General features: G+C 42.6%; 53 protein-coding genes and 1 tRNA gene (2 of these 54 cut by a window edge). 14 read left to right on the top strand and 40 right to left on the bottom strand.

Annotation, left to right across the window (positions count from 1 at the left end; translation table 11 throughout):
- Positions 1 to 822, bottom strand: the 5' end (the start) of a protein-coding gene (locus tag ACGTN9_RS00585) for a glycoside hydrolase family 3 protein (RefSeq protein WP_499589495.1). It extends 936 nt beyond the left edge of the window; 822 of the gene's 1,758 nt are visible here — the first part of the coding sequence; its start codon is at positions 820 to 822; its stop codon lies off the left edge, out of view.
- A 469-nt stretch (positions 823 to 1,291) separates the two neighbouring features.
- Here ACGTN9_RS00585 and ACGTN9_RS00580 point away from each other — a divergent pair, with 469 nt between their 5' ends.
- Both ACGTN9_RS00580 and ACGTN9_RS00575 read left to right on the top strand, forming a co-directional pair.
- Entirely contained in the window at positions 1,292 to 1,489 is a 198-nt protein-coding gene (locus ACGTN9_RS00580) for a cold-shock protein (RefSeq protein ID WP_062443511.1), read from the top strand.
- Positions 1,490 to 1,697: 208 nt separating this feature from the next.
- Entirely contained in the window at positions 1,698 to 3,116 is a 1,419-nt protein-coding gene (locus ACGTN9_RS00575) for an alanine/glycine:cation symporter family protein (protein ID WP_499589493.1), read from the top strand.
- 136 nt (positions 3,117 to 3,252) lie between these two features.
- Here ACGTN9_RS00575 and ACGTN9_RS00570 read toward each other — a convergent pair whose 3' ends face one another.
- The 11 genes from ACGTN9_RS00570 to ACGTN9_RS00520 form a co-directional block, all read right to left on the bottom strand.
- Positions 3,253 to 4,095 carry an MBL fold metallo-hydrolase gene (locus ACGTN9_RS00570; protein ID WP_499589491.1) on the bottom strand — a complete coding sequence of 281 codons (843 nt, stop codon included), beginning with the start codon at positions 4,093 to 4,095 and terminating at the stop codon, positions 3,253 to 3,255.
- Between the two features lie 48 nt (positions 4,096 to 4,143).
- On the bottom strand, positions 4,144 to 4,455 hold the full coding sequence (locus ACGTN9_RS00565) for an MGMT family protein (protein ID WP_499589489.1): 312 nt from the start codon (positions 4,453 to 4,455) through the stop codon (positions 4,144 to 4,146).
- Between the two features lie 376 nt (positions 4,456 to 4,831).
- Complete coding sequence (locus ACGTN9_RS00560) at positions 4,832 to 6,055, bottom strand: S1C family serine protease (RefSeq protein WP_499589487.1); 1,224 nt, start codon at positions 6,053 to 6,055, stop codon at positions 4,832 to 4,834.
- A gap of 82 nt (positions 6,056 to 6,137) precedes the next feature.
- Complete coding sequence (locus ACGTN9_RS00555; protein ID WP_499589485.1) at positions 6,138 to 6,935, bottom strand: MBL fold metallo-hydrolase; 798 nt, start codon at positions 6,933 to 6,935, stop codon at positions 6,138 to 6,140.
- A gap of 20 nt (positions 6,936 to 6,955) precedes the next feature.
- Positions 6,956 to 7,870 (bottom strand): two-component system regulatory protein YycI, encoded by a 915-nt coding sequence (locus ACGTN9_RS00550; RefSeq protein WP_499589483.1) that lies wholly within the window; start codon positions 7,868 to 7,870, stop codon positions 6,956 to 6,958.
- Positions 7,851 to 9,194, bottom strand: coding sequence for a YycH family regulatory protein (locus ACGTN9_RS00545; protein WP_499589481.1), 1,344 nt, complete (start codon positions 9,192 to 9,194; stop codon positions 7,851 to 7,853). The genes ACGTN9_RS00550 and ACGTN9_RS00545 overlap by 20 nt, the downstream gene beginning before the upstream one ends.
- Entirely contained in the window at positions 9,191 to 11,017 is a 1,827-nt protein-coding gene (walK, locus tag ACGTN9_RS00540) for a cell wall metabolism sensor histidine kinase WalK (protein ID WP_499589479.1), read from the bottom strand. Before walK ends, ACGTN9_RS00545 begins: the two co-directional genes overlap by 4 nt.
- Before the next feature lie 6 nt (positions 11,018 to 11,023).
- Positions 11,024 to 11,728: a response regulator YycF gene (gene yycF / locus ACGTN9_RS00535; protein ID WP_093042187.1), complete on the bottom strand. Its 705-nt coding sequence runs from the start codon at positions 11,726 to 11,728 to the stop codon at positions 11,024 to 11,026.
- Positions 11,729 to 11,885: 157 nt separating this feature from the next.
- A complete protein-coding gene (locus ACGTN9_RS00530) occupies positions 11,886 to 13,328 on the bottom strand; it encodes a peptidoglycan DD-metalloendopeptidase family protein (protein WP_499590477.1) in 1,443 nt (480 codons plus the stop codon).
- A gap of 322 nt (positions 13,329 to 13,650) precedes the next feature.
- Positions 13,651 to 13,723, bottom strand: a tRNA-Phe gene (locus ACGTN9_RS00525).
- A gap of 522 nt (positions 13,724 to 14,245) precedes the next feature.
- Positions 14,246 to 15,538, bottom strand: a complete 1,293-nt coding sequence (locus ACGTN9_RS00520; protein ID WP_499589477.1) for an adenylosuccinate synthase — start codon at positions 15,536 to 15,538, stop codon at positions 14,246 to 14,248.
- 359 nt (positions 15,539 to 15,897) lie between these two features.
- Here ACGTN9_RS00520 and ACGTN9_RS00515 point away from each other — a divergent pair, with 359 nt between their 5' ends.
- Complete coding sequence (locus tag ACGTN9_RS00515; protein WP_499589475.1) at positions 15,898 to 16,437, top strand: GNAT family N-acetyltransferase; 540 nt, start codon at positions 15,898 to 15,900, stop codon at positions 16,435 to 16,437.
- A gap of 37 nt (positions 16,438 to 16,474) precedes the next feature.
- On the opposite strand, the gene dnaB is transcribed toward ACGTN9_RS00515, so the two are convergent.
- Genes dnaB through ACGTN9_RS00495 form a run of 4 tightly spaced genes read right to left on the bottom strand, consistent with a single transcriptional unit; the run spans position 16,475 to position 21,283 of the window.
- Positions 16,475 to 17,833, bottom strand: a complete 1,359-nt coding sequence (gene dnaB, locus ACGTN9_RS00510) for a replicative DNA helicase (RefSeq protein WP_499589473.1) — start codon at positions 17,831 to 17,833, stop codon at positions 16,475 to 16,477.
- A gap of 37 nt (positions 17,834 to 17,870) precedes the next feature.
- Positions 17,871 to 18,317 carry a 50S ribosomal protein L9 gene (rplI, locus tag ACGTN9_RS00505; protein ID WP_028784454.1) on the bottom strand — a complete coding sequence of 149 codons (447 nt, stop codon included), beginning with the start codon at positions 18,315 to 18,317 and terminating at the stop codon, positions 17,871 to 17,873.
- Positions 18,314 to 20,290 carry a DHH family phosphoesterase gene (locus ACGTN9_RS00500; RefSeq protein ID WP_499589471.1) on the bottom strand — a complete coding sequence of 659 codons (1,977 nt, stop codon included), beginning with the start codon at positions 20,288 to 20,290 and terminating at the stop codon, positions 18,314 to 18,316. The genes rplI and ACGTN9_RS00500 overlap by 4 nt, the downstream gene beginning before the upstream one ends.
- Positions 20,291 to 20,323: 33 nt before the next feature.
- Positions 20,324 to 21,283, bottom strand: coding sequence for a YybS family protein (locus ACGTN9_RS00495; protein WP_499589469.1), 960 nt, complete (start codon positions 21,281 to 21,283; stop codon positions 20,324 to 20,326).
- A 225-nt stretch (positions 21,284 to 21,508) separates the two neighbouring features.
- Between ACGTN9_RS00495 and ACGTN9_RS00490 the strand changes: the two genes are divergently transcribed.
- Positions 21,509 to 22,324, top strand: coding sequence for a histidinol-phosphatase HisJ family protein (locus ACGTN9_RS00490; protein ID WP_499589467.1), 816 nt, complete (start codon positions 21,509 to 21,511; stop codon positions 22,322 to 22,324).
- A 48-nt stretch (positions 22,325 to 22,372) separates the two neighbouring features.
- Here ACGTN9_RS00490 and serA read toward each other — a convergent pair whose 3' ends face one another.
- The 8 genes from serA to ACGTN9_RS00450 all read right to left on the bottom strand — a co-directional run bounded on the left by serA (position 22,373) and on the right by ACGTN9_RS00450 (position 29,496).
- Positions 22,373 to 23,959 (bottom strand): phosphoglycerate dehydrogenase, encoded by a 1,587-nt coding sequence (gene serA, locus ACGTN9_RS00485; RefSeq protein WP_499590475.1) that lies wholly within the window; start codon positions 23,957 to 23,959, stop codon positions 22,373 to 22,375.
- A gap of 891 nt (positions 23,960 to 24,850) precedes the next feature.
- The gene (rpsR, locus tag ACGTN9_RS00480) at positions 24,851 to 25,078 is read right to left on the bottom strand and encodes a 30S ribosomal protein S18 (protein ID WP_028784459.1); all 228 of its coding nucleotides are present in this window, start codon (positions 25,076 to 25,078) and stop codon (positions 24,851 to 24,853) included.
- Positions 25,079 to 25,102: 24 nt separating this feature from the next.
- On the bottom strand, positions 25,103 to 25,597 hold the full coding sequence (gene ssb, locus ACGTN9_RS00475) for a single-stranded DNA-binding protein (protein ID WP_499589465.1): 495 nt from the start codon (positions 25,595 to 25,597) through the stop codon (positions 25,103 to 25,105).
- A 12-nt stretch (positions 25,598 to 25,609) separates the two neighbouring features.
- Positions 25,610 to 25,900, bottom strand: coding sequence for a 30S ribosomal protein S6 (gene rpsF, locus ACGTN9_RS00470; RefSeq protein WP_085506616.1), 291 nt, complete (start codon positions 25,898 to 25,900; stop codon positions 25,610 to 25,612).
- Between the two features lie 145 nt (positions 25,901 to 26,045).
- A complete protein-coding gene (gene ychF / locus ACGTN9_RS00465) occupies positions 26,046 to 27,146 on the bottom strand; it encodes a redox-regulated ATPase YchF (protein WP_499589462.1) in 1,101 nt (366 codons plus the stop codon).
- 182 nt (positions 27,147 to 27,328) lie between these two features.
- Positions 27,329 to 27,529: a DUF951 domain-containing protein gene (locus ACGTN9_RS00460; RefSeq protein WP_093042166.1), complete on the bottom strand. Its 201-nt coding sequence runs from the start codon at positions 27,527 to 27,529 to the stop codon at positions 27,329 to 27,331.
- Positions 27,530 to 27,550: 21 nt separating this feature from the next.
- On the bottom strand, positions 27,551 to 28,387 hold the full coding sequence (locus tag ACGTN9_RS00455; RefSeq protein WP_499590473.1) for a mechanosensitive ion channel family protein: 837 nt from the start codon (positions 28,385 to 28,387) through the stop codon (positions 27,551 to 27,553).
- An 86-nt stretch (positions 28,388 to 28,473) separates the two neighbouring features.
- On the bottom strand, positions 28,474 to 29,496 hold the full coding sequence (locus tag ACGTN9_RS00450) for a YkvI family membrane protein (protein WP_499589460.1): 1,023 nt from the start codon (positions 29,494 to 29,496) through the stop codon (positions 28,474 to 28,476).
- A gap of 95 nt (positions 29,497 to 29,591) precedes the next feature.
- Between ACGTN9_RS00450 and yyaC the strand changes: the two genes are divergently transcribed.
- Positions 29,592 to 30,191, top strand: coding sequence for a spore protease YyaC (gene yyaC, locus ACGTN9_RS00445; RefSeq protein WP_499589458.1), 600 nt, complete (start codon positions 29,592 to 29,594; stop codon positions 30,189 to 30,191).
- A gap of 81 nt (positions 30,192 to 30,272) precedes the next feature.
- Here the strand turns inward: yyaC and ACGTN9_RS00440 are convergent, their stop codons facing one another.
- The 15 genes from ACGTN9_RS00440 to rpmH form a co-directional block, all read right to left on the bottom strand.
- Positions 30,273 to 31,295 (bottom strand): phosphotransferase enzyme family protein, encoded by a 1,023-nt coding sequence (locus tag ACGTN9_RS00440; protein WP_499589456.1) that lies wholly within the window; start codon positions 31,293 to 31,295, stop codon positions 30,273 to 30,275.
- Between the two features lie 121 nt (positions 31,296 to 31,416).
- Positions 31,417 to 32,121 carry a DUF554 domain-containing protein gene (locus tag ACGTN9_RS00435; protein ID WP_499589454.1) on the bottom strand — a complete coding sequence of 235 codons (705 nt, stop codon included), beginning with the start codon at positions 32,119 to 32,121 and terminating at the stop codon, positions 31,417 to 31,419.
- Positions 32,122 to 32,123: 2 nt separating this feature from the next.
- Complete coding sequence (locus ACGTN9_RS00430) at positions 32,124 to 33,260, bottom strand: aminotransferase class V-fold PLP-dependent enzyme (protein ID WP_499589452.1); 1,137 nt, start codon at positions 33,258 to 33,260, stop codon at positions 32,124 to 32,126.
- Positions 33,261 to 33,320: 60 nt separating this feature from the next.
- Positions 33,321 to 34,172 (bottom strand): ParB/RepB/Spo0J family partition protein, encoded by an 852-nt coding sequence (locus tag ACGTN9_RS00425; RefSeq protein ID WP_499589450.1) that lies wholly within the window; start codon positions 34,170 to 34,172, stop codon positions 33,321 to 33,323.
- Positions 34,153 to 34,926 (bottom strand): ParA family protein, encoded by a 774-nt coding sequence (locus tag ACGTN9_RS00420; RefSeq protein WP_499589448.1) that lies wholly within the window; start codon positions 34,924 to 34,926, stop codon positions 34,153 to 34,155. Before ACGTN9_RS00420 ends, ACGTN9_RS00425 begins: the two co-directional genes overlap by 20 nt.
- Before the next feature lie 249 nt (positions 34,927 to 35,175).
- Positions 35,176 to 36,057 carry a nucleoid occlusion protein gene (gene noc, locus ACGTN9_RS00415; RefSeq protein WP_499589446.1) on the bottom strand — a complete coding sequence of 294 codons (882 nt, stop codon included), beginning with the start codon at positions 36,055 to 36,057 and terminating at the stop codon, positions 35,176 to 35,178.
- A gap of 283 nt (positions 36,058 to 36,340) precedes the next feature.
- Positions 36,341 to 37,030, bottom strand: a complete 690-nt coding sequence (locus ACGTN9_RS00410; RefSeq protein WP_499589444.1) for an LrgB family protein — start codon at positions 37,028 to 37,030, stop codon at positions 36,341 to 36,343.
- A complete protein-coding gene (locus ACGTN9_RS00405; protein ID WP_499589442.1) occupies positions 37,023 to 37,394 on the bottom strand; it encodes a CidA/LrgA family protein in 372 nt (123 codons plus the stop codon). Before ACGTN9_RS00405 ends, ACGTN9_RS00410 begins: the two co-directional genes overlap by 8 nt.
- 473 nt (positions 37,395 to 37,867) lie before the next feature.
- On the bottom strand, positions 37,868 to 38,584 hold the full coding sequence (gene rsmG / locus ACGTN9_RS00400) for a 16S rRNA (guanine(527)-N(7))-methyltransferase RsmG (protein WP_499589440.1): 717 nt from the start codon (positions 38,582 to 38,584) through the stop codon (positions 37,868 to 37,870).
- Between the two features lie 19 nt (positions 38,585 to 38,603).
- Positions 38,604 to 40,493, bottom strand: coding sequence for a tRNA uridine-5-carboxymethylaminomethyl(34) synthesis enzyme MnmG (gene mnmG, locus ACGTN9_RS00395; RefSeq protein ID WP_499589438.1), 1,890 nt, complete (start codon positions 40,491 to 40,493; stop codon positions 38,604 to 38,606).
- 25 nt (positions 40,494 to 40,518) lie between these two features.
- Positions 40,519 to 41,895 (bottom strand): tRNA uridine-5-carboxymethylaminomethyl(34) synthesis GTPase MnmE, encoded by a 1,377-nt coding sequence (gene mnmE / locus ACGTN9_RS00390; protein WP_499589436.1) that lies wholly within the window; start codon positions 41,893 to 41,895, stop codon positions 40,519 to 40,521.
- A gap of 251 nt (positions 41,896 to 42,146) precedes the next feature.
- Positions 42,147 to 42,887 (bottom strand): RNA-binding cell elongation regulator Jag/EloR, encoded by a 741-nt coding sequence (jag, locus tag ACGTN9_RS00385; protein ID WP_499589434.1) that lies wholly within the window; start codon positions 42,885 to 42,887, stop codon positions 42,147 to 42,149.
- Positions 42,884 to 43,648, bottom strand: coding sequence for a YidC family membrane integrase SpoIIIJ (spoIIIJ, locus tag ACGTN9_RS00380; protein ID WP_499589432.1), 765 nt, complete (start codon positions 43,646 to 43,648; stop codon positions 42,884 to 42,886). Before spoIIIJ ends, jag begins: the two co-directional genes overlap by 4 nt.
- A 78-nt stretch (positions 43,649 to 43,726) precedes the next feature.
- Positions 43,727 to 44,086, bottom strand: coding sequence for a ribonuclease P protein component (gene rnpA / locus ACGTN9_RS00375; protein ID WP_499589430.1), 360 nt, complete (start codon positions 44,084 to 44,086; stop codon positions 43,727 to 43,729).
- 55 nt (positions 44,087 to 44,141) lie between these two features.
- Complete coding sequence (rpmH, locus tag ACGTN9_RS00370) at positions 44,142 to 44,276, bottom strand: 50S ribosomal protein L34 (protein WP_019377820.1); 135 nt, start codon at positions 44,274 to 44,276, stop codon at positions 44,142 to 44,144.
- A 707-nt stretch (positions 44,277 to 44,983) separates the two neighbouring features.
- Between rpmH and dnaA the strand changes: the two genes are divergently transcribed.
- The 8 genes from dnaA to ACGTN9_RS00330 all read left to right on the top strand — a co-directional run bounded on the left by dnaA (position 44,984) and on the right by ACGTN9_RS00330 (position 55,490).
- Entirely contained in the window at positions 44,984 to 46,339 is a 1,356-nt protein-coding gene (gene dnaA / locus ACGTN9_RS00365) for a chromosomal replication initiator protein DnaA (RefSeq protein WP_499589427.1), read from the top strand.
- Between the two features lie 172 nt (positions 46,340 to 46,511).
- Positions 46,512 to 47,654 (top strand): DNA polymerase III subunit beta, encoded by a 1,143-nt coding sequence (dnaN, locus tag ACGTN9_RS00360; RefSeq protein WP_499589425.1) that lies wholly within the window; start codon positions 46,512 to 46,514, stop codon positions 47,652 to 47,654.
- A 271-nt stretch (positions 47,655 to 47,925) separates the two neighbouring features.
- Positions 47,926 to 48,147 (top strand): S4 domain-containing protein YaaA, encoded by a 222-nt coding sequence (gene yaaA / locus ACGTN9_RS00355; RefSeq protein ID WP_499589423.1) that lies wholly within the window; start codon positions 47,926 to 47,928, stop codon positions 48,145 to 48,147.
- A gap of 26 nt (positions 48,148 to 48,173) precedes the next feature.
- Positions 48,174 to 49,292 carry a DNA replication/repair protein RecF gene (recF, locus tag ACGTN9_RS00350; protein WP_499589421.1) on the top strand — a complete coding sequence of 373 codons (1,119 nt, stop codon included), beginning with the start codon at positions 48,174 to 48,176 and terminating at the stop codon, positions 49,290 to 49,292.
- A 9-nt stretch (positions 49,293 to 49,301) separates the two neighbouring features.
- Positions 49,302 to 49,592: an extracellular matrix regulator RemB gene (remB, locus tag ACGTN9_RS00345; protein WP_499589419.1), complete on the top strand. Its 291-nt coding sequence runs from the start codon at positions 49,302 to 49,304 to the stop codon at positions 49,590 to 49,592.
- A gap of 102 nt (positions 49,593 to 49,694) precedes the next feature.
- Positions 49,695 to 51,605, top strand: coding sequence for a DNA topoisomerase (ATP-hydrolyzing) subunit B (gene gyrB, locus ACGTN9_RS00340; protein WP_499590471.1), 1,911 nt, complete (start codon positions 49,695 to 49,697; stop codon positions 51,603 to 51,605).
- Between the two features lie 168 nt (positions 51,606 to 51,773).
- Positions 51,774 to 54,305 (top strand): DNA gyrase subunit A, encoded by a 2,532-nt coding sequence (gene gyrA, locus ACGTN9_RS00335; protein ID WP_499589417.1) that lies wholly within the window; start codon positions 51,774 to 51,776, stop codon positions 54,303 to 54,305.
- 93 nt (positions 54,306 to 54,398) lie between these two features.
- Positions 54,399 to 55,490, top strand: a complete 1,092-nt coding sequence (locus ACGTN9_RS00330) for an HD-GYP domain-containing protein (protein ID WP_499589415.1) — start codon at positions 54,399 to 54,401, stop codon at positions 55,488 to 55,490.
- A 30-nt stretch (positions 55,491 to 55,520) separates the two neighbouring features.
- On the opposite strand, the gene ACGTN9_RS00325 is transcribed toward ACGTN9_RS00330, so the two are convergent.
- A complete protein-coding gene (locus ACGTN9_RS00325) occupies positions 55,521 to 56,465 on the bottom strand; it encodes a YaaC family protein (protein WP_499589413.1) in 945 nt (314 codons plus the stop codon).
- Positions 56,466 to 56,638: 173 nt separating this feature from the next.
- Between ACGTN9_RS00325 and guaB the strand changes: the two genes are divergently transcribed.
- Positions 56,639 to 57,671 carry the 5' portion of an IMP dehydrogenase gene (guaB, locus tag ACGTN9_RS00320; RefSeq protein WP_499589411.1) on the top strand. It continues 437 nt past the right edge of the window, so the window shows 1,033 of its 1,470 coding nt (coding positions 1-1,033); it begins with the start codon at positions 56,639 to 56,641; the stop codon falls past the right edge of the window.

The following is a 57,671-nucleotide window of genomic DNA, read 5'->3' as shown; positions in this document are numbered from 1 at the left end:
GGCAGTCATAATGGAATCAGTACCCGCATCAATTGCAGCTTGAAAAGGAGGCAGGTGGATATCCTCCAATGTTTCACGATCATACGAAACCCGTGCTATTCCATAATGAGAGTCGACACTTGTATCGCCGTGGCCAGGAAAATGCTTCGCTGAAGCCATGACGCCCTCTTGCTGGTTTCCTATTACCTGCGCAGCTGTCATTTTCGCTACCAGGTCTGTGTCTTCTCCGAAGGAACGAACTCCAATTACTGGATTTTCAGGATTCGTATTCACATCAGCAACAGGAGAGTAATTCCAATTAAAGCCCATCGCTCTCGCTTCTTTTCCCGTTATACGGGACACAAGCTCTGCATTCTCTATACTGTTCGTTGCGCCGATTCCCATCTGTCTAGGAAAAGTAGTAGCATCTTCCGGTACACGTTGGGACGCGCCGTATTCCAAGTCAGCGGAGATGATAAGTGGGATGCCCTTATCTGTTTCTGCCGCCCATTCCTGCAGCTGGTTATTGTAGGCTGCCTGATGATCCGCCGTACGCTTTCCATATACAATTACAGATCCGGCTTTATACTCCTGAATCGCTCGTTTTGTAAATTCATTTGGCATACCTGTTCCATTATCAAAGGTAGAAGGCATTACCAGCTGGCCGATTTTCTCCCGATCCGTCATTTGTGCGATGATACGCTTGATCATTCCTTTTTGTGCCTTTTCAGATTGAGGATCTGGCTGGTGAAATTCTTTCGGAGTCGTCTTAGCAGCAGCGGCAGGAATCAAAAGTGAAAAAACAAGCATGAAACAGCTAAGTGAAGCTAATACTTTTTTCAACTTGAAGACCTCCATTCTATTTTATAAAACGAATTTCCAGCGGTATCCCTAACCCTCCTTTGCAGATATATTCAAAATCAGAATAGCAAGGGTGCAGCATAGAGGTCTATACCAATTAACGATAAATGTTAAATTCATACAATTAACACATTGCTTAAGCACTAAGGTTCAGGCAAAAAATATGACGAATGGAGGAATTGCTGTAAATAGAATCCTTTCACTGCATCCACCAAAGAACCTCTATTTTTTAGTGGCTTCTTTATGTCTAATGGAATCGAATCCTGTCGCAATCCCACTAATGTGAAAGTTTTTGGGCGCAAAGCTTGCTTTTCCTGCATCAAGGTGCTATGCTTAGAGCACTTATTATTGTTCGGATATGAGTGAAAGAAGAAAATGTTTTCGTCTTGAATGAATATGAAGAGCAAGAAGAGTAATACAATGTGGCACAGCCACGCAGGAGGAATTACCAATGGTAGAAGGTACAGTAAAATGGTTTAACGCAGAAAAAGGTTTCGGTTTCATCGAAGTAGAAGGACAAGACGATGTATTCGTTCACTTCTCTGCTATTCAAGGCGAAGGCTTCAAAACTCTTGAAGAAGGCCAAGCAGTAACTTTCGATATCGAAGAAGGTCAACGCGGACCTCAAGCTGCTAACGTTCAAAAGTAATTGACGTTACAAAAAGGACTCCTATACAGGGGTCCTTTTTTTTGTGTCCAAAATCTTCTCATTTTTAAAAAGTACTACCTTTCAACCTTTCATAAAGCTCTTTTCCTTCTTTTTGTCCCTCCTATGCTGGTAAAAATGTAACGCTTTACCAATATAGAAAACGGGTAAGCAACTATTAATCATCGACTTTCTGGGAGGAGCTTACGTAATGGATAATCTGCTGACACTGATTGAAACAGGAGTAGCAAACATCTCTAACTTCCTTTGGACTTATGTATTAGCCCTCATTCTTATTGTAGGTGGAGTTTTTCTGACGATCCGGCTGAATTTTTTCCAATTTCGTTTTTTTGGACATGTACTTAAGCGTACAATCGGACAAATATTCAAGAAGAATAAACACGAAGGAACCATCACGCCATTCCAGGCCTTCACCTCTGCCTTAGCTTCTACTGCAGGAGCAACAAATATTGTCGGGGTTCCACTGGCTATTGCGTTAGGCGGCCCAGGTGCACTGTTCTGGATGTGGATGGTCGCTTTGATCGGGATGGCCACAAGATATTCGGAAATCCTGCTCGGTTTAAAATATCGCGAATTGAATAAAGAAGGAGTATGGGTAGGCGGCCCACAGTATTATATAAAAAAAGGATTAGGCTGGAACAAAATCGCGGCCTTATTCGCCTTCTTTTTAATGATTGAAATCATTCCGAGTGTCATGGTCCAATCCAATTCGATTACCACACAAGTGCAAGGCGCGTTCGGCTGGCCGGTATGGATTACCGGGATTATTATAACCATATTGATCGGAATCATTGTATTCGGGGGAATTAAACGCATTGGAAAAGTAACCGATAAACTGGTCCCTTTAATGGTATTGTCTTACTTAATAATTTGTTTCATCGTAATTTTTGCTAACATCGGAACAATTCCAAGTATCTTCGGCCTTATTTTCACCCACGCTTTCACTCCTATTTCCGCCGCCGGTGGATTTGCAGGCGCCGGAATTGCCCAGGCTATCCGCTGGGGTATCGCGCGAGGACTGTATTCCAATGAAGCAGGGCTTGGGACTGGACCAGTGGCACACGCTGCAGCTCAGACCGATCATCCAAGTAAACAGGCGCTATGGGGAATCTTCAGTGTCTTCGTCGACACAATTGTCATATGTACGGTAACCGGACTGACTGTCCTGTCTTCCGGAGCCTGGAAAGAAGTTGGAGCCGATCAATCCTCCAACATGGTAAATATCGCATTTGCTGATGTTTTCGGTGAACAATTCGGAGGGGCGTTTGTCGCCATCTTTTTATTATTCTTCGTACTGACAACAGTAGGTGTCATCATCTTCTACGGAGAAAAACAGGCAGAGTACTTATTTGGTTTGAGGGCTTCTAAAGGGATGCGTGTCCTCTATGTCATTTCCATTTATCTAGGCGCTATCGGCGGTCTGCAGTTCGTTTGGCAGTTCCTTGATTTACTGCTGGCAGCGGCGGTGTTGTTCAACATCTTCCCGGTGCTGTTCATGCACAAAGAAATCAAAGCAATTACAGAGGATTATATTGAACGTGTCTATCGCGGAAAAGGTGGTAAACCTCGCGTCAAATTATTCAGCGATGAAGCCAAAGACACAAACTGAGACAGGTCAAAATTTTATAAGCGAAATTGTTGTTTATTTGCGGAACTGTCGATATATTTGTGAGTTCACCACTACTATATACGACTTTTCCAATATATTCGCTACACAAAAATAAGCCGGGCGCTGAGCGCCCGGCTTATTTTTCGTCTTCATCAACATAGCGACCATGATCAGGGATGGCTATTTTATCAAAATCCCGATTCAGTCTAGCGAGGTTTTCCGTTAATTCCTCCCCACTCATCGGAAGTCCGTGTCCAGTCACAGCCAGTTCCGGTTTCAGTGCATCCAACTTCTTAACTGACTCCCAGGCGGTCGTCCAATCCGTAGTCAAATAACGAGGCGGACCGCTGATTTCTTGCTCTTGGGTCAATACTTTGAATAAATATTCTTGTTTTACCGTTACAAAAGCATCGCCGGCAATCAGTGAACGATCAGATTCCCGGAACAAGGAGACATGTCCTTGGGTGTGGCCTGGTGTATGGACCCATCGCCAGCCAGGCATAAATGGTACCGTCCCATCCTCAGGAAGCTTATGAACATTAGCTCCAAGATCAATTCCTTCATTCGGGAACATCCGTGACATTTTTGCTACCATGCCGCCTTCGACACTGGTGTCCGGCTCCGGATAGTCCATTTCACCAGTAAGGTAAGGCATTTCCAGTTCATGGGCATAAACGGGTACACCCCAATGCTCTACCAGCTCTTCAACCGCTCCTACATGGTCAAAATGGCCATGTGTAAGAATGATTGCCTTCGGTCTGTTATTTTCTCCATAAAGCTCCTGAGCCGTCGCTAAAATTTCGTCAGCAGATTTAGGCATGCCAGCATCGACCAGCACCCAATCCTGCGGGTGCGCTGTACTTCCGACAAAACAAACGTTGACTACCTGGATCGGCAGGCAGTGGATATCGGGGGTCAAAGGCTGTTCGGTGCCGCTTCTTACAGAAGTTACTGGTATCAATCTATCCTTCACTCTCATTCCCTCCTTAGTCATTGTTAATTATTCTCTTCCTAAAAACCAATTTTATTAAACCTGAGGATGATACTGATATTCAATCAAATCAACGTAACGTCCATTCTCTATCCTGACCCCTTCACTTTCCAGGCGTATTCTTTGCTCTTCCGCAGTTTCTTCATCCCGACTGGCAATTTGACCTTTCGCATTGACCACACGGTGCCAGGGAAGCTTATATTTTCGACTCAATGTATGTAGAATACGTGCAACCTGTCTTGCCCCGCGTGGGCTGCCGGCAAGCTTGGCAATTTGCCCATAGGTCATCACGCTCCCCTCGGGAATAGATGAGATAAGGTGAATGACTTTTTTTGTGAATATTTCCATGGAAGCCTCCTTAAATTTCAATTTGAGTAGAACTGGATAACAATTTAATAAAAAATCGTTATCCTAAAGCATTATTTGCTAATAATAACACATCCACATGTGTAAAGTTTTTAATTTTTCTGAGAGTTACTAACAATTGTCCACAGATTTATTAACAATGGGTGTTGATTTTCATTTATACACACGATATTCTACGATGTAAACAGGTTATACACAGATGTTATACACATATTCACAGGTCATACCAGTTATTTAGTATAAGAATTTATGTTCGCTACTATATATATACCATTTATCCTCATGATACCCACAACTTGTGGATAATTTTTTATACTTAAAAAGCTGCCTCTTTATAAAGAGACAGCTCTGGTTAGGCTTAAAAATCTTCTTGTGCGGCTAGGGTTACCGTAGTTTCTTGTTGTTCCCCATTTCGATAATAGGTTACTGTCATTTCCTCTCCGACTTTTTTCTCGTGGTAAAGGTGCTGACGAAGTTCAATAATATTTTGAATAGGCTCTCCGTCCAGTTGTGTAATGACGTCCAACTGTTCTAATCCAGCTTTCGCAGCAGGCGACATAGGCTCTACCGAACGTAAGTATACGCCACCGTCCACTTCCTCTGGCAGCTGCAACGTGTTTTGCCTTTCGCTCTTAGGTACATCAGCAATCGAGTAAGCTTCCACTCCAAGGAATGGGCGTGTGACTTTTCCTTCACTTTCCAGCTCATCAATAATCGGTTTAGCTTCGTCGATTGGAATAGCGAAACCGATCCCTTCTACCGCAGAACGTGCAATTTTCATCGAATTGATTCCAATCAGCTGTCCTTCAATATTTATCAATGCGCCTCCACTGTTCCCAGGGTTGATGGCTGCATCTGTTTGAATGACATCAGCCTGCCAATCTGCTTGTCCGTCGCCGTTGAAATCCTGTGGGATCGCCCGTTGTTTCCCACTGATAATTCCTTTTGTAACTGACCCGGAAAAACGTAAACCTAATGGGCTGCCGATCGCAATTGCAGGCTCACCCACTTTGATATTTTCCGACTTACCGATAGGGATTTCTTTTTCAACCTGGTCGGCAGGCATCTTTAAAACCGCCAGATCGGTAAATAAATCACTCCCGACGATTTCAGCAGTAATCCTGGTTTCATCGGCTAACGCTACTTCTACTTTATCGGCTCCCTGGATGACGTGGTGGTTGGTGACCACATAGGCCGTATCCCCATCAATTTTATAAATGACCCCGGAGCCTGTACCCGCTTCTCCTTCTTCTTGTTCCTGCCAAAAATTAGAGCGGGATTGCATGTTGACCACCCCTACAACAGCAGGCGCAACATTTTCAACCACTTCTGTAACCTGGGTGGTAACATCTACCTCAACATTCTGCGTTGTGCCTGATAAGTTCTGGTCTTCATCCACAAGCCCACTTTCATCCTCAGGTATCGTCATATCATAGGGGAGTAAATTAGACTGTATTAATGCCGGAAGTGCCAATAACACCAGTACAGCACCCAGAACAATTCCTACGATAGTAGGCATGACCCAATTCTTTTTCTTCTTTTGCTGTCTTGTCTGCGGAGAATGGTCATCATAATAACCCATTTGCTCCACCATTCCTTTCTATTTGTATTGGAATATCCATATCCGTACAACCTTTAGAATGTTTTCAGCAAAAACGTTAGAATCACCCAACTACATATAAAGGCGTCGGTTGTTTAGGATCTGTATCATGGAGCTCTACACGAGACCCCACTTCAAATCCTCTTTCCTTCAGCACATTGCTGACAGACATACGAGCAAGATCTTTCATATTGTTATCTTGACTTAAATGGGCCAAATAAATACGCTTTGTTCGATCAGTTATGATATCAGTCAAGGCAAGAGCACAATCTTCATTAGAAACATGACCGGAATCACCAAGTATTCTCCGTTTGGTATTCCACGGGTATCTCCCCATACGCAACATTTCGACATCGTGATTCGATTCAAAAATATAGGCATCCGCATCTTCTACTGTTTTTTTAATACGTTCAGATACATACCCTAAATCGGTGACCAGAGAAACTTTTTTCCCATTATGCCTGAATGTATAAAACATCGGATCTGCGGCATCATGAGAAACCCCAAAAGATTCAACATCAAGGTCACCGAAGCTTTTCACTTCTTCCATCCCAAAATGGAACTTTTGATCGAGCGTAAGTTTACCAAGGGAACCATCCATAGCATGCCACGTTTTCTCATTTGCATAAATCGGCAAATTATATTTTCTCGCCATGATACCCAATCCCTTGATATGATCACTGTGCTCGTGGGTAACTAAAATTTTTGTCAGTTCTTTTGGGCTGATGCCGATATCATGCATCGCCTGGTCGATCCTTTTGCCGCTTAATCCGGCATCTACTAAAATCTTTTCTTGATCTGTCTCTATATAAAAAGCATTTCCAGTACTTCCTGAAGCTAACACGCTAAAACGTAAGGTCATTCATCGACCCTCCATCTATATTATTCATTATTATTATCCGTCTCTTGTTCAGATTCGGCCTCCGGCTCTGGAACGCTTTCTGCTTGATTATCATCCTGCGATCTCCCAACCCCTGCAGTTTCCAGTGCCTTCGTAATAAATTCATTTTCATTTTCTTCCAGGATTCTTCCTTCGGTGGTCGCTGTAACAAAATGGATGTCTTTATTATTGACTGTAATCTTCCATGTCGGAGCGAACACTTGTATACCATTGGAATCACCCTGGATTTGAGAATGGTAGCCTACTACCATGTCAGTAATTTTATCTTCCGAGGTAATCTCTCCATTATCATATAACTGATATACAGCTTGAATAGGCTGAAGTAATTCAGATTTCTCGCTTTCTTTTTCAATATCCCCAAGCCTGGTTTGATAATATCCAGTTATCTCTCCTTCTTCAACTAAAAACATCAGTAAGCCGCTTTCATTGAAATAAATCGTACTATTGTTGTTTTTTTGAAAGAATAAAATAACCTGATGCTCGTCATTTTTGCCCCAATAGGAATATTGATCATCATAGATGACAAAATCCTCTACCTTATCCATAATTTCTTCGCCCGCATCCTCAGCCTCAACTGGAATAGGTTTATCGAATTTTACGTAAAGTGAATTCTCTTTATACAGGTTAGGATCTATGCCCTCCATATTCTCAAGAGCTTTCACATCTTCTTCAGAGAAATCGGCTCTCCTGCCATTAATGAAAGCCATAGGAGGCTGTTCTTCAGGTATCTCAGAGGTGTCAATATTTTCAAGGCTTAACTGTTCTGCGGCAGAAGTGTTCTCATCCAGTTGTTCGAGCTCGGCACCATCTGTTTTAGTTAAAAACTGCTGCAGCAAAAAGAGATCCAGGATCAGAAAGCTTAGGATAAATAATGTTTTAATTTGACCCCATTGCATCCTGATCCGCTCCTTTCGATAATTGGACCGTGTCTAACTTTTCATTAATATTTTCCCATTTTCCATTTTGCTTGACATACCAGGCAGGCATCAAGGTATAAAAAATGTTCTGGTTTCCAGGGTTAGAAGGAATTAACCGGTACCCGATGGAGATATCCTGGATTGTATTTTGATTAATGGATGGATTGTTTTCCAATACATCTAAGACTCTTTCACCCGACTCCAGTACAATCTCCCTTTCTTCCTCTTCTTGCGCATATACTTCTACAATATCAGTCAAGGGTCGCTTATACCTGTATAACTCTTCCTGTCGGTACTGGACCATTATCTCTGATAAACGGCTTGGCGATAGAACAGGGACTCCATCGTAAATCATTCGATATGAAGCCTGATGATCGGTTAAATCGAACAGATTATAATCATCGGTCCATCCTTTATGGTTGTTAACCATTGCCATACTTTCTGTAATCAGTTCATAGTCATTCAGCATTGTCCCTTTTCCAAATAAAGCCCTCTCCAACTTCATGCTTTTTCCATCTTCCGCTATAATCATCTCACTGTCATAATCGGAAAAGCTGGTTGTCTCATCACTTCTTTTACTTTTTTTCACACGGGAGACATCATCAAAAAGGGCATTTAATAAAGGTTCAACTTTAACAGGGTCCACAGAAATAAAATGGTCGGTCATCGTTACTTCATTCTTCGGTATAAAAATACGCGTATTTTTATTTTCAAACTTAATAAGTTCTTGTTTATTTTCTAAAGACCGATGTTGGGAGATTAAATCGGCAAAAGCATCCGTAGCCTGTACTTGGGCACGAATCACATTTTCCCCATCCCCTGAGATGAATCGTACTGAAGTAATTGATTCTGTACTTTCATCCAGTACAAATACCATGTATTTAAAGTTTCCAGCCGCTAAACCGATCCCTTGCTCCTCTTCACTCACTGTAAAAATGCTCGTGAGGAGTTTTACCGGCAATCCTGTCGGAAATACTATTTCTGTCATAATTTGTCCTTCCGGAAAACCGCTCTCGCCAGGCTCAAAGTTATAAAGTGTCCAGTTTTGCATTTGCTGATAGAAAAGCGCTTCATCCTGTGAGTCTGTAAAACCGTAATCGCCGGCCGTATTATGAAAGACGATGTTACTCGGCTGGACTACATCGGTCATCGTCTGTTCCAGTCCACCGACATCCGTGTCTACTCCCATATCTTCTTCTACCCTGTCATGACTGGGCTGATAGTTCCATAAAGCTACCGTCAAAAACAAACTGAGCATAATTAAAATAAACAATATGATAGATTTTAAGGTTTCAAAATTCATGCGTTACCCCTCCGCTTCTTCTTCACAAGCGGCAATGTAAAGTGGACGGTGGTCCCTTTGTTTTCCTTGCTCTCTGCCCAGATTTGACCATGGTGAGCTTCTATCATTTCCCGGGCAATAGCCAGGCCAAGACCTGTGCCTCCGAGTTTCCGCGTTCGAGCTTTATCGACACGATAGAAGCGATCAAAAATCTTGTCCACTTTTTCAGCTGGAATCCCCATACCTTCATCCGAAACACTAATCTGAAGTTTATTATGGAATTTTTGTGTCCTGAAGCGGATGGTTCCTCCCTCGGGAGAATACTTGATGGCATTGGAAATGATATTATCCATGACCTGCGTGATCTTATCTTTATCCATCCATACGTATACCGTTTCCTTAGGAAGGTTTCTTTCAAAAGTGATGCCTTCCTCTTTGTTCATCTCAAAACGGTCGATGATGTGATGGTAAAACTCAATGAATTCTACACGGTCTTTGAACAACTCATGGCCCTTGCTGTCCATTTTAGATAATTGCAACAAATCATTGACCAGGCGAATCATTCGCTCTGTTTCATTTTGAGTTACTTCTAAAAACCTTGGAGCAATCTCTTTATCCGTCCAGGCTCCATCTGTCAACGCTTCTAAATAACTTCTCATCGTAGTCAAAGGCGTGCGCAATTCATGGGAGACATTCGAAACAAATTCCCTGCGTTCCCGCTCGACTTTTTCCTGCTCCGTCACATCACTGATCACTGTAATAAATCCATTCATATTCTGTCGTTCATCTAACACATAAGAAAAGTTAGCCTTCAACACCATATACTGTTCGTCGGTGCTCATGTCGACCAGCATTGAACCGGTATCCTGTACTTCTGAAATATCGGAAATCTGGTCATTGAGATCTAATACATCAAACAAAGACTGGCCTTGCACATCATCAAAGCTTTGGCCAATCAGGTTCGATGCTGGCTTGTTCATCAACGTGATAGCTCCGAGACGATCGGTTGCTATAACACCATCCGACATATTAGACAATACGGAACTAAGCTTCCTTCGCTCACCTTCTGTGGTGGCTTGAGCAAGCTGAATTTTATCACTTAAATCATTGAAGGTGACTGCTAATTGACCAATCTCATCGGAACCATACACATTTACTTTTTGAGAAAAGTCACCAGCAGCCATTTTTTTGGCTTGTTTCCTCATTTCTGTGATCGGTCGTGTAATCGTCCTGGCAACTAGAATCCCAAGCAGAGCAGTGATGGTCAGGGAGATCAATGTCCCTTTAGCAAATATCCCATTGATTTCACTCATCTGCGTATAGATCTCATTCATCCTGGCTCTGAGGTAAATGGCTCCTACGGTTTCATCATCTACGGTAATCGGGAAAGTCCGCACAAAGATTCGGTCATTGTCTTCGTCAACAAAGATTTTATCCTTTGGATCCCCTAACAATAATGTACTTTGCACAAGGGAATCACGGGTTTTTTGCCCAACATTATCCTGCTGGTCATATTGCTGTCCATAGGTAGCTAAGATACGGCTGTTTTTATCCACTACGAACAGCTCCTGGATATCACTGCTGTCAAAGTCACCTAGTATTCCCTGGACTTCTTCTTCTAATGAAACCTCATCATCCGTCTGATCATTCTCAAAGGCCTGGGTAAGACTGTAAGTAAGCCATTGAACTCGGTCATTGATTGAGTTTTTAAAGTTTTGTTCTAAATTGTTTTCCAAATTCTGTGCGAAATAAGCTCCGATCACTTGTATCCCTAACAAAAGGAGCAGAATATAAACAAGGATAAGCTTTAATCGCACAGATTGAAAAAAACCGACTTTATTCATTAAAAACTACTCCTGCTCTGGATTACGCAAATAATAACCTACCCCGCGGCGTGTGACGATCCAAGTAGGATTACTAGGGCTCTCCTCAATTTTTTCTCTTAGTCTTCTTACTGTTACGTCTACGGTACGGACATCGCCATAGTAATCGTAACCCCAAACTGTCTCCAGCAAGTGCTCTCTGGTCATGACCTGTCCAATATGTCTAGCCAGATAATGAAGCAGTTCGAATTCACGATGAGTCAACTCTATGTAGTCCCCATCGCGTGTTACTGTATAGGCGTCCGGGTGAATGACCAGACGGCCAATTTTGATATCTTTCGATTGAGTGGCTGTGTCTTCAGGTTCCTGGAAGCGGCGGCGCAAGTTCGCTTTGACCCTTGCAATCAGTTCGCGGTTATTGAACGGCTTGGTCACATAATCATCAGCACCCAGCTCAAGTCCTAAGACCTTATCGATTTCTGAGTCCTTGGCTGTCAGCATGATAATCGGCATGTTGTGTTTTTTCCGGACTTCCCGGCAAACTTCATTACCATCTTTATTTGGAAGCATGATATCAAGTAAAATCAAATCAGGATTTTCTTGATCAGCCAGCTCGATCGCTTCATCGCCATCATAAGCACATACTACGGTATAGCCTTCTTTTTCTAAGTTGAATTTCAAAATGTCAGCAATTGGTTTTTCATCATCTACAACTAATATTTTTTGACTCATTCATTACACATCCCTTTTCCATCCAAGTTTGTGTTACTTTAGTTTATTTTAACTCATTTTAAATGAATTGTCTTTTTAAGCCAAAGACTTACTCTTACAATAACATAGCCGCGCTGCAAATACTTGCGCGCGGCTATCTTTTCAACATATTGTAGTTTTATTTCGATACATAACTTAAAGGATTTACCGGTGAACCATTTTTATGCACTTCAAAGTGCAAGTGGACTCCTGTAGATTGCCCTGTGGTGCCCATCACTCCAATTTTGTCACCAGCAGCTACTTTTTGTCCTTTGCTGACACTTAACGAACTCATGTGAGAATAGGTGGTCACAAACCCATTTTTATGATCGATTTTCACCTGGTTCCCATAGCCTCCGCTATTGAACTGAGCATAAGTGACAACACCGCCGTCTGCTGCCTTGATGGTTCTGTCACTGACACCGGCAATATCGATACCGTTATGAGCTTTACCCCAACGCTGTCCCATCTTACTGGTGATCGTGCCTCCGACAGCAGGCCAGGAGAATGTGCCGTCACCGGTAGCAGGCTTCTCTTTAGTGCCTTTTAAGATGATTTCTTTGACTGGTTCTTTTACCGTTTCTTCATCTAGCTTTTTGGTCTCCGTTGTTTCTCCATTTACTTTTGTTACGGAATAATGGATTTCCTTTTTACCATCTTCGCCTTTTTGTTCTACTTTTGTCTCGCCTTTATATAAGTCGTCTGTGCTTTTCGTTTCCGTATCATGTGCGATCGAAGCTTCCTTAATTTCTTCTTCTTTCACGATGACTTCCAAGTAAGGACGCTGTTCGGCCACTTTTAATGTTTCATCAGCTTCCAGATCGTTTGAATTATCAATATTGTGGTTAAGCTGCTTGAATTTTTCTTCAGTCAGATCATACTCACTTGTTATCTCACTTATCGTGTCTCCCTTTTCTACGGTATGCTCTTTTTCGACTTCTTTACCAGATTTCAAGAGTTCGACTGCTTCGTCTACGGTAGAAACTTTTTCTGGGTCCACATTATCTTTGGAATGAGTGACTTCTTTCGACAAGGAAACTTCTACTACAGCAGGGTCTCCTTTTTTAACATCCAGATTTTTATCATTTTTCATGTTTAATTCTGCTTCTTCGAGGGTAGATTCATCCATGTATTCCATTTTAAATTGATGAACCGTTTCTTCAGCCTTCTCTTTAGAAGGAAGGTACGCGACTACTTCACCATCTACTTCTACGGTGAAAACTTCTGCTTGAATCGCCAATTCGTTATTGATTTCATCAGTTACTTCATCATTATTGTGGGAGGGTTCAAACAGTTTCTCTGCAATGAAATTTACTTCATTAGAAGTTGTAAGTGTCATATCTTCATATTTTTCTTGTGCTTTTTCGATACGATCTTCAATATTACTTTCGACCATTTTCTTCTCATCTACAGCACCTATGTAGTCATCTCCTACATAAACATGATAGATTGTGGAGAGTTCACCCTCAGCCTGCACAGAAGGGTTTACCGAAAGTGCTAAACTGAACAAAAATGCAACAATTAACTTTCCCCAAAAACTCGAATTGCTCGACCTCCGCTTTTCGTTAAAACCTTTTCCCATCACTACGTTAAATCCTCCTAAGCTTTACCAAGTCAATTATTCTATCTATCTCTCTCTAAATTGCTTAATAATTTTGTCACTTTATTAATCTATCATAGTGTAGAAGGGTGTCGAAACAGGAAACCTGCATTTGTAATACACTTATAATATCCATGGTAGATAACGGTAACATTGGCAACATTAGCTTAATTTTAATGTTAGTGAGAATGTTGATATCTCAAGGTTCATGCGGATAATTGTCGGAATATTTTTCATTCTTGTTACAGTTCTTTTTCAACCCGCAAAAAAGAGGCCTGAACATATTCAGACCTCTTTTTCGCAGTGGCTTGGGACGGAATCGAACCGCCGACACACGGATTTTCAGTCCGTTGCTCTACCGACTGAGCTACCAAGCCATAATCTAGTTTATTCAATTAAGTGACAAAACTCGCTTGCTTTCGACAACGTGGTTAATCGTATCACAAGTATAATCATGATAGCAATAGTTTTTTTATAATTCCCTTTAATTTAGTAAAAAGCGTTATAACGCCCTTGTCATTTTTGCGCTGAGCCTACTGCTAATATAACAAGAAATAGAATTACAATACCGACGCCTAATAAAACACTAACAATACTCACCTTGCCACTCCCTTCTTTTCTTCGTCTTTTTTGTAGTAAAGTTTTTCATAACTCCTATAGTTTAACATAATTATCCAAGAACAAAAGCGCAAGCGCCTTGCTCACCCCCGACAAGCTTAAGTCAAGCCTCGCCGTGACGTTTTTTGTCACAGAGAGGATTGACTTAAGACCTCGAGGGGGTAGGCGCTGGAGCTGGATGCGACCCACAGCAAAATATTATCCACAAACATAATTTTTTATAATTTCCTAGACTACAAAAAAAGAGCTGACATAACAGTCAACTCTCTTTAGTAGAAACTTTAATCTGCACTGTATACACTGCGTACGACATTTGTCTGGGAACGATCTGGACCTACAGAGAAAATCGATAATGGAATACCAGTTAACTGGGAAATACGTTCCACATAATGGCGGGCGTTGGCCGGAAGCTCGTGAAGACTTTTCACTCCTGTGATGTCCTCTTCCCAGCCTGGCATTTCTTCATAGACAGGCTCACATTCCGCCAGTACTTTCAAGCTTGCCGGGAACTCTTCTATAATCTCACCTTGGTAGCGATAGGCTGTACAGATTTTCAACGTTTCAATACCTGTTAATACATCAATCGAATTCAAAGATAAATCTGTCAGACCACTAACACGGCGGGCATGACGTACTACCACACTATCAAACCAGCCCACTCTTCGTGGCCGGCCAGTGGTTGTACCGTACTCCCGTCCTACTTCACGGATCTGTTCACCAGTTTCATCTTTAAGCTCCGTAGGAAACGGTCCATCACCGACACGGGTTGTATATGCTTTTGAAACACCAACGACATGCTTGATTTTAGTAGGACCGACACCAGAACCGATGGTCACCCCACCCGCAATCGGGTTAGAAGAAGTAACAAACGGATAGGTACCCTGGTCGATATCGAGCATTACCCCTTGAGCCCCTTCAAACAAAACACGGCGACCTTCATCAAGGTTATCATTCAGTACTTTGGAAGTATCGCAGACATACTGCTTAATCTGCTGACCATACTCGTAATACTCTTCGAGGATATCTTCTACATTGATTCCCTCTGTTTCATACAACTTCTCAAAATGACGATTCTTTTCTTCCAGGTTTAGCGCAAGCTTTTCATGAAAAGCATCCTTATCCATTAAATCTGCGATACGAATGCCGACACGGGCCGCTTTATCCATATAAGCAGGGCCTATTCCTTTTTTGGTTGTCCCGATTTTGTTGGCGCCTTTTTCTTCTTCCTGTAACTCATCTAACTTTAGATGATATGGAAGAATTACATGAGCACGATTACTGATTCGCAGATTATTCGTTGATACACCCTTATCGTGTAAATATTCCAGTTCAGTTATCAGTGCTTTTGGATCGATTACCATTCCATTTCCTAACACACAAACTTTATCTTCAAAGAAAATTCCAGATGGGATCAGATGCAATTTATACGTCACACCATCAAACTTAATTGTATGACCCGCATTATTACCGCCTTGATAACGAGCAACTACTTCGGCGTTTTGTGATAAAAAGTCCGTAATTTTACCTTTTCCTTCATCTCCCCATTGGGTTCCTACTACAACTACTGAAGACATAAGGCACCTCCGCCAATCATTAAATTTATTGTTATATTTTCTTTAGACAATCGTAAGTTTACCAATAGAATAGGGATTAGTCAATGCAATAACCGAACATTAAATATACATTAAAAATATTCGTTCGTGATTTTACTTAAACATTATGACACTTTTTGACATAAGCCCGCTATATAATAGCTATCTAAGTACAGGTTTTTATTGGTCAAATACAGGATTTATTGACTGATTTTTAAATATAATGGCTAAATATCCGATTAATTGGCTTTTTTCACTCGATATTGGCTATATCGTAAATATATGCTTATTGGATGATTATGGTAAACTATTGGAAAGATACAACTAAGGGGGAGGAAGAAATGAAGTTCAGAAATGCCACTCCTGATGATTCAGAAAGCATCGCCCATGTTCAGGTTTCCACCTGGAGATCGACATATAAAGAGATAGTCCCTGGATCATTCCTTGAAAACTTATCCATCGAAGAACGGAAAAACAGATGGACTAAAATGGTAGAGGACCCGGGTTACCTGATTTATGTAGCGGAAGATAAGAAAGATGGAATCGTAGGATTTATCAGCGGTGGAAAAGAACGAGAAGGCCATCCATTTTATACAGGGGAAGTTTACGCAATTTATATTCTGAGTGCTTATCAACGTCAGGGAATAGGAAAAGCAATTCTCCTTCAACTGCTGCAAAAACTGCGTGCTCACGGCCATTCTTCGCTGTTAATCTGGGCTTTAAGGGATAACCCTTCCCGACCATTCTATGAAGCTATCGGAGGAATCCCAGTAGCAGAACAAACGCTTACCTTAGCAGGCGAAGACTTGATTGAAATCGCGTATGGGTGGAAGGACCTGTCTAAGCTTCTTTTCCACTTGCAACAAAAAGAAAAAGAGTAAGTCCAGCAGCTTTTTACAGCTTGGACTTACCCTTTAATCAGGCTGGCGGTATATCGCTCTCCTGGTAACGGTGATCAAGATCCACGAACTTATTATATTGTTTTACAAATGCAAGCTCTACCGTACCGACCGGGCCGTTACGCTGTTTAGCAAGAATGATTTCGATGTTATTATTCTCTGATTCTTGTTCATAATAGTCTTCACGATATAAGAAACCAACGATATCGGCATCCTGCTCGATACTTCCTGATTCACGAAGGTCAGACATCATTGGCCGTTTGTCCTGACGCGATTCTACCCCACGGGAAAGCTGGGATAAAGCGATTAAGGGCACATTCAGTTCACGGGCTAGTCCTTTTAAGGACCTGGAAATCTCGGAAACTTCCTGCTGCCTGTTTTCTTTGGAATTGGCACTCCCCTGAATCAACTGGAGATAGTCGATCAATATCATCCCTAGCCCATTCTCTTGTTTCAGACGCCGGCATTTCGACCGGATATCACTGACCCGGATACCTGGTGTATCGTCAATGTATATACCTGCGTTAGACAAACTTCCCATCGCCATCGTCAGCTTGCCCCAATCTTCCGCTTCAAGACTTCCGGTACGGAGCCGCTGGGCATCAATATTACCTTCTGCACAAAGCATACGGGACACAAGCTGATCCGCTCCCATCTCAAGGCTGAAAATCGCTACGTTTTCCTCTGTATTGATCGCAACATTTTGAGCGATATTCAACGCAAATGCCGTCTTACCCATAGAAGGGCGGGCAGCGACGATGATTAAATCATTCCGCTGGAAACCGGAGGTGATTTTATCTAAATCACGGTAACCCGTAGGAATACCGGTCACACCTTCCGAATTATTGTGGAGCTGTTCGATATTATCATAAACATCGATTAAGACATCCTTGATGTTCTTGAATGCTCCCGAGTTTTTCCGTTGGGAAACGTCAAGAATGTTCTTTTCAGCATCATTCAGGACACTATCGACATCTTCTTCATCCGAATAGCCGGTAGTTACGATATCTGTCGCTGTTTTTATCAATCGTCTCAGTATCGCTTTTTCATCGACGATCCGAGCGTAGTATTCAATATTAGCAGCAGTCGGGACGGAGTTTGCCAAATCACTCAGATAAGAGACACCGCCGACTTCCTCCAGCACTTTGGCATTGGATAGGGCGGTTGTCACGGTAACAAGATCAATCGGTTCCCCTCTGTCCGATAAAGTTAACATCACTTCAAAGATACGCTGGTGGCTTGCCCGGTAAAAATCATCCGGCAAAAGCTTTTCTGCTGCACTCGACATAGCTTCAGGCTCTAAAAAGATCGCACCGAGGACCGCCTGCTCGGCTTCGACGTTATGAGGCGGGGTGCGATCGTTCCATAATTCACTCACATGCTGTTCCTCCCTTTAGAAGAAAAAAAGGATGGCATTATTGTTCTTCCACGTGCACCTTGATCGTACCTGTAACTTCCGGATGGAGCTTTACAGGAACATTGGTATAACCAAGGGTGCGAATCGGGTTATCTAATTCGATTTTACGTTTATCGATTTTGATTTTGTGGGTCTTCTTCAGTTCATCAGCAATTTGCTTGCTCGTAATCGAACCGAATAGACGTCCGCCATCACCGGATTTAGCTGTTAATTTCACTTCCAGACCAGCTAGTGTTTCCTTCAGCTTTTCTGCTTCTTCTAATTCTTGCTGTTCAAGTTGCTTCTCTTTATTTTTCTTTGCTTTTAGTTCTTTCATGTTGCCAGGAGTCGCTTCTTTAGCCAGATTATTTTTCAACAGATAGTTACGTGCGTAACCATCAGAGACATTTTTCACTTCGCCTTTTTTACCTTTCCCTTTTACGTCTTCTGTAAAAATAACCTTCATTCTGATGTTCCCCCTTCAAAATATTCATCAATGATATCCTGTAACAATGCCTTTGCATCGCTTATGGTGGTATCTTCAAGTTGAGTAGCGGCGTTTGTCAGGTGACCACCGCCGTTCATGCGTTCCATGACCACCTGCACGTTGACATCTCCAAGCGAGCGGGCACTGATACCGATACGGCCATCTTTTCGTTCCGATATGACAAAGGAAGCAACGACACCACTCATTGTCAGTAAGGTATCTGCCGCTTGCGCAATCAATACTGGACCATAAGACTCACCTTCATTTCCAGTAGCGATGGCGATTCCATCTCTATAAATCGATGCTCGTTCAATCAATTGACTGCGGCGCACGTAGACATTTAAGTCTTCTTTCATGAACTTCTGTACCAGGACGGTATCCGCACCTTTGGAACGCAGATAGGAAGCAGCATCAAACGTACGCGATCCAGTACGCAAGGTAAAGCTCTTGGTATCGACAATAATTCCTGACAGCAAGGCTGTGGCTTCCAGCATTGAAAGCTTCAGTTTCTTCGGCTGGTACTCCAATAATTCCGTCACTAATTCAGCAGTAGAGGAAGCATAAGGCTCCATATAGACAAGAGTCGGATCAGAAATGAACTCTTCCGCTCTGCGATGGTGGTCGATCACTACCACATGCTCTGTCTTACTCAAGAGTTTTTCTTCTACTACCATCGAAGGCTTATGGGTGTCGACCACTACAAGCAGGGTCTCATTCGTGACCACATCCATGGCATCTTCCCGTGATATAAACTTCGCCCATAGTTCCTCATCATCTTTCACTTCTTCAATCATTTTATCGACGCCTGTATCGATTTCATCTTCATCCATTACGATATGGCCTTCCTTATCATTCGCCTGGGCAATCTTCAAAATCCCGATTGCCGCACCGACAGCATCCATATCAGGTGCTTTATGTCCCATAATTAAAACACGGTCACTTTCCTTGACCAATTCTTTCAAAGCATGGGAAATGACCCTGGCACGTACACGTGTACGCTTTTCCATCGGGTTTGTTTTTCCGCCATAGAAACGGACTTTCCCCGTATCATCCTTGATAGCAACCTGGTCACCGCCTCGACCCAAAGCAAGATCAAGACTTGACTGGGCCAATTCCCCTAGTTCAGGCAAACTGACAGGGCCGACGCCAATTCCATAACTCAACGTCAACGGGACATTTTGATTGGAAATCAATTCCCGTACTTCATCCAATATCTCAAACTTGGATTTCTCCAATTGATACAGGATCTCTTGATTCATCACTGCTAAAAAGCGTTCTTGCGATGTTCTCTTTAGATAAATCCCATATTCGTTCGACCACTTATTGAGAATGGAGGTAACCTGTGAGTTAAGATGACTTTTAGCAGTGTCATCCATACCCTGCGTAATTTCTTCATAGTTGTCCAGAAATATGATCGATAACACCGTCTGTTCATTTTGATAAAGATGCTGGATCTCGGTCTGCTTCGTACGGTCGAATAAGTATAGCAGGCGTTCATCTTTTTTGATAAAAACCTGGAACTCATAGTCTTTTATAGTGATCCATGCTTCCTTTTTATCTTCTTTAATACAAGTGATCAAGTCGTCAGATAAATCCTGGAGCGATTGACCAACCAATGTCTCTTCATCACCGGCAAAATCATTCATATAAGGATTCGTCCATTCCACGCGATATTCCTCACTGAACAGAACGATCCCCAGTGGCATCTCTAATAACGCTTCCTCGCCGACTTTTTTCACCCGGTAGGAAAGCGTGGTGATGTATTCCTCGGTTTCATTGATCATGTTCTGTTCTGCCCGGACTGTATAATAAATGGAGGCAGTCAGGAGCAGGGTCATCAATAAACCGAGCGACCATTGGTAATACCAAATAAAAGCAAGCAAAACGATGGACAGCGAATAAATGATCCAAAAGTGTCTGCTTATCTTTGGTTTTTTAACTAATTTCGTCATGAATGTCAGCTCCTACAATCAATATCCACGCATTCATTTATCTTCTTTCAAGCGATTACGCAACGAAAATCCTAAATCAATTATACCTAAGATTCTTACAAGATAAAGCAGAACTGTTGGTAAAAGTATGGTTAAAATAATAGTAACAACAGGGATAGCTTTGGAAAGCTTCTTTACATGGGTGTAGTAGAAAATAAAAGCAAATCCCTGGAGGGCAATCAATAAGCCGGTGACAATAAAAATGTTAATTGCTGCCAGATATACCATACTTTCTGAATCGGTATTGATCCACGTGAAAATCATACCAAAAAAATAGTACCATAATATTGAAGTCGGTAATTTAAAGTCTCTGAATTTAGCGAACTTCAGTTTCTTTTGTTCCATACGATTCACAATTTTATAACTCAGTAACTGGCTGATGAACGCCAGTCCTAGTGCCATGATCGCGAATAGGCTTGGTATGATATCAGGAAATTGATTCACTTGCTCTTGAAGTGCCTGCATTTGCTCTTCCGTAGCTTCATTTTCACCGAGAAAGCTGCTCATCATTCCCTCTGTCATCGCAAAGGATTCATCCAGCATCGTGTTGATTTCATCGATCCAATTGACCCCAAATAACATTTGAGTCACCAGAAAGACAGATACTAAACCTAATAGAAATCCGACGGTCCCAACAGCCAGCGTTTCATATGCTGAACGCTCTTTATTGAGGGACATACCGGTAAATAGTCCTCCTACTCCGGCCATCAGGGTAATTGGCAAGGAATAAATCGTTGCTACCAACAAAGAAAGTATGACAGCAGTTAACACCATGAAAATACCTGGTTTTAAACCATGACGATAACTATATATGATAAAAGGAACAGGTAAAGCAAAAAATACCAATATTCCTACAAACGGGACAAAAACGTTTATCAATAACATTATCAGATAAACACCGGTCATTAAAGCCCCATCTGTAATTTGTTTGGACCCCATCATTTTCCATGACACTCCATTCTCTCTCTACAAACAGTTATATTCTATATCTTTTGATGTACATCCCCGTGATTAAAGTACCCTTTCATTCTAACACGTTTCTTCTTATTACAATAACTAAATACACAATTACTCGTTAGCTCGCATTTCGGTTTAACCTAAAACTATTTCCATTGCCTTTGCTGTGAATTTAATAGTTTGATAAGATTAGTCCAACCCAAAACTCAGAGGAGGAGAACCATGCGGACAGATTATCATGTACATATGCATGAGACAGGCGATTTTTCAACGGAATATTTAAAAGAATATCTTGCTAAAGCTCAAAAAGAAGGAATTGAGGAATTAGGAATATCCGAACATGCTTATTTCTTTAATGAAACGAAGAATATTATATCCAACCCCTGGATAGATAACCGTCGCGGTCTTGATTTTAAAGAGTACCAGGCTTTATTTGCCAAGGCGAAAGACGAGGGACTCTCTGTGAAAATGGGAATTGAGATGGACTATACGCCAGGTAAAGAAGCTGAAATGGAAGCATTCATTGAAGCTCATCCTTTTGATTATGTCATCGGTTCTGTCCATTGGATTGGCGATTGGGGAATCGACCTGGCTACTTTCCGTGAAGAATACGAAAAGCGGGATATCAAAGAAGCATACCGTCAATATTTCGACCAGGTCGTCACGCTTGCTGAATCGAAATTATTTGATTTTGTCGGCCATATCGATTTGATTAAAATATTTTCTTATTGGCCGGACGATAAAGACTTCCTGCACGAACAATATGACCGGGCAGTTAAGGCACTCGCAGAGTCAGGAACCTGTATTGAAATAAGTACAGCCGGTCTTAGAAAACCTGTGGGAGAAATTTACCCGGACCCTGTATTATTGAAAAAATGCTACGAAGCCGGGGTAGGGATCGTTTTATGCTCGGATGCTCATAAACCGGACCATATCGGCTATAAATATGACAAATCTATCGAACTGGCACGCTGGGCCGGTTATGAGGAAGTTCATGTTTTTTCTCAGCGTTCTTCTAAAACTGTTCCATTAGACTAAAAAATACCCACCAAAGAGGAGATGGGTATCCTCCAAGGTGGGTATTTTTTATAATTGTAAACTATGGACTTGTCGAACTTCCTCCATTTGGCTGATTTTATTGGTACAAGCCTCCTCGAGCGGCTTATCGACAGTCAAAACCATCACCGCGTGTCCGCCGAGATCTGTACGTCCAACCTGCATGGTTGCTATATTAATATCATCTTCAGCTAATAAATTACCGACTTTACCAATGGCCCCTGGCTTATCATGGTGGCGTATGACTACAAGGTTTCCCGCAGGCAGTACATCGACAGAATATTGGTCGAGCTTTACAATCCGAGGCCCAAGCCCGTTCAATAACGTCCCAGAAACTGACCTTGTCTCTTCATTGGTCTGGATTTCTACGGTAATCAGGTTAGTGAATCCACGGGAGTGGGTAGTCTTTTGTTCATTTATGATAATTCCTCGTTCATCAGCTGCCATAAATGCATTAACCTCATTAATCCGCGACCCCAGATGAAGCCGTAGAATTCCCTTCACCGTATTTCTTGTCAGTGGATTGGTTTGGTGGTCTACCAATTCACCGGCATAATAAATATTGATTTTTTCTAATACTCCCCTGGTCAAACGTGATATAAATTGGCCCAGCTTCTCTGACAAAGTGAAATACGGAGCCAGTTGATCCATAACTTCTTCCGAAACAGAGGCGATATTCACCGGGTTACGAGCATTACCATCACGCAAAATATGAACGATGTCCTTACTGACGTCAACAGCGACATTTTCCTGAGCTTCAATCGTACTGGCACCTAAATGAGGCGTAGCAATGACTTCATCCAATTCCAGCAGCTTATGGCCGATTGCTGGTTCTTCTTCGAATACATCCAGAGCAGCACCGGCGATCTGCTTTTCTATAAGTGCATCATAAAGGGCATCTTCGTCTATGATACCGCCCCGTGAACAGTTGATAATCCTCGCTGAAGGCTTCATCAGCTGGAAGGCCTCCCGGTCGATCATATGTCTCGTTTCTTCCATCAAAGGTGTATGGAGCGTAATAAAGTCAGCTGTTTGTAGCACGTCTTCTACACTACCGTAATCGACACCCATTTTTTCGGCTTTTTCTTTTGTCAGGAAGGGATCATAGGCAATAACATTCATACGCTGACCTTTCGCACGGCGGGCTACCTCTGCTCCAATCCTGCCAAGACCGATGATACCAAGGGTCTTATCTTTCAGTTCGACCCCAATCATCGCTTTTCGTTCCCATTTATCTTTACGTAACAGGTTGTAGGCCTGAGGTATATTGCGAGCTAAAGACATAAGCATTGCCATCGTATGTTCGGCAGCAGAGATGGTATTGCCATCTGGAGCATTGACGACAATCACTCCATGCTCGGTTGCTGCATCCAAATCGATATTATCCACCCCGACGCCTGCACGGCCAATCACTTTCAAGTTAGGCGCCGCTTCGACAATTTCCCGGGAAATACGCGTTTGACTTCGGACAATCAAAGCGTCCACATTGTTCACTTTTTCCAAAAGTTCTTCCTGCTGCATCCCCGGGGTATTGATGACCTCGATATCCTCTGCATTCTTCAATGGTGTGAGGCCCTCTTCACTTAGGGGGTCACAAATCAACACACGAAAACTCATTTGCCTGTCTCCTTTCATACCTGTACCGAATTTCCCTTCAGTAATTTCCATCACTAAAGTGAATAATATTTTCTATCCTAACAAACCCTCCCTATTTGTCAATCTATTCAAACAATTACTAACACTTTCTAAGCGCTTACATTGTTTTCATTGCACCACTTAATATTTTATTTTAAAAATCCCCCACCGATGCCGTCGGTGATAGTATCGAATTCATAAGAGGCTTTTTCAATTAAAGGACCGAAAAGTCGAAGACTTGATTTCGAGATATTGTTGGAATTAGGGACTCCGGGAAACGATTCGCTTTCCGTGGGCGTGTGCTGAGTCTCCTCAGGCTTCGCCTTGCGGGGCCTCATCTATCACTCAACTCCCACAGGACTTTGAATTTTCATCCTGACTTAACCCACGCACGAAGGAAATGCGTAGCATTTTCGAGGAGTCTCACCGTTTCCCTACGCCCCTTGCCATAATAGGAAATTCTCGAAATCACACTTATGGAAATCGACCATGATAGAAAGAAGACTTTGGCGCCCTTATATCCTTTTTAAATGCGTCAACATGAAGGTTTCAACTACATTCTTACTCTTTTTGAAGGGTTCGTTTATTACAACTGGTTGGATGGGAAGGGAAACGGCGAGACTCCCGCGGGAGAAGGATCTAGGCGAGATCCCACAGGGCTTTAGCCCGAGGAAGCTTGCCTGGTCCCCCGCAGGAAAGCGAGTCGTTTCTCGAACCATCCCATTACTCTTATGGTAACGGGCCCCACTATCTCGAAACTGAGTTTTCAACCAAAGGGAGCTTAACTGTAAGATGAACCATGAGATTTTTACAGAGAAAAAAATAAAAAACCTCTGACAGAAGGATGGATCCTTCGTCAGAGGTTTTGAATGCTTACTCGGTTACGTATGGCAATAGAGCCATCGTACGAGCACGCTTGATTGCTTTAGTCAATTTACGTTGATACTTAGCAGAAGTTCCAGTTACACGGCGAGGAAGAATTTTTCCACGCTCAGAAACGAAACGTCTTAGCAAGTCAACATCTTTATAATCGATGTGTGTAATTCCGTTCGATGTGAAGAAACACACTTTTCTGCGCTTTGCGCGACCGCGACGTGCCATGTGACATTCCCTCCTTACTTGATTTTAGAATGGTAAATCATCGTCTGATATATCTATTGGTTCCCCATTATCTGCGAATGGGTCATCATTTCGGTTGTTATTGTTGTTTTGATTGTTTTGGTTTGCACCAAAGTCATTTTGACGAGGATTCTGATTTTGCTGGAATCCAGATGAACCTTGTCCTCCTCCTTGAGAAGAACCTTTGGTTTCCAGGAACTGTACGCTGTCTGCCACAACTTCTGTGACAAATACACGCTTTCCTTCCTGGTTTTCAAAACTCCGGGATTGCAATCTTCCATCGACACCTACGAGGCTTCCTTTGTTCATGAAGTTCGCGAGGTTCTCGGCAGCGCGTCTCCAAACGACACAGTTGATGAAGTCAGCGTCACGATCACCTTGCTGGTTGGAAAAAGGACGATTGACCGCGATGGTGAAGTTGGCAACTGCCACCCCGTTTGGTGTATAGCGTAGGTCCGGATCCCTCGTTAATCTGCCGACTAATACGACACGATTTAACATCAGAATCACTCCTTATTGATCATCTTCGCGTACAGCAATATGACGGATAATATCATCAGAGAACTTCGCTTGACGATCGAACTCATTGATAGCGTCACGATCACCTTTGAAGTTGATGGTTACATAGATACCGTCACGGTAGTCGTTGATTTCATAAGCAAGACGACGCTTGCCTAGCTCTTCAACTTTTTCAACCTCCGCGCCATTATCAGTAAGGATGCCGTTAAAACGCTCAACTAGTGAACTTTTAGCTTCCTCCTCGATGTTTGGGCGGATGATGTACATGATTTCATAATTTCTCATCCGTTTTCACCTCCTTGTGGACTTAGCGGCTCCTTCACTTGAAAGGAGCAAGGAGTAATTTATCGTTAATTACTCACAATGTTGTATTATACCAAACGATCTTTCAAAAAACAACAGTGTTTAACGTGGGAAACGGAATCTACGCTTATACATTGAAACGGAAGTGGATGACATCGCCATCTTTGACGAGATATTCTTTCCCTTCGAGACGGACTTTTCCTTTTTCACGTGCAGCTCCCATGGATCCTGCTTCAACAAGATCTTCGTAGGATACGGTCTCTGCACGGATGAAACCTCGCTCAAAATCAGTATGAATGATACCGGCTGCCTGTGGTGCTTTCATCCCAAGGGTAAATGTCCAGGCACGTACCTCCTGCTCACCAGCTGTGAAATAGGTTGCCAGTCCAAGTAAATTGTAGGTAGCCTTGATCAATTGATCCAAACCGGATTCAGCAATTCCAAGATCATCAAGGAACTCCTGCTTTTCTTCGCCATCAAGCTCGGCAATCTCAGATTCTATTTTTGCACAGACAACGATTACTTCTGCATTTTCATTAGCAGCATATTCGCGGATTTTTTCTACTTGAGGATTGTCTGCATCGGTGCCTATTTCGTCTTCACTGACATTGGCCACATATAGGATAGGTTTGATGGTCAGTAGATGAAGACCTTTGACGATTTTCAATTGCTCGTCTGTAAAATCGACAGCGCGGGCAGGCTGTTCCTCTTCAAATGCGTCTTTCAATTTTGATAATACATCATATTCTGCTACCGCTTCTTTATCTTTTTGACGTGCCATCTTTGCAACACGGTCCATACGCTTCGAAACGGTTTCTAAATCAGCGAGGATCAGTTCTAAATTGATTGTTTCGATGTCACTGATTGGATCAACCTGTCCGGATACGTGCGTAATATTCTCATCCTGAAAGGCCCGCACAACGTGACAGATGGCATCTACCTGGCGAATATGGGAAAGAAATTGGTTTCCTAATCCTTCGCCTTTACTCGCACCTTTGACAATACCTGCGATATCCGTGAACTCAAAAGCCGTCGGTATGGTTTTTTTCGGTTTGACAAGCTCAGTAAGTTTATCAAGACGAGCGTCAGGTACCTCCACGATGCCAACATTCGGATCTATAGTACAAAACGGGTAATTGGCAGACTCTGCGCCTGCTTGTGTAATTGCGTTGAACAATGTAGATTTGCCTACGTTGGGCAAACCTACGATTCCAGCTGTTAATGCCATAAAAGACTTTCACTCCTTAAGGGTTTGCATACATGTACGTTAGTCATCCCAATTATAAGTTACTGCCTGTCTAAAACACAAGTGGCATAAAAATAGAAAACAAGGGTGAGGACAACCCTTGTTTTTGAAAATTCATCGCTTAATAATGTAATTTTTTGAGACAGTTAACTATGAAATTTTCTTTATTCGGTATCCGCTCTTTCCAATACACGTTTCATCTTCGTTTCAAAACGGCGGCGGGGGAGTAAGGCGCTATGGTCGCAGCCCATGCATTTGATTCGGATATCAGCACCCATTCGGATGATTTTCCAGCGATTCTCCCCACATGGATGGGGTTTTTTCATCTCAACAACATCATTCAATTGAAAATCTTTCTTAGCCATGGCCCTTCTTCCTCCATTCCATTATACGTTTTGTTCTGATTCAGCTTCATGCCTGGAATACATGACAAGTCTTGGGAAAGGTATTTCAATTCCTTTCTCATCCAGTCGATTTTTAATTTCTTTTCGGATGGCACGGCCTACAGCCCAATGTTCCATCGGGTATGTTTCCGCAATCACCCGCATCTGCACATCAGATGCTGCTAAATTTTGAATACCTAGCAATTCTGGTGTTGTAATCATCATTTCATACTTATCAGGCAGCTCTTCCAGGAGTTCAGCGATCACTTTTTCTGCCTGGTCGATATCTTCTTCGTAAGCGATGCTGACATCCACCACCGCTATACTATTATGAATGGAATAGTTTGTCACCTGAGTAATAGCTCCATTAGGTATAATATGAAGCTCTCCTGTCCAGCTTTTTATTTTGGAAGTACGGAGCCCGATTTCTTCCACAAAACCTTCAATGCCGGAAATTCGCACAAAGTCGCCGACAGAAAATTGATCTTCGAATATGATGAAGAAACCGGTGATTACATCTCGCACAAGGTTTTGTGCACCAAAACCAATAGCCAGCCCCGCAACCCCTGCCCCTGCAAGTAATGCGCCGATGTTGAACCCAAATGTTTCCAGTATCATCATGAGCGCATATAAGTAGACAATATAGGTCAATGTGTTTTCTACCAGTTTGACTAGGGTTGCTTCCCGTCTTTTTGGGATACTGAAAGGTCCTCGTCTTTTTTCACTGAAGTATTTAAGGACAATTTTTTTAGCAACTTTTATAATCGTTAAGGAAACGAGTACAATCATGATAATCCGAAACAAACCTTTAGCCATGGTTATCCAGACATCTGGCTGCATGATATAGTCCTGTAGTGCGTCCCATTGCTCAACAAAAAATTCCACAGCGAACCTCCTGCATATAAAAACTTTTGTTAGTTAAATAATCATGTCTCCATTTTATAGCGATTCACGATCGGATACAACAAAAGTGATGACAGGACATATAAATTCAAAATTCCATAGAGAGGGTATAAGTATTCAATCAATGTAGAAAATCCGAAAGACGTGAAAGGAAGCATGAAAGCGACAGCCATCATTGCAAGGATCCATAATGGGACATCCAGTAACTTCCGAAATCTCGTAATCAACCCGAACACGCCCGACGCCGCAGTGGTAAAAATAGCTATCCAGAGCAACGAGGACATGAAAATCAGCATTTCAAAAGGATAGCCCTTTAAAATAGCAAATAAGGGGATTTCATACAATAAGATTTCTTCAGATATTTGAATCAGACTATTGTTATACAAATAAGAAATCGATCCAAGTACTACTCCGCTGCCGATACTGGCGACCCAAATCTCATTCTTTTTCTGCATCTGATTACCGATTGCCCCTAGTACCGCAATAAGTGGCAGGATGTTCAAAGCTGTAAACGGAAAGGCTGCCATCCAATTGCTCGTCTCATGGATATGGGAAAACAAGGTCAATTTCTGATCAATCGTGAATAATAACAATACGAGGAACAAACCCATGATCAAAAGTGGAAGAATGAAGCTATTAATGGAAACGATGCCTTTGACATCCCAAATGAAAATCAAAATAAGTGGAACGACAATTGCCAGTACACCAAATCGGTAGGAAAAATGGAAAGCCTGCCAGGTAGCTCCGCTTCCCGCAAGCATCACAACGGTAGTTGTAAATAAATAAAGAATGATCATCCAGTCATAAACCCCTGTCAGATGCTTCCCGACGATCACCCGGAGAACCGGTAAATAGTGACTTGATTTCTTTTCATAACTGATGGATAAGATCACATAGCAGCAAATTGTAAAAAGAATAGAAAATAAAACAATGGCCAGTCCACTTTCATGACCAAAAAATTGCCAAAGTTCACGACCAGAGGCATACCCCGCACCTATCATTGTTCCAATGATCAAAAACATCCACTTGCCGCCTGATTTCCACATATAGTAGCTCCTCCACATTCTAAGTTTTTGTGTATATGTATAGAAAAGTAAAAACTTTTATATACTAATACCAATATGTATTTGGAGGAAAAGCTATGAATCTTCGGGAAAGGTTTTTACATAAAGAAACACGCCATCTTTATTCAGATCCGTTAGTTGTGCCGGAAATGAGTGAGCGTCTGTTGGATCTGCTTCCTCAGGAGAGAAAAATAGTTGTAGTCTGTATCGGAACGGACCGTTCTACCGGAGACTCCTTCGGTCCTCTTGCAGGTTCGATGATTACCGACCAGAATCCGAAGCATTTTTCTGTATATGGTACGCTGGCTAACCCCGTACATGCATTGAACCTTAAAGATACCATCCAGGAAATCCACAGCAGTTATACCCGTCCATTTATCATCGCGATCGATGCTTGTCTTGGAAAGAACTCTTCCATCGGGATTATTACGGTTTCAAAGGGTGCTTTGGCACCTGGAGCGGCAATGAAAAAAGACCTTCCTAAAGTAGGAGATATTTCTATCAGCGGAATTGTCAATGTGGGGGGATTCATGGAATATTTTGTCCTTCAAAACACCAGGCTTCATACTGTCATCGAGATGGCCTCTCAGGTTTCCCAAGCCTTTCACCGGGTGGACCTTGAGTTGCAGCTGCGCGACAGAAAAAAGCCCGCCTTTCGCAATATTTCCACAAACTAAACAAAAAATCACCCGGAACTCTATCTGTCAGGGTGATTTTTATGGGGTAATCATCCACCAGGTTGAATTTAACCCTTTTACTTACTCGTTCTTGAGACGTTCTATAATATCTTCATAGGGAAGCATTACCATCAGTTCCTCACGGATGATTTGCTCCCGTATTTGTTCCACTAATTGTTGCTGTTCCTTATTTATAGCTGCCATATCCCACTTTTTATGGAACACGGTATAGAGTTCAAAATCGCGCAGTTTCAAAAACAAGGGGATTTTTGCAATCCATTCCGGCTCTATTTGATGCTCCTTTTGATAACCTTTCAGGAAATGGTAGAGAAATGCTTCGCCAAACCTGGAGCGAACCTCTAAACTTTCCTTTCTATACTTCCACCAGGTTGAGTAATAAAGCGGGATAGCGATATCACTAATATACCAATGGTATGTGCTGTCATCGAAATCAAACACATGGATTTCACCTTCGTTGTAAAAGAAGTTCCCTGGATGGATATCTGAATGGATGAGACCGAAGTTTTCCGGGTTCTCCGGCAAAGTTTTTATTTCTTTGACAAGCTCTATTCCCTTGGTAATAATTTCTGCATTCCGGGCACGATTAAGGTAAAGCTCAAAGTCTAGTAAGTCATCTTGATCCCATCGGTCTCTTCTCCCGCTGTCCAATACGAAACCTTTGGTGACACGGTGCAATTTCCCTACGGTTTCTCCCCAGGTTTCAAACAATGCAGGCTCAAAGAGAGCCTCATCTACTTTCACCATTCTGCCTGGTGCTTTATCAAATAAACAGACAAAAAAAGAAGTTTCACCTGTCTTGATTTCTTCCACAAGACGTCCTGACATTGACTCATGAACCATCGAAACATTTACATCATTATCATGTAAATAATTAATCCACTGCAATTCTCCCTCTAATTCCGATTGACTGCGGTGAGAAGAATGGGTCAAACGTAATATATAAGGGATTCCATCTTTGTAGACTTCAAAAACATAGTTTTCAAAACCTCCAAGGTTTTTCGTTTTTGTCGGATCAATCCCATATTTCCCAGCCCCCTCTGCGAGCAAGTCATCCGTGAATAACTCTTCAATCCATCGCTCCACCTTAACACCTCTTTCTTCCTTCTCTTAACAGCTATTATTTATATTCCAGCTATTTCTCTTCATACCTCTTCATTACGAAAGAATATTTTAGAAAGTGGAGCAGATAAATGTATGGCTTCCCTTAGAAAAGCTTAGCGATATAGAGAATGAACCCGACAGTCAACAACGCTGGTAATAGGTTTGCGACGCGTATTTTCGTTAAGTTCAACAGATTTAATCCGATGGCCACAATCATCAGTCCACCCGTCGCTGTCATTTCAACGATGAAAGCATCAAGCATTTCTTGAGGAATCCACCTGTTAATTTGGGTAGCAGACAACGCTATACCACCTTGGTACAACACAACAGGAATGACAGAAAAGACCACACCAAAGCCCAGGGTTGTGGTCAAAACGAGAGCGACAAATCCATCGATAATAGCTTTTGTAACCAATACTTCATGATCGCCGCGCAATCCCCCATCTAAAGCACCGATGACAGACATAGCACCAATGACAAAAATCAGGGAAGCTGTAATAAAACCTTGAGCGACAGTAGAGGATGAGCCTGGTTTTGCCACCTTGCTCTCAATCCATTTGCCTAAGTTTTCCAGTTTCGTTTCTAAATGTGTTCCTTCCCCTATGATTGCGCCTGAAAGCAGGCTCAACAATACAACGACTATGTTCTCTGTTTGAAAACCCATTTGCAGCCCAATGAGAATGACGGCCAAACCGATTCCTTGCATAATCGTTTCTTTATAACGTTCCGGTATTTTGGTGAAAAATAACCCTAGTAACGTGCCTGCTATGATACATATTCCATTCACGATTGTTCCATATAACACCATAACTACATCTCCATATACCCGGTTCTTATTTCTTCAATCGCCTGGACAAAACGGTCGATTTCTTCTTCCGTATTATAGGGACCGATACTTGCCCTGACTGCTCCTTGTTCGGTTGTATCATAAAACTGGTGAGAAGTTGGACTGCAATGCAATCCAGCCCTGACTGCGATCTGGTAATGAGAATCTAGGACCATAGCGATTTCCTGAGAGGAAATATCTCCAATATTGAATGAAACTACAGGCATCCGCTCTACTTCCGGACCAGGTCCATAAACAATGACATCCTTTATCCCAAGCAGTCCGTTCATCAATTTTTGTGTCAGGTAAGTTTCACGTGAAACAAGTCCATTCAATTCTTCCAGTGCGGCCTTCCAGCCAGCTATTCCCGGAGTATTCAGTGTGCCGCTTTCATATTTTTCAGGCCAATGATCCGGCTGTTTCGGAAGCTCTGAAAAACTCCCTGTACCTCCATAAAAGAGAGGTTCTAATTCTACTTCCCCTTCTACCAGTAAGGCTCCAGTACCCTGTGGCCCAAGCAGCCTTTTGTGTCCCGGAAACGCCAGCATGTCTATGCCTAGCTCTTTCATATGTATCGGAAAGTGTCCCGCCGTTTGAGACGCATCCACCAGGACTTTGCTGCCTGTCCCTTTGATAATTTCTATCATCGATTTCAACGGGGCTATTTCGCCCGTAATATTAGAAGCATGAGAAACAATGACCAGCTTGGTTTCAGGGCGAATGGACGCATATAAGCCTTCAATCAACTTTTCAGAACTTCCGCTTAAATAAGTGACCTCGATCCCTTTCTCATCTTTCAAGTATTCCAATGGACGCCGTACCGAATTATGTTCAAACATCGTCGTAATCACATGATCGCCTTCCATTAATGGTAAGCCCTGGATCGCCTGGTTTAATGCTGTCGTGGCATTGGAAAAGAAAACAACCTTTCTAGGATCACTTGCCCCAAACTGTTGAGCTAAAAGCTTTCTAGTCGTCTGAATGGTATTCGCAGCACGATCAGCTAACGCATGAGTGCCACGACCCGGGTTGGCTCCGTACTCGTTCACAGCTTCCATCATTGCCTCTGCAACAGCTGAAGGCTTGGGGAAGGAGGACGCTGCCTGATCCAAATAAATCATTTGTCTACCTCCTGCTAAAAAAACCTGGTTAAGTCATTGTATTAACCAGGTCATTGCTATTTACTTCGTTTCAAACATTTCTAAGATCCGGTTCAAATCATCATCTGTGAAAAATTCTATTTCAATTTTACCTTTCCGTTTTCCCCGATGAATGGTCACACCAGTTCCTAATTGATCGCGTAATGCAGCTTCCTGTTCTTGCAGAAAAATATCTTTTTTCTTATGACTGCGATCTTTTTCTTTCTTTTTTTGATTGTTTTCATTCAATTGAGTGATCAATAATTCTACTTGTCTGACATTCATAATATCCGCCTGGATTTTTTCAGCGATAGGTACTAACTTTTCCTTATCCTTCAATCCCAGTAAAGCCCGTCCATGCCCCATGGATAACTTTCCTTCGTTGATCCATGCGATGATCGGCTCTGGCAGGCTCAATAACCGGACCAAATTGGCTATATGGGAACGACTTTTCCCCAGCCGCTTCGCAAGAGTTTCCTGGGTTATACCTAACTCGTTGATCAGTTGCTTATACGCCTCCGCTTCTTCAATAGGCGACAAATCTTCTCGTTGTAAATTCTCCAATAATGCCAACTCCATCATTTGTTCATCTGTCAATTCCCTGATGACAGCGGGCACCTTGGCCAACCCAGCTGCTTTAGCAGCACGGTACCTTCGTTCCCCGACAACAATTTCATATCCTTTGATGCTTTTACGGACAATCAAAGGCTGCAGGATGCCATGTTCTTCAATGGATGCCTGGAGCTCCTGAATGGCCTTCGAATCAAACCTCTTCCGGGGTTGATACGGGTTGGGACGGCATTGCTTGACAGACACTTCCTGGATGCTTTCTTCTTCCCCGTCTTTCACCTCCGTGAAAAACGCGTCGAGCCCTTTACCTAACCCTCTCGCCATTAGCAATCACTTCCTTTGCCAATTCTAAATATACTTCCGCGCCGCGAGACTTCGGATCATATAGTATGATAGGTTGTCCATGACTTGGTGCTTCGCTTAAGCGGACGTTACGCGGAATGATAGAACTATATACTTTCTCCTGAAAGTACTTCTTCACTTCTTCAATCACCTGGATGCCAAGATTAGTTCGAGCATCAAGCATGGTGAGCAGAACCCCATCAATCATCAAATCTTTATTTAAATGTTTTTGTACTAATCTTACTGTATTCAATAACTGACTTAACCCTTCCAATGCGTAATACTCGCATTGCACTGGGATGATGACGGAATCGGAAGCGGTCAGGGAATTTATCGTCAAAAGTCCTAAGGAAGGCGGACAATCGATAATAATATAATCATATTCACTTTTCACGTCATCTAAAGCTTGTTTGAGCCGTACCTCTCTCGATATGGTCGGTACCAGCTCAATTTCAGCTCCAGCTAATTGAATGGTTGCAGGAATGACATCGAGATTTTCGACCAACGTAGAGGTTCGGATATCTTTTGCCTCTTGATCTTCGATTAATATATTGTAAATACATTGATCGACATCTCCTTTATTAACCCCCACTCCACTTGTCGCATTGCCCTGGGGATCGATATCGACCAAAAGCACCTTATGATTCAGATATGCGAGACACGCACTAAGGTTGACAGCTGTCGTCGTTTTTCCTACGCCACCCTTTTGATTGGCAATGGCGATTGTTCTTCCCATGATGTCACCTACCTACTTCTCGATATATCAAACAACACAGGCCGAAGGGTTAATCGCACCTGTTCGTAAAAATCTCTAAAGAGTCAACATCTATTCTATCACTTTTTTATATATTCTGACTTCGAATTTATAAAATCCACGGGGAATAACTAGATTCCCTTATCATATGAGAGCAACTTCACGCCCAAGTGATAAAGCTTTTTATTAAAAAATCCCCATCTTTCCAAACAGAAGATGGGAATAAAAAGATTATTTCTGATTTTTCTTCGGTATTTTTATCGTGATCTGGTAATAATCATCATGATCCTGTTCGTCTGTTTCTAAATTGATTCCAGTATCATTCACCATATTCAACGATTGGCGAATCGTATTCATTGCAATACGGATATCTTTATTGACGCCTTTCATCCGTGGCTTCTTCTTCGGTTTCTTCTCTTCTGTTTCTTTTTTGATACGCTCTTCCGTTTGCTTGACGTTCAGTTGTTTTTCAATAATTTCGTGCAGGATTTTTTCTTGCAGTTCAGGATTGTTTTTAACAGCAATCAACGCACGTGCATGGCGTTCTGTTATCTCTTTATCCATGATAGCCTGCTGAACCACTTCAGGGAGCTTAAGTAATCGCATCTTATTGGCAATCGTCGATTGGCTTTTCCCAAGACGTTGAGCAAGTGCTTCCTGTGTCAACTCATGGATTTCAATCAAACGTGCATACGCCGCTGCTTCTTCAATGACTGATAACTCTTCCCGTTGAAGGTTTTCAATCAAAGCAACGGATGCCGTCTCTGCATCATTCATTTCTCTAAGTATCGCAGGGACATCTTCCCAACCTAAAGATTGCACAGCTCTCCACCGTCGTTCCCCGGCAATCAATTCATAATTTTCTTCATCCAGACGTCGGACGACGATTGGCTGAATCATGCCATGGGTATGGATGGTCTGTGCCAGTTCAGCTATTTTTTCCGCATTAAAAACAGCCCTTGGCTGATACCGGTTCGGCTGTACACGGTTGACTGGAATGTGGACGACCTCATCCGCATGATATTCTTTTTCATCTAAAGCCTCTGCTTCGGGTTCCGAATCAGAATCTGGTTTATCTCCCAGGCCAAATAAGCGACTGAAAGGATGTAACATGTTCAGACACCACCTTTTTGCGAGCAGCACACTCAAGTATTGGTTCGTTCCACGTGAAACAATGACTGATTATAGAAAAAAGCGCTGCAGAATCGGAAGACTGCTGCGCACGAGTATGCCTTTTCATTTCTTTCCCTATTTTATCATAATTATCTATTAAAAAGTATCACCACGAATCATAATTTACAAATTTAATAGCTTGATAGAAACCATTTTATATAAAAAACTCTGTGTTCCACTTATTCTTTTTTTATACGATAAATCCATTTTCCTTCATTGCTTATCACAGCAGCAATACGCTAAGACCCGGGGCGATCATAGAGACGATGACAGCGCTCAGTACCATGGCGATCGTACTTATAGATCCCTCCAGATCGTCGCGTTCCATGGATGTCGCCGTACCGATGGCATGGGAAGCACTGCCCATACCCACACCTCGCCCAATATAATGGGTGAGACGGAAAGAGCGCCAAACAAACGGATGGATCAATACACCCCCTATGCCGGCGATCATGACAAACACCGCTGCCAAAGGCATGGCGCCACCGGTCGTTTCTGCGATGGCCATGGCGACTGGAGTGGTGACGGATTTGGGGACGATCGAGTTAATAATTAACTCACTGAATCCTGCCCACTTGCTGAGGAGAAGTCCAGAAGTAATACCGACGACAGCACCGATAAACGTTCCCGTCACAACCGGAAGCAGCATTCTTTTTAAAATGTCCCGATACTGATAGAGCGGGTAAGCTAACCCTACGACCGCAGGACCAAGTAAATGGTCAATCAACTGGCCACCGATCATGTAGGTTTCATAGGATATTTGAAATACAAGCAGAATAACGATCGTCACGAGCGTAGAAGAAATGATCGGGACAGTGTAGATATAACGAAACTTTTTATAGACATTAACGGATCCCCAATATATGAGTATCGTTGCAACAATGACGGCGAGTCCGATAATGAAATTACTCATAGGACCCCTCCTTTTTCTGTACCATTATTTGTGCGATGGCTCCTGACAATCCCATGACGAGCATCGTGCTTAACATCCCGATGGCAATCAGAAGTATGCCTTTTCCTTTGAAAATATAGGCATAGCTGATGACGCCTACGGTTGCCGGAATGAAGAAGAACGGAAGATGGGTGATCATGAATCCCGCTCCTTGTTGTATCCAGCGTTCCGATACTACTTTAAAGGAAAGGAGCACGAAAAGGAGGATGAGCCCTATGACACTGCCCGGGATGAACAGGTTTAGCATCTTCTGAATTGCTGATCCCAACCAGTACAGGAAGTATAGACCGATGAATTGTACGATGATAGTAACTGCTTTATTCATGATGAACCCTTTCTTTTTATATTATTCGCTCAGTATATCATCTGGTGGATGTATCGACTATTCCAGACGCTTTTTTAAATATCTTCCGGTTTGATTTTACAGTTAAGCTCCCTTTTGCTGAAGACTCAGTTTCGAGACAAATGAGGCCGTTACGATGAGAAGAATGGGATGGTCCGGAGGGGAACGGCGAGACTCCTGCGGGATGAAAATGACAGATGAGACCCCGGAAGACGAAGTCTGAGTAGGCTCAGCGCATGCCCGCGGAAAGGGAGTCGTTCCCCACAGGACCTTTATTCAGATAAACATCTCGAAATCGAGTCTTCCATAATTCGGCCCTTTTGTTGAATAAGCCTCTTATGGAAAATCAACAACTGCGTTTAACAGAGTCAAAATAAAAACCGTACCTATTTGAGGTACGGTACCAAAGAAAGCCTATTTGATTAGGAAAAGCAGGTTCTTCTGAAAAAAACCTGTTATTGAATCGGCGTTTTGTTAGGAACGCCAGCTTTTCTTGGATATTTTTTAGGAGTCTTACGGCGTTTTTCTATCAAAGCAATATTCCGTTCGCTATTTTCTTCCGGCAGTTCAAAGGTGTGCACCTGAGCTACTTCACCGCCGACAGTACGGATCGCAAGTTGAGCATCTTCGAGTTCATCTGACAAATTCGGGCCTTTCATCGCAATGAATAGTCCGCCTTTTTGGGTTAGCGGCAGGCATAATTCACTCAATACGGAAAGCCTGGCAACGGCTCGAGCCATGACAATGTCATAGCTCTCCCGGAACTTGCTGTTCTTTCCGAAGTTTTCCGCTCGATCATGATAAAATGCGACATCACTCAGTTCTAATTCATGGGCTAAGTGATTTAAAAAGGTAATCCGTTTCTGTAATGAATCAACAATCGTCACTTTCAAATGGGGGAAAACGATCTTAAGAGGAAGGCTGGGAAATCCAGCCCCCGCTCCAACATCACAAATTTGTAAAGGTTTCGTGAAATCATGGTAGAAAGCAGCGGTAATAGAATCATAAAAATGCTTCAAGTAGACGCCTTCCTCATCTGTGATGGCAGTCAGGTTCATTTTTTCATTCCATTCCACCAGGATTTCATAATATTGCTGGAATTGCCGTTGTTGTTGTTCATTCAATTCGATTCCTTGTTCTTTCAGCTTGGTTAGAAAGGTATGCTTATCCATTGGTCCATCCTTTCTTTTCTTATTCGTTGGATACGCGTGCAATCTTTCCTTGTTCGATATAGACAAGTAAGATCGAAACATCAGAAGGGTTAACTCCTGAAATACGGGAAGCCTGACCTACAGAAAGTGGACGGACTTCTTTCAATTTCTCGCGGGCTTCCGTAGCTAAACCATTGATGGCATCATAATCGATATTATCTGGTATTTTCTTATCGTCCATCTTTTTCATTCGTTCAATTTGCTGTAAGGCTTTCGTAATGTAGCCTGAATATTTCGTTTGGATTTCGACCTGTTCTTTGACGTCATCAGGAAGGTCTTTTTCAGGTGCTGTCAAGGTTTCGATCATATCATACTTCATTTCCGGTCTTCGCAACAAATCAGAGGCACGGACAGCTTCTTTCAACGGTGTGCCGCCTGCTTGTTCGATGATACGCTGAACTTTTTCTTCCGGCTTTAAAATGACCCCGTCTAAACGTTTCCGTTCTTCTTCGATCAACCGCTTTTTCTCCTGGAACTTTTCATAACGTTCTTCGGTGATCATGCCCAGCTGATGACCGATTTCCGTGAGACGCAAGTCAGCATTATCATGACGTAGCATCAGCCGGAACTCGGCACGGGACGTAAGCAGACGATAAGGTTCATTGGTTCCTTTTGTAACCAGATCGTCGATCAGCACTCCGATATATGCTTGTGAACGGTCAAGGATTACCGGTTCAAGATCAAGTGCTTTGGCAGCAGCATTGATTCCTGACATGATTCCTTGGGCAGCAGCTTCCTCATAACCAGAAGTTCCATTGATTTGCCCAGCTGTGAATAGGCCTTTGATATTTTTCGTTTCCAAGGTAGGCCATAGCTGAGTCGGTACGACAGAATCATATTCAATGGCATAGCCGGCACGCATGATTTCTGCTTTTTCAAGCCCTGGTACTGTTTCTATCATCTTTTTCTGTATGAATTCAGGAAGGGATGTGGAGAGTCCTTGTACATAGACCTCTTCCGTGTTCCGCCCTTCTGGCTCCAGGAAAATCTGGTGACGTGGTTTATCGTGGAAACGTACCACTTTGTCTTCGATCGAAGGACAATAACGCGGTCCTGTCCCTTTGATCATTCCGGAATACATCGGTGACAACCCTAGATTTTCGTCGATGATTTGATGGGTGTACTCATTCGTATAGGTAAGCCAGCATGGAATCTGATCCATGATGAATTCGGTGGTTTCATAAGAAAATGCCCGTGGTTCCTCATCACCTGGCTGGATCTCTGTTTTAGAGTAATCGATGGTATGACTGTTGACACGCATTGGCGTCCCGGTTTTAAAACGGACCATCTTTATCCCCAGCTCTTCCAAATGCTCCGATAAAGCTACAGTCGGACGCTGGTTATTAGGCCCACTCTCATATTCCAAATCCCCGATAATTACTTTTCCTCGCATAAATGTACCAGTGGTAACAATAACAGTCTTCGCAGTATAAGCCGCTTTCGTCTCTGTCACTACACCCTTGATTTCATTATCCTCAACAATCAAGCGCTGAACCATACCCTGGCGCAATGTCAGATTTTCCTGATTTTCTAACGTTTCTTTCATTTCCTGAATATATAGTGGTTTATCCGCCTGTGCTCGCAACGCACGCACAGCAGGGCCTTTTCTGGTATTCAGCATACGCATCTGAATATGCGTTTTATCAATGATTTTTCCCATCACACCGCCAAGCGCATCGATTTCACGCACGACGACACCTTTTGCCGGTCCTCCGATCGACGGATTACACGGCATAAAAGCAACCAAATCCAGGTTCAAGGTAAGCATCAGCGTCTTTGCTCCCCGCTTTGCTGAAGCAAGTGCTGCTTCACACCCTGCATGACCTGCACCAATAACGATCACATCATAATGTCCAGCATCGTAAGTCATTGGTTGTTGTCTCTCCTTTAAATAATTATTTTCCTAAGCAGAATTGGGAAAAAAGCTGATCAATCAAGCTTTCATGAATAGTATCGCCAACGATTTCTCCAAGTATTTCCCATGTACGAGTTACATCTATTTGCACCATATCAATCGGCATATCCATCTCCATGCCGTTGAGGGCATCTTCTAAAGCTTGCTTGGCTTGCTTCAAGAGCTGAACATGACGGACATTCGATACATATGTCATATCCCCTGTGTCCAATTCACCTTCAAAGAAGACTTGAGAGATTGCCTGTTCCAATTCATCAATCCCTTTTTCGTGAAGCAACGCTGTAGTGATGACAGGGTGCTTGTCTGCCAAAGTATGGACTCGTTCCATATCCAGCCGCGGTTCAAGATCGGTTTTATTAACGATGACAATTACATCTAAATCCCTTACAGCTTCAAAGAGTTTTTCATCTTCTGCCGTCAGCTCATCTCCATAGTTTAACACAAGCAGGATCAAATCAGCTTCCTTCAGCACTTGCCTGGATTTCTCTACACCAATTCGCTCCACAATATCTTCCGTTTCACGTATTCCTGCAGTATCGACAAGGCGAAGCGGTACCCCACGAACGTTTACATATTCCTCAATCACATCACGTGTTGTACCTGGAACCTCAGTGACAATCGCTTTATTCTCATGAACGAGCGCATTCATCAAAGAAGACTTCCCGACATTCGGCCGTCCAATGATTGCTGTCGCCAGCCCTTCACGAAGAATTTTCCCCTGCTGGGCGGTCTGAAGTAATTTTTTTACTTCCTCAAGGACTTCTTTTGTTTTCACTTCCATCATGTTGTGCGACATCTCTTCTACGTCATCATACTCCGGATAATCGATATTAACCTCGACATGAGCAAGCGTTTCTAACAATTGCTGACGCAGGCTTTGAATTAATTTCGATAACCTGCCATCCATTTGTTTCAAAGCTACACTCATAGCCCTGTCTGTTTTAGCGCGGATCAAATCCATGACTGCCTCTGCCTGTGAGAGGTCAATACGACCATTTAAAAACGCTCGCTTCGTGAATTCGCCAGGTTCTGCAAGCCGTGAGCCTTTCGCTAACACAATTTCCAGTACTCGATTGACAGAAACAAGCCCGCCGTGACAGTTTATTTCCACGACATCTTCCCTCGTGAAAGTTTTCGGCGCCCGCATGATCGAAACCATGACTTCTTCTGCTACTTCATTTGTTTCTGGATCAATGATTTTCCCATAATGCATCGTATGAGAATCGACCTTAGCTAAATCTTTCCCTTGAAATAGTTCATTAGAAATCGATACGGCTTCAGGACCGCTTAAACGGACAATAGCAATGGCCCCTTCGCCCATGGGTGTTGATATAGCCGTTATTGTATCTGTTTCCAATACGCCCACCTCCTTCATTCTTCTACTTCAATTTCATATATATAAGTTATCCACAAACATGTATTTTTCATTGTCACTAACTTATTAGATTATCATATTTCTATCTGATTTGAAAAGATATCAACAAGCTCATTTTTGGATGCGATTCTTATTATCCACATGTGTATAAAGTTAGTTTCGGTATTCGATCAGTCGCTTATTCTTTAGACAAAAAAATATCCGTCAGCAATACTGACGGAATGACAAATCTATTATTTTGACGGACGGATTACCACATAACGTTTAGGTTCATTACCAGCCGAATAGGTCTCCACCTGCTGATTATTTTGCAGGGCAGTATGGATGATTTTTCGCTCATAAGATGGCATCGGTTCAAGCTTAACATCCTCATTTGTACGTAATGCTTTTTCCGATAGCCGGCTTGCCAACGTTTCCAGCGTATCTTTCCGGCGGTCCCTATAACCTTCCGCATCGAGAACTGCTGTATAATATTGATCAGTATTACGGTTAATCGTCAAATGCAGCAAATATTGTAATGCATTCAATGTCTGGCCACGTTTGCCAATCAATAAAGCGATTTTCTCACCGATCAATTCAAAGTGGATATCCCGGCCATGGACAGTGGTTTTCACCTCGACCGGAGCACCCATTTGTTCTGCAATTCCTTTGATATAATGTTCTGCTTCTTTAATGGCATCCTCTTGCTGATCCATTTTTTTAGCCGCGACGTTTATTTCTGGTTCTTCTCTTGTATCTTGCTTTACTTCAGATTTAGTTTCTTGTTCTGCATTGATTTTTTGTTCCTGGTCATCCGCCTCAGGATCCACCTTCGAAACTTTGACAATGGACGGCTTACTGCCAAAACCAAAAAATCCTTTCTTACCTTCATCGATAATATCCACTTTTACTAGGTCCCTGGATGTTTGTAACTGCTCTAACGCTGATTGGACCGCTTCCTCAACTGTTTGTCCAGTAGCAGTTATTTGCTTCACTTAGTTTTTCCTCCCGTTTCTTGTTCTTTCATCATCGGTTTACGGATGAATATCGTCTGCGCGATCATAAACAAGTTACCGACGACCCAATAGAGGGCCAGTGCTGATGGGAAAAAGAATGCAAACGTACCAATCATGATCGGCATAAGGTAAAGCATCATTGTCATTTGCGGATTTTGCATCGCAGTAGAACCAGCCATCATCAGCTTTTGCTGCAAGAACGTGGTTCCCGCTGTCACTACAGCCAAAATATAGCTCGGTTCACCAAGCTCCATCCATAAAAAGCTATGGGTGGCAACTTCTGATGTACGCATGATTGCATGGTAAAAACCGATCAAAATCGGCATTTGGACAACCAGCGGCAAACAGCCAGCCAGCGGATTCACTCCATGCTTTTGGAAAAGCTGCATTGTTTCCTGCTGTAATTTTTGCTGTGTCTGTGCATCTTTAGAGCTGTGCTTTTCACGCAACTCCTGTAATTCCGGCTGGATATCCTGCATCGCTTTTGAACTCTTCAATTGCTTAACGTTAAGCGGCAGCAATATCAAACGAATGATAATGGTGATGATGATGATCGACAGACCATAGCTCTCACCAGTGATATCGGCAAAATACTCGATAGTTTGAGATAGAGGCCATACAACATATTCATTCCAAAAACCCGTACTATCAGAAGTGATGTCTTCATTGACCTGCGTACACCCTGATAAAACGGTAAGTATTCCAGTCATGGCTAACAGCCACAAGACCTTTTTACGCAACGTCCCTTCCTCCTTACTCCCTGACTCATTTACTTTTCTCTTAAACATTTTAGCATTTTCATAGGACTCAATTCTATATTATATCTTAGACTTATTGTCTTTCGATAATAACTTTGATTTCGACAAAACATGGGTAAGACTTTTCTTCATTTGATGGAAATCCATATCTTTCGTTGGTTTACGGGCAATGATAATTAAATCATACCTGGGATCGATATTGTCTTCAAGCTCATGGAAAGCTTGTCTTAAGTATCGTTTGATCTGGTTCCTTACTACAGCAACGCCAATACGTTTACTTACAGACAAGCCGATCCGGAAATGATTCTGGTCTTCTTTTTTCAAGTAATAGATTACCAATTGACGATTAGCGAACGATTTACCCTTTTTGAAAACCTGTTGGAATTCTTCATTTTTTTTGATTCGGTATGCTTTCTTCATGAGCTTATTCCTCCACTTTAACGGAAAAAAAGACCACTGACTTCATCTCAGTGGCCTATGCAGATAGAACTTTTCTTCCTTTACGGCGACGACGAGCCAAAACTTTACGTCCGTTTTTCGTGCTCATGCGCGTGCGGAAACCGTGTACCTTTTTACGCTTACGATTATTTGGTTGAAATGTACGTTTCATTATATAGACACCTCCTGGTGAAAATTAAAAGTTGAAATTAAAATGCTAAAAGGCAGTCCAATCAATTATAAATAAACCTATCCAGAAATGTCAACTCTATCTTTCATTTCTTTTTAAACTGCTTGGGATCTTCCCTAGTCTCAGCGTTATATAACAGCCTGTATCATAACACAAAACCCAGCATGTTTTACAACCTATTTTATTTGCTATACAATCTACATTTGTCAATAATCCACAGCCGTTGTTAATATAATTTTCGACGGATTCAGACTATCCACAGCAAATATCGACAACCTAATCACAAAATATAGTGTTGTGGATATTTTTCATCTACAACCTGTGGTGATTGTGGATAAACATCGAAAAACCGTTGCAACACAAGGATTTATTTGATATCATATTTGTGTTTTAACTTTGGAAAAATGAGCAGCGGATATAATCTTCTCCACAGACTGTGGATAAACTGTGGATAGTCGTACACAGGCCTGTTTTTAAAGTTATGCACAGCTTTGTGGACAATGAAAATAAATAGTCGAAACCTGTAGAATGAACCATTTTTCTATCCACACCAATTAAATATAGCTTTTCCCACACGGGATTGTACAAACGTTATACATTACAACCTTTCGAGCTTTTTTCGCGTGTTCGAGAAAGAGAACGGGAGGTTTTTTGTTTCATGTGTTACTGGATGAAAGGGGTGAGACGATTTGGAAAATATTCATGAACTCTGGGACAGCACCCTGGAGAAGATGAAAGAAAAAATAAGCAAGCCCAGCTTCGAAACATGGTTGAAAGCAACGAAAGCAGATTCCTTACAGGATAATACCCTGACGATAGTTGCCCCCAATGAGTTCGCGAGAGATTGGCTTGAAAATCAATATTCCAAATTGATCAGTGAAACAGTTTACGAAGTGACAGGAGCAGAATTAAATACAAGATTCATCATTCCAGAAAACAAGGAACAATCCTTGGAAGATGTGAAGCTCGCAGCAAAAAAAGTACCTGATGTGAAGCAAAATGAAGGAGAAGAATCTCCGCAAAGTATGCTCAACTCAAAATATACTTTCGATACCTTTGTTATTGGATCCGGAAACCGTTTTGCGCATGCAGCTTCGCTCGCCGTAGCTGAAGCACCAGCAAAAGCCTATAACCCATTATTCATTTATGGGGGAGTAGGACTGGGGAAAACCCACTTGATGCATGCGATCGGCCATTATGTATTGGACCATAATCCAAATGCAAAAGTAGTCTATCTATCTTCTGAAAAATTTACGAATGAATTCATCAACTCGATCCGTGACAATAAAGCTGTCAACTTCCGTAATAAATATCGAAGTGTCGATGTCTTATTGATAGACGATATTCAATTCCTCGCCGGGAAAGAACAGACCCAGGAGGAGTTTTTCCATACATTCAACACACTGCATGAAGAAAGTAAACAGATTGTCATCAGCAGTGACCGACCCCCCAAAGAAATACCGACGCTTGAGGATCGGCTGCGTTCCCGGTTCGAATGGGGGCTGATTACCGACATCACCCCTCCTGATTTAGAAACACGGATCGCCATCCTTCGTAAAAAAGCGAAGGCAGAAGGACTCGATATTCCTAATGAAGTAATGCTCTACATCGCCAATCAGATTGATACCAACATTCGCGAGCTTGAAGGCGCCCTTATACGTGTTGTTGCTTATTCTTCTTTAATCAATCGCGATATCAATGCCTCATTGGCGGCAGAAGCATTAAAGGATATCATTCCAAGTTCCCAGCCTAAGGTGATTACGATTGAAGCTATTCAGGAAATGGTCGGGGAGAAGTATAATGTCCGCTTAGAAGATTTTGTGGCGAAAAAACGAACGAAACAAGTAGCTTTCCCGCGTCAGATTGCCATGTTCTTATCTCGTGAACTGACAGATTTCTCATTGCCGAAAATTGGGGAGGAATTTGGAGGAAGAGACCATACGACTGTCATCCATGCACACGAAAAAATTTCAAAGATGCTTGCGGAAGATCAGAATTTACAACGAGAACTCGATGAATTGAGAGAACGGTTGAAATCCCACTGACGTTAATATGTGTATAACTCATTCACGGTCATCAACAGTCTATCCACATGTGGGTAGACTTTCTTTCCTTGAGTTTTCCTATGGTTATCCACATATTCACAGCGCCTATTACTACTGTTACTATTTTTATTAATAAAAAATATATATAATGACTCATTTAGGAGGATCTTTAATGAAATTCATAATCCAACGCGAACAATTGATGGAAAGCGTACAAAATGTCATGAAGGCTATTTCTTCCCGTACGACTATTCCAATTCTTACTGGAATGAAACTGGAAGCAAGTGAACAAGGCGTGAAATTGACTGGCAGTGATTCTGATATTTCCATTGAATCGTTTATTCCTGCTGAAGAAGATGGCATTGTTTATGTAGAACAAATCGAACCTGGCAGTATTGTATTGCAGGCGAAATACTTTCCAGATATCGTACGGAAACTTCCTCAAAATACAGTGGAAATCGAAACCGATGACCATCGTAACGTCACGATCCGTTCCGGAAGTGCTGAATTCCATTTAAACGGACAAGATGCTGAAGAATATCCACAGCTTCCTCAGTTACATACCGAGGATAGCTTTGAACTGCCAATTGACTTATTGAAAAACCTGATACGCCAAACAGTTTTCGCTGTATCAACTTCTGAAACCCGCCCAATTTTGACGGGGGTTAATGTGAAAATTGAAAATGGTGAATTGCAATTTACAGCTACAGACAGTCATCGTCTGGCTTCCCGTAAGCTTCCGCTGGAAGACCAGGAATCTCAAATCTCCTTTAACAATGTAGTCATTCCTGGTAAAAGTTTGACGGAGTTGAACAAGATACTTGCAGATTCTGACCAGGTAATTGAAATCAGTGTCACTGATAATCAAATATTATTCCGCACCAAACATCTTTACTTTTTGTCACGTTTGCTGGATGGGAATTATCCGGAAACTTCAAGGCTTATTCCGGATGAAAGTAAAACAGTAGTGACCATGGATGCCAAAGAACTGCTGCAATCCATCGATCGAGCTTCACTGCTGGCCAGAGAAAACCGTAATAATGTCGTCCGTTTGATTACAAAAGGCGGCAACCAAATCGAAATCAACGGTAACTCTCCTGAAGTAGGAGATGTCGTAGAAGAAGTGAACGCCGAAGCAATTGAAGGGGAAGAATTAAAGATATCCTTCAGTGCTAAATATATGATGGATGCCCTGAAAGCTGTAGGGAGTGATCAGGTGAAAGTGGAATTTACTGGTGCAATGCGCCCGTTCCTGATTCGAGCCACCGATAATGACCAGGTACTGCAGCTGATCCTGCCTGTCCGAACTTACTAAAAGTCCAACAAAACGAGCCGACGTCCCACTAAACGTCCGGCTCTTCTTTTTTTATAAATGATCTATCGATAAAGTTATTGATGCGGAGGAAATTCACTCCACATCAATGCCAACAATAGCTCTCATTTATTAAATAAAGATTATGCCACCCTATCCTCCCAAAATAGAAATGGAACCATTAAGGATTTTATAGTATGGCTCATCCTTTTCTTTACTGCTTTTTTTTAGTAAAATAGAAAGATAGGCAAACTACTTGATTAGGGTGAAAAATATGGACGATAAAATAGAAATCTCCACGGAATACATTCAACTGGGTCAGTTTTTGAAATTGGCAAATATTGTCGAATCCGGGGGAATGGTCAAGATTTTCTTAGCGGAATACGAAGTATATGTCAACGAGGAACTGGAAAACCGCCGAGGAAGGAAATTATATCCAGGTGACGTTGTCGAAATTCCGGGCATGGGCAGCTTCGGTGTTGTAAAAGAAAGTTGAACCAGACCGGTTGAAAGGAAATTCGGATGTATATTAAAGATATCAAGCTGAGAACCTTCCGTAACTATGATCAAATCCAATTACAGTTTGATGATAAGATCAACGTAATTATCGGCGAAAATGCCCAGGGGAAAACAAATCTGATGGAAGCCATCTATCTGTTAGCATTTACCAAGTCCCATCGTACGCCAAGAGATAAGGAACTTATCCAATGGGACGAAGAGTATGCTAAAATAGAAGGTAGTATATATAAACGTAGCCGTCGATTTCCATTAGAAATCATCCTTTCAAAAAAAGGGAAAAAAGCAAAGCTGAATCATTTAGAACAAAAACGCCTCAGTGACTATATCGGGGCGTTGAATGTTGTTATGTTTGCACCTGAGGATTTGAACCTGGTCAAAGGGAGCCCTCAGGTGCGTCGTAGGTTTATTGACATGGAAATCGGACAGATACAGCCTGCATATATCTATCATTTGGGTCAATACCAAAAGGTTTTGAAACAACGCAATCATTTATTGAAAGACCTGCAGCGTCATCGTCAAACAGATAAAACAATGCTGTATGTACTGACCGATCAGCTAATCGAACACGCCAGCACCATCATTGAAAGGCGTTTTAAGTTCCTGAAGCTGTTACGCAGCTGGGCAGGCCCGATCCATGAGAGCATCAGCAGACAGCTCGAACAACTGGAAGTCCATTATGATGCCAGCGTAGAAGTATCAGAAGCTATGAATTTGGAAACAATTAGTACTAGATATCAAGAAAAGTTTTCGAAAATCGAAGATAAAGAAATCGATCGTGGAACTACACTGGCAGGACCGCATCGGGACGACCTCATTTTTTATGTCAACGGAAAGGACGTCCAGACCTATGGATCACAGGGGCAGCAGCGGACGACAGCTCTTTCTTTGAAACTGGCAGAAATAGAGCTGATTCATAGTGAAGTAGGAGAATATCCGATTTTACTTCTTGATGACGTCCTTAGTGAGCTGGATGATTTCAGACAGTCGCACTTGCTCCATACGATTCAAGGAAAGGTGCAAACCTTCGTATCGACCACCAATATCGCTGGGATCGAGCATGAAGCATTGAAAGAGGCGGAAATATTCCGTGTTGCAAACGGAACAATTGAAATTGAGAAATGAGGTGGAACGTTGTTCATTCATATCGGTGACGATCAAGTAATTCGTTCGAAAGAGGTAGTAGCAATCATTGATCACACCTTGATTTCTTCCTCATCCATCATTGAGGAAATGATTTACAATCAGCGTAAAGAAAAAAATGTAGTTGAAACACAGACACAGGAAGCCAAAGCGATCGTCATTACCGATGATCAGATATATTTTAGCCCCTTATCTGTGATGACGTTGAAAAAACGTGCCAATATGATGGCCACTTTAAATAAATTGGAAGATTTCTCTGAGATCATCGACGAAGAAGAATGATGGATGTGGATCGATTGCACAGAGTTTTAAGGATATATTTTTCCAGGATGGCATAGAAAACTTCTGGAGGGAATGTAGGTGAAAACCGTGAGTGAAGAAGCAATGAAAAATCGTGAATCTTATGATGAAAATCAGATACAGGTTTTAGAAGGTCTGGAAGCGGTCCGTAAACGTCCCGGTATGTATATTGGTTCGACCAATGAGAAAGGGCTGCATCACTTAGTCTGGGAAATCGTCGATAACAGTATCGATGAAGCAATGGCTGGTTATTGTGATAAAATCCAGGTGATCATCGAAGAAGATAACAGTATTACAGTAACGGATAATGGCCGTGGTATTCCTGTCGGTATGCATGAAAAAGCAGGACGTCCAGCGGTTGAAGTGATTATGACCGTGCTTCATGCCGGAGGTAAATTCGGTGGCGGCGGTTATAAGGTTTCAGGGGGACTGCACGGTGTAGGTGCCTCTGTCGTGAATGCATTGTCCACGTATTTGGAAGTATTCGTTCACCGTGATGGCAAAATCCATTACCAAAAATTTGAACGTGGGATTCCCTCAGGGGACTTGGAAGTTATCGATGAGACCGATATTACCGGTACCCGGATCCACTTCAAGCCCGACCCTGAAATATTCAGTGAAACAGAAGAATACAACTACGATACGCTAGCCCATCGTTTACGTGAATTGGCTTACTTGAATAAAGGCTTGACGATTTCTATCGAAGATAAACGTATGGAAGAACCGGAAGAGAAAGATTTCTATTACGAGGGCGGAATTGTTTCGTATGTCGAGCATATGAACCGTACCCGGGAAGTCATTCATGAGCCGTTTTATGCAGAAGCGGAGCAGGACGAGATCACCGTTGAAATAGCGATTCAGTACAATGATGGCTTTGCCAGCAATATTTATTCCTTTACGAACAATATCCACACCTATGAGGGCGGAACACATGAGTCCGGATTTAAGACTGGGTTGACACGTGTTATCAACGATTATGCAAGAAAAAATAATATGTTCAAAGAAAATGACCCTAACCTGACCGGGGATGATGTTCGTGAAGGTTTGACAGCTATCATTTCGATCAAGCACCCGGATCCGCAATTCGAAGGTCAGACGAAAACCAAGCTGGGTAATAGTGAAGCACGTACTGTCACGGATCACTTATTCTCAGAGACTTTTTCTAAGTTCCTTTATGAGAATCCAGCTATGGGGAAAGTGATTGTGGAAAAAGGTCTGATGGCATCCCGTGCCCGGATGGCAGCTAAGAAAGCTCGTGAATTGACACGTCGGAAAAATGCTTTGGAGGTTTCCAACCTTCCAGGAAAATTGGCTGACTGTTCCTCCCGCGACCCTAATATCAGCGAAATATATATCGTTGAGGGTGACTCAGCCGGCGGATCAGCCAAGCAAGGGCGAGACCGGCATTTTCAAGCAATTCTTCCGCTTCGTGGAAAAATTATCAATGTCGAAAAAGCTCGATTGGATAAGATTTTGTCCAACAATGAAGTACGTGCCATGATTACAGCCCTTGGGACAGGAATCGGGGAAGAATTCGACCTTTCGAAAGCTCGTTACCATAAGGTTGTCATCATGACAGATGCCGACGTCGACGGCGCGCATATCCGTACACTATTGTTGACGTTTTTCTATCGGTATATGCGCCCATTGATTGAGAGCGGATATATCTACATCGCGCAGCCGCCTTTATATAAAGTCACCCAGGGGAAGGCTGTACACTATACCTATTCGGACAAGCAGCTTGAGGCTTTACTTGCAGAGCTGTCTAACTCACCAAAGCCTGGCTACCAACGGTATAAGGGGCTTGGAGAGATGAATCCGGAACAGCTTTGGGAAACGACGATGGATCCTGAAACACGGACGTTGAAGCAAGTGAACATGGAAGACGCTATCGAAGCGGACGAAACGTTCGACATTTTGATGGGAGATAAAGTAGAGCCCCGTCGTAACTTCATTCAAGATAATGCGCAATATGTGAAAAATCTCGATGTTTGATCGAGTAGGAAGATATAAGTGAACAGAACTATTTTAGATAAATCATTCACACGGAACATTCCTTGTCAGATCACAATCAAGTAATGGAATCTGATAGATAGTAATGCACGAAGGCTGTAGTTATCCTGCTGCAGTCTTCCTTCCTCATATGTGATAGGAGGTAATTTCATGGTGGATCAACCAAATCGTCCACGTGTCCAAGAAGTTAATATCAGTCAGGAGATGCGGACTTCATTTCTAGACTATGCCATGAGTGTCATCGTAGCCAGGGCATTACCAGATGTCCGGGACGGTCTGAAGCCTGTTCATCGCAGAATATTATATGCGATGAATGACCTCGGTATGCATTCCGATAAAGCATATAAGAAATCAGCACGTATCGTCGGTGAGGTAATCGGTAAGTACCATCCTCATGGTGATTCAGCCGTTTATGACACGATGGTACGGATGGCTCAGGATTTCAACTATCGCTATATGCTTGTCGACGGACATGGAAACTTTGGGTCTGTCGATGGGGATGCTGCAGCTGCGATGCGTTATACGGAAGCTCGGATGTCGAAGATTTCTATGGAAATACTACGAGATATCAATAAAGATACAATCGATTATACCGATAACTATGACGGGGCAGAAAAAGAGCCTGTTGTACTGCCAGCCCGTTTTCCAAACCTGCTGGTAAACGGTACATCAGGGATTGCGGTTGGGATGGCTACAAACATCCCGCCTCATCAGCTCGGTGAAGTCATTGATGGCGTCCTTGCATTAAGTAAGGATCCGGATATTACCATTCAGGAATTGATGGAGAATCATATCTTTGGTCCGGATCTTCCGACAGCCGGCCAAATTCTCGGCCTAAGCGGTATCCGTAAAGCTTATGAAACCGGAAAAGGTTCCATTACCATCCGGGCTAAAGTGGAAATAGAAGAGCAAGCGAACGGGAAACCCCGTTTGATTGTGACCGAATTGCCATATCAAGTGAACAAAGCCCGCCTGGTAGAAAAAATAGCGGAACTTGCCAGAGACAAGAAAATTGAAGGAATTACGGACCTGCGTGACGAATCAGATCGAAACGGCATGCGGGTCGTGATTGAACTTCGTAAAGACGTAAACCCGAATGTACTGTTGAATAACCTGTATAAAATGACAGCATTGCAAACATCATTCGGTATCAATATGCTGGCCTTAGTAGATGGGCATCCAAAAGTACTTAACTTGAAGCAAGTACTGGAGCACTACCTGGAGCATCAAAAGGTCGTCATCAGGCGCCGTACTGCTTATGAACTACGCAAAGCAGAAGCACGGGCTCATATTTTGGAAGGTTTACGGATAGCACTCGATCACCTCGATGAGGTCATCAAACTGATCCGTGAATCGAAAACGACAGAAATCGCCCGTGAGGGATTAATGACACGCTTTGAGTTGTCTGAAAAACAAGCGCAGGCAATTCTAGATATGCGTCTGCAGCGTTTGACTGGTTTAGAACGTGAAAAAATCGAGGATGAGTACCAAGAACTCGTGAAGTTGATTGCCGAGCTTCGCGCTATCCTGGCAGATGAAGAAAAGGTATTGGAAATCATCCGGGAGGAATTGACAGAAGTCAAAGAACGTTTCAATGATACACGCCGGACAGAAATCGTCATTGGTGGAACAGACTTCATTGAAGATGAAGACTTGATCCCGGAAGAAACCATCATCGTGACCTTGACTCATCAGGGCTATATCAAACGCCTTCCAGCCTCTACCTATCGCACCCAGCGCCGGGGCGGACGAGGCGTACAGGGTATGGGCACGCACGAAGATGATTTTGTTGAACATCTGCTGTCCACTTCAACCCATAACACCTTACTGTTCTTCTCGAACAAAGGAAAGGTATATAAGGCAAAAGGCTATGAAGTACCTGAATTCAGCCGGACAGCCAAAGGGATACCAATCATCAACATGCTTGAGGTCGAGCGCGATGAATGGATCAATGCGGTGATTGCCGTAGAAGACTTTGTCGACGATTGGTATTTCTTCTTCACGACACGAAAAGGGATATCCAAACGTACCTCTATTTCCCAATTTGCCAATATCCGAAAAGGCGGTTTGATCGCACTTAACTTGCGCGAGGAAGACGAACTGATTTCCGTCCGACTCACCAATGGGGAAAAAGATATCATGATCGGAACCCGTCATGGCATGTTGATTCGTTTTGAAGAAGATCAAGTACGGACCATGGGTCGTACAGCTGCCGGCGTAAAAGGAATTTCCTTACGGGAAGGGGATGAAGTCGTATCGATGGAAATCATCGATGATGACCTCCAAGTCCTTACTGTCACCGACAAAGGCTTCGGTAAACGGACCCCAGCCGCTGACTACCGCATAACTAACCGTGGCGGTAAAGGGATTTTGACATGTAATCTCACAGAGCGTAATGGGGAAGTAGTGGCAGTCAAAGCTGTTACTGGCGAAGAGGATGTCATGATTATCACGGCTACCGGGGTACTGATCCGGATGCCGATCGAAAGCATTTCCGAAACAGGCCGTAATACGCAAGGCGTTCGCCTGATACGCTTGCAGGAAAATGAGTCTGTTGCTACGGTTGCTGTACTTGAGCCGGAAGAAGAGGAAGAACTTCCTGAAGAATCAGAAGAAGCAGTAGAAGAAGTCATGAACGAAGAACAAATTTCTGAAGAAGATTCATCCAACGAAGAAGAATAACAACAGAAATTTAGAAGTGATAGTAAAGTCGTCCTGATGTAAAAAGGGCGGCTTTACGTTTATATAACAGCGATGGAAGTGAGGTAGGGGTTTATGAGGGTTCATCCATCCCAAGTTGTCCCGGGCTGTATCATCACCAAAGATATCTTAGGGAAAACAAACCGCCCGTTAATTACTAAAAATACCGTTGTAAAAGATATACATAAACAAGTATTGCATCGATTCCTTATCCAGCAAATAGAAGTCGCTCCCAAACTTTCTTCTGGTGAGCCTTTTATGCCGGAAGCACCGGAAGAACCTGCACTAGAGACCACGACTGAAAAACAGATAGCTGAGCCTAAAACATTCATGGACCAATATCTGTATGCGGTCAAAGCTTATAAAAAGTGGTTCGCTGAATGGCAGGCAGGCGCTGCCATCAGTATAAATGCGGTACGTGAGGTTTTAGTGCCTTTATTGGAACAAATCAGGAAATCGAGAAAAGATATTTTTATGCTGCATCACTTTTCAACCAAAGACGATTATCTTTATCATCACGCTGTTTCTACCGCCTTGATTGCAGCATTCTTAGGAGAAAAATTAGGGATGAATCGTGGGGAATGGATTCAATTAGGGTTAGCCGGCCTGTTAAGTGATGCCGGCATGGCTAAATTGAGTAAACAAATTCTTTTGAAAGAAACCTCTTTGACAGAGAAAGAATACCAGGAAGTAAAAAAACATCCGACCTTTTCCTACAGAATGGTAGAAAATATTCCAGTGTTAAATAAAGCTGCGAAACTCGGTATCTTACAACATCATGAGCGTCTGGATGGCAGCGGCTATCCACTTGCTACGGAAAAAAAGAAAATTCACATGTTTGCCCGGGTGATTGCGGTCAGTGATATGTACCATGCAATGACCTCAGAACGCTTATACCGTAGTAAACAATCGCCCTTCCTGGTACTTGAATTGATGATGAAAGAGCAATTCGGGCGCTTCGACCATGCTGTAGTTCAGGCATTTGTCAAAAGTATGGCCAATTATACTACCGGCACAAAAGTGAAGCTATCTAATGAGCAAAGTGGAGAAATCGTTTTTGTTGACCCTGCCCATCCGACCAGACCTATGATACGTATCGATGATGGTGCAGATATTATCAACCTCAAGAACTTTAATGACATTTATATTAGTGAAATATACGATTAAGCTATGCCCGGACACAAATAGTTGTCCGGGTTATTTTTGTGCCAACAGCCAGTCCTGAACCATTCTTTCCGATTCTTCACTGGTGAGTACGATGAAGTGGGTAAGTAAAGCATAATCCGACGTATCGCGAATATGGTGCAAATCCATCCACCACTCCACCTCATAGCGACAAATCATACTGAGATTATAAAGCAGGATGTAATGAATCATCATTTCAGGCAGATGATCCAGCGTATCTCTCGCAAAGGAAGTGTAAAAGGCTTTTTGCTTACTGGAGTAATAGAAGGGTTGAGAAAAATAAGGAGTGAACGGCTGCTCCATCTCAATATGCAGCAAATGCTTTTCTTTTTTCCAGGAGACAACGGGAAATTTGGAAAAGCGCTGCTTCAATTTACGCTCGGTCAATTGATGATCAAAAAGCTGATTTAAAGGGAGGATAATTTTTGTATCACCCAAATTAGAGACTTTACATAATGGCTGTTTATTGCTCCATTGATAGATTTCCTGCATATCTGGCAGTAACTGCAGAAGATTTTCCATGCTTGCCTTGTCGCTTTGAAAAGGGGAGCAGTTAAAAAGATGCTCACATGCATAAGAAAATAACCCCTGGGGTTGAATTTTAACTTCATCCTGGGTAAAGGAGTAATTCTGTTTTTTGCGTTTTCTAGTAGTTAAACCATGAGCCAGAACTTTAGAGGAAGCAGGATAATCAGGATCTTTGACGAGAAGGCAGGCTTTTAATAAGTGACCAAGCCCATAAAATAGAAGCATAGGCTGGACAGTCAAAGGAGATGACTTTCCCGTAGCTAAAAAATTCCTCCCATGTTCAAGGAAATAGCAAAAACGTTCGCTGTTGCGGTAAGCTTTTGTCTTTGCCTCGATGATGCCCTGTTTCTCATAACAGTGAGTAAGATAATTTCGTGTGTTAGGAACAGCTTGCAGATAGGTCAAAAAAGACTGATTATTCTGTAACAAATCCCTTGCCTCCTCTCACTTCAGACTGGATAAAGTATCCATCAATTTACTGTTGAAAAAGCTAACATGTTGGCGTATTGTAATTAACAATAAGTAATTACCAACCACCACTACCACTAGCTTAACCCATTTTCACCCAAACTATTTTTACGGAAAAAAGGAGAGGATCGAGCATGCGTGAGGATAAGTTTGCCAAGGAAGGTTTGACATTTGATGATGTCTTGTTAGTACCGGCTAAATCAGAAATTTTGCCCAGGGATGTGTCCGTAGCAACGGAACTGTCACCGACATTGAAATTGAATGTTCCGGTCCTGAGTGCGGGAATGGATACAGTTACGGAGGCAAAAATGGCGATTGCGATGGCCCGTCACGGCGGACTTGGGGTCGTCCATAAAAATATGTCGATTGAAGCACAGGCAGAGCGTGTCGATCGGGTAAAACGATCAGAAAGCGGCGTCATTACCGATCCATTCTATCTGACACCGGAACACCAGGTTTTCGATGCAGAACACCTGATGGGAAAGTACCGTATCTCTGGTGTCCCGATTGTAGACAGTGAAGAAAGCCAGCGTTTAGTAGGTATCATTACTAATCGTGACCTTCGCTTCATTGATGACTACTCGATCGCTATTTCAGAAGTGATGACCCGTGAAGATCTGGTGACAGCACCGGTGGGAACTACCTTGGAAGAAGCCGGACGGATTTTGCAACAGTATAAGATTGAAAAGCTGCCGCTCGTTGATAGCGAGAACGTGCTTAAAGGTTTGATTACTATCAAAGATATTGAAAAAGTAATCGAATTCCCTCATGCAGCAAAGGATGAGCAGGGCAGGTTACTCGTGGCAGCTGCAGTCGGAGTGACAGCTGATGCAATGACCAGAGTGGACAAGCTGGTTGAAGCAGGTGTCGATGCTCTGGTAGTTGATACGGCACATGGTCATTCACGTGGTGTGTTGGAGCAAGTAGAGCGAATCAGGTCGAAACATTCGCATGTTAATATTATTGCAGGGAACGTTGCTACCGCGGAGGCAACCCGAGAGTTGATTGAAGCTGGAGCGAATGTGATCAAAGTGGGCATTGGTCCTGGTTCCATTTGTACTACTCGTGTAGTAGCAGGGGTAGGTGTACCACAGATTACTGCGGTTTATGATTGTGCAGAAGAAGCTCACAAACATAATGTCTCGGTCATTGCGGATGGAGGAATAA

Source organism: Halobacillus sp. B23F22_5, from assembly GCF_043497085.1.
Taxonomy (GTDB): domain Bacteria; phylum Bacillota; class Bacilli; order Bacillales; family Halobacillaceae; genus Thalassobacillus.
Note: the sequence above shows the minus strand (reverse complement) of the source record. Positions and strands in the feature narration are given on the sequence as shown.

Coding starts and splice junctions, on each gene's coding strand:
- ACGTN9_RS00430 (WP_499589452.1), bottom strand. CDS start 33,260: ATGATTTATTTGGATCAGGCAGCGTCCTCCTTCCCCAAGCCTTCAGCT.
- rplI (WP_028784454.1), bottom strand. CDS start 18,317: ATGAAGGTTATTTTTACAGAAGACGTAAAAGGGAAAGGTAAAAAAGGC.
- serA (WP_499590475.1), bottom strand. CDS start 23,959: ATGAGTTTTCGTGTGTTGATTTGTGACCCCCTAAGTGAAGAGGGCCTC.
- ACGTN9_RS00405 (WP_499589442.1), bottom strand. CDS start 37,394: ATGAATAAAGCAGTTACTATCATCGTACAATTCATCGGTCTATACTTC.
- rpmH (WP_019377820.1), bottom strand. CDS start 44,276: ATGAAACGTACATTTCAACCAAATAATCGTAAGCGTAAAAAGGTACAC.
- ACGTN9_RS00450 (WP_499589460.1), bottom strand. CDS start 29,496: ATGTGGAAATCAGGCGGCAAGTGGATGTTTTTGATCATTGGAACAATG.
- yycF (WP_093042187.1), bottom strand. CDS start 11,728: ATGAGTCAAAAAATATTAGTTGTAGATGATGAAAAACCAATTGCTGAC.
- ACGTN9_RS00555 (WP_499589485.1), bottom strand. CDS start 6,935: ATGACCTTACGTTTTAGCGTGTTAGCTTCAGGAAGTACTGGAAATGCT.
- noc (WP_499589446.1), bottom strand. CDS start 36,057: ATGTTACATCCTTTCAGTCGCTTATTTGGCCTGGGAGATAAACCAGAT.
- dnaN (WP_499589425.1), top strand. CDS start 46,512: ATGAAATTCATAATCCAACGCGAACAATTGATGGAAAGCGTACAAAAT.
- rpsR (WP_028784459.1), bottom strand. CDS start 25,078: ATGGCACGTCGCGGTCGCGCAAAGCGCAGAAAAGTGTGTTTCTTCACA.
- ssb (WP_499589465.1), bottom strand. CDS start 25,597: ATGTTAAATCGTGTCGTATTAGTCGGCAGATTAACGAGGGATCCGGAC.
- walK (WP_499589479.1), bottom strand. CDS start 11,017: ATGAATAAAGTCGGTTTTTTTCAATCTGTGCGATTAAAGCTTATCCTT.
- ACGTN9_RS00455 (WP_499590473.1), bottom strand. CDS start 28,387: ATGCAGCCAGATGTCTGGATAACCATGGCTAAAGGTTTGTTTCGGATT.
- ACGTN9_RS00570 (WP_499589491.1), bottom strand. CDS start 4,095: ATGAGAGTGAAGGATAGATTGATACCAGTAACTTCTGTAAGAAGCGGC.
- ychF (WP_499589462.1), bottom strand. CDS start 27,146: ATGGCATTAACAGCTGGAATCGTAGGTTTGCCCAACGTAGGCAAATCT.
- ACGTN9_RS00575 (WP_499589493.1), top strand. CDS start 1,698: ATGGATAATCTGCTGACACTGATTGAAACAGGAGTAGCAAACATCTCT.
- ACGTN9_RS00580 (WP_062443511.1), top strand. CDS start 1,292: ATGGTAGAAGGTACAGTAAAATGGTTTAACGCAGAAAAAGGTTTCGGT.
- ACGTN9_RS00425 (WP_499589450.1), bottom strand. CDS start 34,172: ATGGCGAGAGGGTTAGGTAAAGGGCTCGACGCGTTTTTCACGGAGGTG.
- ACGTN9_RS00410 (WP_499589444.1), bottom strand. CDS start 37,030: ATGAGTAATTTCATTATCGGACTCGCCGTCATTGTTGCAACGATACTC.
- gyrA (WP_499589417.1), top strand. CDS start 51,774: ATGGTGGATCAACCAAATCGTCCACGTGTCCAAGAAGTTAATATCAGT.
- ACGTN9_RS00545 (WP_499589481.1), bottom strand. CDS start 9,194: ATGAATTTTGAAACCTTAAAATCTATCATATTGTTTATTTTAATTATG.
- ACGTN9_RS00435 (WP_499589454.1), bottom strand. CDS start 32,121: ATGGTGTTATATGGAACAATCGTGAATGGAATATGTATCATAGCAGGC.
- recF (WP_499589421.1), top strand. CDS start 48,174: ATGTATATTAAAGATATCAAGCTGAGAACCTTCCGTAACTATGATCAA.
- ACGTN9_RS00560 (WP_499589487.1), bottom strand. CDS start 6,055: ATGGGTTATTATGATGACCATTCTCCGCAGACAAGACAGCAAAAGAAG.
- ACGTN9_RS00330 (WP_499589415.1), top strand. CDS start 54,399: ATGAGGGTTCATCCATCCCAAGTTGTCCCGGGCTGTATCATCACCAAA.
- ACGTN9_RS00515 (WP_499589475.1), top strand. CDS start 15,898: ATGAAGTTCAGAAATGCCACTCCTGATGATTCAGAAAGCATCGCCCAT.
- gyrB (WP_499590471.1), top strand. CDS start 49,695: ATGAAAAATCGTGAATCTTATGATGAAAATCAGATACAGGTTTTAGAA.
- ACGTN9_RS00460 (WP_093042166.1), bottom strand. CDS start 27,529: ATGGCTAAGAAAGATTTTCAATTGAATGATGTTGTTGAGATGAAAAAA.
- rpsF (WP_085506616.1), bottom strand. CDS start 25,900: ATGAGAAATTATGAAATCATGTACATCATCCGCCCAAACATCGAGGAG.
- yaaA (WP_499589423.1), top strand. CDS start 47,926: ATGGACGATAAAATAGAAATCTCCACGGAATACATTCAACTGGGTCAG.
- ACGTN9_RS00550 (WP_499589483.1), bottom strand. CDS start 7,870: ATGCAATGGGGTCAAATTAAAACATTATTTATCCTAAGCTTTCTGATC.
- rsmG (WP_499589440.1), bottom strand. CDS start 38,584: ATGGATAAGCATACCTTTCTAACCAAGCTGAAAGAACAAGGAATCGAA.
- yyaC (WP_499589458.1), top strand. CDS start 29,592: ATGAATCTTCGGGAAAGGTTTTTACATAAAGAAACACGCCATCTTTAT.
- ACGTN9_RS00500 (WP_499589471.1), bottom strand. CDS start 20,290: ATGACGAAATTAGTTAAAAAACCAAAGATAAGCAGACACTTTTGGATC.
- ACGTN9_RS00530 (WP_499590477.1), bottom strand. CDS start 13,328: ATGGGAAAAGGTTTTAACGAAAAGCGGAGGTCGAGCAATTCGAGTTTT.
- rnpA (WP_499589430.1), bottom strand. CDS start 44,086: ATGAAGAAAGCATACCGAATCAAAAAAAATGAAGAATTCCAACAGGTT.
- ACGTN9_RS00565 (WP_499589489.1), bottom strand. CDS start 4,455: ATGGAAATATTCACAAAAAAAGTCATTCACCTTATCTCATCTATTCCC.
- ACGTN9_RS00420 (WP_499589448.1), bottom strand. CDS start 34,926: ATGGGAAGAACAATCGCCATTGCCAATCAAAAGGGTGGCGTAGGAAAA.
- ACGTN9_RS00490 (WP_499589467.1), top strand. CDS start 21,509: ATGCGGACAGATTATCATGTACATATGCATGAGACAGGCGATTTTTCA.
- mnmG (WP_499589438.1), bottom strand. CDS start 40,493: ATGACTTACGATGCTGGACATTATGATGTGATCGTTATTGGTGCAGGT.
- ACGTN9_RS00520 (WP_499589477.1), bottom strand. CDS start 15,538: ATGTCTTCAGTAGTTGTAGTAGGAACCCAATGGGGAGATGAAGGAAAA.